The 57,671-nt window shown below is 49.6% G+C and carries 42 protein-coding genes, 3 tRNA genes and 2 pseudogenes (1 of these 47 running past the window's edge); 19 read left to right on the plus strand and 28 right to left on the minus strand.

Annotation, left to right across the window (positions count from 1 at the left end):
• Positions 1-49 precede the first annotated feature (49 nt).
• From C9J03_RS12655 to C9J03_RS12665, 3 genes are all read left to right on the plus strand, one after another.
• Positions 50-126: transfer RNA gene (locus C9J03_RS12655), tRNA-Val, on the plus strand.
• Positions 127-160: 34 nt separating this feature from the next.
• A tRNA-Val gene (locus C9J03_RS12660) sits at positions 161-237 on the plus strand.
• Positions 238-284: 47 nt separating this feature from the next.
• A tRNA-Val gene (locus C9J03_RS12665) sits at positions 285-360 on the plus strand.
• Positions 361-603: 243 nt separating this feature from the next.
• On the opposite strand, the gene C9J03_RS12670 is transcribed toward C9J03_RS12665, so the two are convergent.
• Entirely contained in the window at positions 604-1,449 is an 846-nt protein-coding gene (locus C9J03_RS12670; RefSeq protein ID WP_044623110.1) for an NmrA/HSCARG family protein, read from the minus strand.
• 431 nt (positions 1,450-1,880) lie between these two features.
• On the opposite strand from C9J03_RS12670, the gene C9J03_RS12675 reads away from it, so the two are divergent.
• Positions 1,881-2,645 carry a glutathione S-transferase N-terminal domain-containing protein gene (locus C9J03_RS12675; protein WP_044623109.1) on the plus strand — a complete coding sequence of 255 codons (765 nt, stop codon included), beginning with the start codon at positions 1,881-1,883 and terminating at the stop codon, positions 2,643-2,645.
• A gap of 116 nt (positions 2,646-2,761) precedes the next feature.
• Here C9J03_RS12675 and C9J03_RS12680 read toward each other — a convergent pair whose 3' ends face one another.
• Both C9J03_RS12680 and C9J03_RS12685 read right to left on the minus strand, forming a co-directional pair.
• Positions 2,762-3,118: a bactofilin family protein gene (locus C9J03_RS12680; protein ID WP_044623108.1), complete on the minus strand. Its 357-nt coding sequence runs from the start codon at positions 3,116-3,118 to the stop codon at positions 2,762-2,764.
• An 8-nt stretch (positions 3,119-3,126) separates the two neighbouring features.
• On the minus strand, positions 3,127-4,080 hold the full coding sequence (locus tag C9J03_RS12685) for a M23 family metallopeptidase (RefSeq protein ID WP_044623107.1): 954 nt from the start codon (positions 4,078-4,080) through the stop codon (positions 3,127-3,129).
• A gap of 197 nt (positions 4,081-4,277) precedes the next feature.
• Between C9J03_RS12685 and C9J03_RS12690 the strand changes: the two genes are divergently transcribed.
• Positions 4,278-5,396: an efflux RND transporter periplasmic adaptor subunit gene (locus C9J03_RS12690; RefSeq protein ID WP_044623106.1), complete on the plus strand. Its 1,119-nt coding sequence runs from the start codon at positions 4,278-4,280 to the stop codon at positions 5,394-5,396.
• Positions 5,396-8,473 (plus strand): annotated as a pseudogene (locus C9J03_RS12695) (efflux RND transporter permease subunit); the annotation flags it as partial. The gene C9J03_RS12690 and the pseudogene C9J03_RS12695, both read left to right, overlap by 1 nt.
• 340 nt (positions 8,474-8,813) lie before the next feature.
• Here C9J03_RS12695 and cydB read toward each other — a convergent pair.
• On the minus strand, positions 8,814-9,812 hold the full coding sequence (gene cydB / locus C9J03_RS12700) for a cytochrome d ubiquinol oxidase subunit II (RefSeq protein ID WP_044623105.1): 999 nt from the start codon (positions 9,810-9,812) through the stop codon (positions 8,814-8,816).
• A gap of 10 nt (positions 9,813-9,822) precedes the next feature.
• On the minus strand, positions 9,823-11,226 hold the full coding sequence (locus C9J03_RS12705) for a cytochrome ubiquinol oxidase subunit I (RefSeq protein WP_044623104.1): 1,404 nt from the start codon (positions 11,224-11,226) through the stop codon (positions 9,823-9,825).
• A 307-nt stretch (positions 11,227-11,533) separates the two neighbouring features.
• On the opposite strand from C9J03_RS12705, the gene C9J03_RS12710 reads away from it, so the two are divergent.
• Positions 11,534-12,781, plus strand: a complete 1,248-nt coding sequence (locus C9J03_RS12710; protein ID WP_044624443.1) for an NADH:ubiquinone reductase (Na(+)-transporting) subunit B — start codon at positions 11,534-11,536, stop codon at positions 12,779-12,781.
• Positions 12,782-12,821: 40 nt separating this feature from the next.
• On the opposite strand, the gene C9J03_RS12715 is transcribed toward C9J03_RS12710, so the two are convergent.
• The 3 genes from C9J03_RS12715 to C9J03_RS12725 all read right to left on the minus strand — a co-directional run bounded on the left by C9J03_RS12715 (position 12,822) and on the right by C9J03_RS12725 (position 18,355).
• Entirely contained in the window at positions 12,822-13,496 is a 675-nt protein-coding gene (locus C9J03_RS12715; protein WP_044623103.1) for a GNAT family N-acetyltransferase, read from the minus strand.
• Between the two features lie 154 nt (positions 13,497-13,650).
• On the minus strand, positions 13,651-16,404 hold the full coding sequence (locus tag C9J03_RS12720; protein WP_044623102.1) for an EAL domain-containing protein: 2,754 nt from the start codon (positions 16,402-16,404) through the stop codon (positions 13,651-13,653).
• Between the two features lie 124 nt (positions 16,405-16,528).
• Positions 16,529-18,355, minus strand: coding sequence for a GGDEF domain-containing protein (locus C9J03_RS12725; RefSeq protein WP_162845563.1), 1,827 nt, complete (start codon positions 18,353-18,355; stop codon positions 16,529-16,531).
• 646 nt (positions 18,356-19,001) lie between these two features.
• Here C9J03_RS12725 and arcC point away from each other — a divergent pair.
• The gene (gene arcC, locus C9J03_RS12730; protein ID WP_044623101.1) at positions 19,002-19,931 is read left to right on the plus strand and encodes a carbamate kinase; all 930 of its coding nucleotides are present in this window, start codon (positions 19,002-19,004) and stop codon (positions 19,929-19,931) included.
• Positions 19,932-19,996: 65 nt separating this feature from the next.
• Here arcC and C9J03_RS12735 read toward each other — a convergent pair whose 3' ends face one another.
• Positions 19,997-22,366: an ATP-dependent helicase gene (locus tag C9J03_RS12735; RefSeq protein ID WP_044624441.1), complete on the minus strand. Its 2,370-nt coding sequence runs from the start codon at positions 22,364-22,366 to the stop codon at positions 19,997-19,999.
• Between the two features lie 270 nt (positions 22,367-22,636).
• Here C9J03_RS12735 and C9J03_RS12740 point away from each other — a divergent pair, with 270 nt between their 5' ends.
• Positions 22,637-23,740 carry a phosphoribosylaminoimidazolesuccinocarboxamide synthase gene (locus C9J03_RS12740; protein WP_044623100.1) on the plus strand — a complete coding sequence of 368 codons (1,104 nt, stop codon included), beginning with the start codon at positions 22,637-22,639 and terminating at the stop codon, positions 23,738-23,740.
• Positions 23,741-23,999: 259 nt separating this feature from the next.
• Positions 24,000-25,868 (plus strand): methyl-accepting chemotaxis protein, encoded by a 1,869-nt coding sequence (locus C9J03_RS12750; protein ID WP_044623098.1) that lies wholly within the window; start codon positions 24,000-24,002, stop codon positions 25,866-25,868.
• A gap of 310 nt (positions 25,869-26,178) precedes the next feature.
• Here the strand turns inward: C9J03_RS12750 and C9J03_RS12755 are convergent, their stop codons facing one another.
• Positions 26,179-26,685, minus strand: a complete 507-nt coding sequence (locus C9J03_RS12755; protein ID WP_044623097.1) for a hypothetical protein — start codon at positions 26,683-26,685, stop codon at positions 26,179-26,181.
• A gap of 333 nt (positions 26,686-27,018) precedes the next feature.
• Positions 27,019-27,780 (minus strand): hypothetical protein, encoded by a 762-nt coding sequence (locus tag C9J03_RS12760; protein ID WP_044623096.1) that lies wholly within the window; start codon positions 27,778-27,780, stop codon positions 27,019-27,021.
• 232 nt (positions 27,781-28,012) lie between these two features.
• On the opposite strand from C9J03_RS12760, the pseudogene C9J03_RS27295 reads away from it, so the two are divergent.
• Positions 28,013-28,087, plus strand: a pseudogene (locus C9J03_RS27295) (GlyGly-CTERM sorting domain-containing protein); the annotation flags it as partial.
• Positions 28,088-28,316: 229 nt separating this feature from the next.
• On the opposite strand, the gene C9J03_RS12770 reads toward C9J03_RS27295, so the two are convergent.
• The 10 genes from C9J03_RS12770 to C9J03_RS12815 form a co-directional block, all read right to left on the minus strand.
• A complete protein-coding gene (locus C9J03_RS12770) occupies positions 28,317-29,033 on the minus strand; it encodes a methyltransferase family protein (protein ID WP_044623095.1) in 717 nt (238 codons plus the stop codon).
• A 120-nt stretch (positions 29,034-29,153) separates the two neighbouring features.
• Complete coding sequence (locus tag C9J03_RS12775; RefSeq protein WP_044623094.1) at positions 29,154-29,621, minus strand: 2TM domain-containing protein; 468 nt, start codon at positions 29,619-29,621, stop codon at positions 29,154-29,156.
• Positions 29,622-29,947: 326 nt separating this feature from the next.
• Positions 29,948-31,489, minus strand: coding sequence for an alanine/glycine:cation symporter family protein (locus C9J03_RS12780; protein WP_044623093.1), 1,542 nt, complete (start codon positions 31,487-31,489; stop codon positions 29,948-29,950).
• 366 nt (positions 31,490-31,855) lie between these two features.
• Positions 31,856-33,304, minus strand: coding sequence for a decarboxylating NADP(+)-dependent phosphogluconate dehydrogenase (gene gnd, locus C9J03_RS12785; protein WP_044623092.1), 1,449 nt, complete (start codon positions 33,302-33,304; stop codon positions 31,856-31,858).
• Positions 33,305-33,316: 12 nt separating this feature from the next.
• Positions 33,317-34,039: a 6-phosphogluconolactonase gene (pgl, locus tag C9J03_RS12790; protein WP_044623091.1), complete on the minus strand. Its 723-nt coding sequence runs from the start codon at positions 34,037-34,039 to the stop codon at positions 33,317-33,319.
• On the minus strand, positions 34,036-35,535 hold the full coding sequence (zwf, locus tag C9J03_RS12795; RefSeq protein WP_039462448.1) for a glucose-6-phosphate dehydrogenase: 1,500 nt from the start codon (positions 35,533-35,535) through the stop codon (positions 34,036-34,038). The genes pgl and zwf overlap by 4 nt, the downstream gene beginning before the upstream one ends.
• Before the next feature lie 304 nt (positions 35,536-35,839).
• A complete protein-coding gene (locus C9J03_RS12800; RefSeq protein WP_044623090.1) occupies positions 35,840-37,426 on the minus strand; it encodes an ABC transporter ATP-binding protein in 1,587 nt (528 codons plus the stop codon).
• A 2-nt stretch (positions 37,427-37,428) separates the two neighbouring features.
• Positions 37,429-38,451 (minus strand): ABC transporter permease, encoded by a 1,023-nt coding sequence (locus tag C9J03_RS12805; RefSeq protein ID WP_044623089.1) that lies wholly within the window; start codon positions 38,449-38,451, stop codon positions 37,429-37,431.
• On the minus strand, positions 38,451-39,536 hold the full coding sequence (locus tag C9J03_RS12810) for a microcin C ABC transporter permease YejB (RefSeq protein ID WP_039462455.1): 1,086 nt from the start codon (positions 39,534-39,536) through the stop codon (positions 38,451-38,453). The genes C9J03_RS12805 and C9J03_RS12810 overlap by 1 nt, the downstream gene beginning before the upstream one ends.
• Positions 39,537-39,538: 2 nt before the next feature.
• Positions 39,539-41,320, minus strand: coding sequence for an extracellular solute-binding protein (locus C9J03_RS12815; protein WP_420813006.1), 1,782 nt, complete (start codon positions 41,318-41,320; stop codon positions 39,539-39,541).
• Between the two features lie 279 nt (positions 41,321-41,599).
• Between C9J03_RS12815 and C9J03_RS12820 the strand changes: the two genes are divergently transcribed.
• Complete coding sequence (locus C9J03_RS12820) at positions 41,600-41,932, plus strand: PBPRA1643 family SWIM/SEC-C metal-binding motif protein (protein ID WP_044623087.1); 333 nt, start codon at positions 41,600-41,602, stop codon at positions 41,930-41,932.
• A gap of 121 nt (positions 41,933-42,053) precedes the next feature.
• Complete coding sequence (locus tag C9J03_RS12825; protein WP_044623086.1) at positions 42,054-42,509, plus strand: RNA methyltransferase; 456 nt, start codon at positions 42,054-42,056, stop codon at positions 42,507-42,509.
• A gap of 21 nt (positions 42,510-42,530) precedes the next feature.
• Here C9J03_RS12825 and C9J03_RS12830 read toward each other — a convergent pair whose 3' ends face one another.
• Both C9J03_RS12830 and C9J03_RS12835 read right to left on the minus strand, forming a co-directional pair.
• A complete protein-coding gene (locus C9J03_RS12830; protein ID WP_231580717.1) occupies positions 42,531-44,279 on the minus strand; it encodes an ATP-binding protein in 1,749 nt (582 codons plus the stop codon).
• 2 nt (positions 44,280-44,281) lie between these two features.
• Complete coding sequence (locus C9J03_RS12835; protein ID WP_044623085.1) at positions 44,282-44,824, minus strand: heme NO-binding domain-containing protein; 543 nt, start codon at positions 44,822-44,824, stop codon at positions 44,282-44,284.
• 183 nt (positions 44,825-45,007) lie between these two features.
• Here C9J03_RS12835 and C9J03_RS12840 point away from each other — a divergent pair, with 183 nt between their 5' ends.
• Positions 45,008-45,340, plus strand: a complete 333-nt coding sequence (locus tag C9J03_RS12840; protein ID WP_044623084.1) for a c-type cytochrome — start codon at positions 45,008-45,010, stop codon at positions 45,338-45,340.
• Between the two features lie 397 nt (positions 45,341-45,737).
• Positions 45,738-47,825 (plus strand): elongation factor G, encoded by a 2,088-nt coding sequence (fusA, locus tag C9J03_RS12845; RefSeq protein WP_044623083.1) that lies wholly within the window; start codon positions 45,738-45,740, stop codon positions 47,823-47,825.
• Between the two features lie 155 nt (positions 47,826-47,980).
• Here the strand turns inward: fusA and C9J03_RS12850 are convergent, their stop codons facing one another.
• The 3 genes from C9J03_RS12850 to C9J03_RS12860 all read right to left on the minus strand — a co-directional run bounded on the left by C9J03_RS12850 (position 47,981) and on the right by C9J03_RS12860 (position 51,099).
• Positions 47,981-48,772: a DUF4922 domain-containing protein gene (locus C9J03_RS12850; RefSeq protein ID WP_044623082.1), complete on the minus strand. Its 792-nt coding sequence runs from the start codon at positions 48,770-48,772 to the stop codon at positions 47,981-47,983.
• Between the two features lie 429 nt (positions 48,773-49,201).
• Positions 49,202-50,377 carry an amino acid permease gene (locus C9J03_RS12855; protein WP_044623081.1) on the minus strand — a complete coding sequence of 392 codons (1,176 nt, stop codon included), beginning with the start codon at positions 50,375-50,377 and terminating at the stop codon, positions 49,202-49,204.
• Between the two features lie 464 nt (positions 50,378-50,841).
• Positions 50,842-51,099: a hypothetical protein gene (locus C9J03_RS12860; RefSeq protein WP_039462484.1), complete on the minus strand. Its 258-nt coding sequence runs from the start codon at positions 51,097-51,099 to the stop codon at positions 50,842-50,844.
• Between the two features lie 454 nt (positions 51,100-51,553).
• Between C9J03_RS12860 and nirB the strand changes: the two genes are divergently transcribed.
• The 4 genes from nirB (at position 51,554) to cobA (ending at position 56,319) form a co-directional block, all read left to right on the plus strand.
• Entirely contained in the window at positions 51,554-54,115 is a 2,562-nt protein-coding gene (gene nirB / locus C9J03_RS12865) for a nitrite reductase large subunit NirB (RefSeq protein ID WP_044623080.1), read from the plus strand.
• A complete protein-coding gene (gene nirD / locus C9J03_RS12870; protein WP_044623079.1) occupies positions 54,115-54,438 on the plus strand; it encodes a nitrite reductase small subunit NirD in 324 nt (107 codons plus the stop codon). Before nirB ends, nirD begins: the two co-directional genes overlap by 1 nt.
• 110 nt (positions 54,439-54,548) lie before the next feature.
• The gene (locus tag C9J03_RS12875) at positions 54,549-55,403 is read left to right on the plus strand and encodes a formate/nitrite transporter family protein (RefSeq protein WP_044623078.1); all 855 of its coding nucleotides are present in this window, start codon (positions 54,549-54,551) and stop codon (positions 55,401-55,403) included.
• 154 nt (positions 55,404-55,557) lie between these two features.
• Positions 55,558-56,319: a uroporphyrinogen-III C-methyltransferase gene (cobA, locus tag C9J03_RS12880; protein WP_044623077.1), complete on the plus strand. Its 762-nt coding sequence runs from the start codon at positions 55,558-55,560 to the stop codon at positions 56,317-56,319.
• Positions 56,320-56,339: 20 nt separating this feature from the next.
• On the opposite strand, the gene C9J03_RS12885 is transcribed toward cobA, so the two are convergent.
• Positions 56,340-57,434: an efflux RND transporter periplasmic adaptor subunit gene (locus tag C9J03_RS12885; RefSeq protein WP_044623076.1), complete on the minus strand. Its 1,095-nt coding sequence runs from the start codon at positions 57,432-57,434 to the stop codon at positions 56,340-56,342.
• Positions 57,431-57,671: the final stretch of an efflux RND transporter permease subunit gene (locus tag C9J03_RS12890; RefSeq protein ID WP_044623075.1), read on the minus strand. Its footprint extends 3,194 nt past the window's final position; the window shows 241 of its 3,435 coding nt (coding positions 3,195-3,435); the start codon falls outside the window, past its right edge — the gene reads right to left on this strand; it ends in the stop codon at positions 57,431-57,433. The genes C9J03_RS12885 and C9J03_RS12890 overlap by 4 nt, the downstream gene beginning before the upstream one ends.

The following is a 57,671-nucleotide window of genomic DNA, read 5'->3' on the forward strand; positions in this document are numbered from 1 at the left end:
GTTCGAGTCCACTCAGACGCACCATCTTCAATTTGATTGAAGATACAGTACGACCGTAGCTCAGCTGGTTAGAGCACCACCTTGACATGGTGGGGGTCGGTGGTTCGAGTCCACTCGGTCGTACCAACTTCTTACTTAACCAAATAAGAAGTACAAATTTGGGTCCGTAGCTCAGTTGGTTAGAGTACTACCTTGACATGGTAGGGGTCGGCGATTCGAGTTCGCCCGGACCCACCAAATTCCAATAAACGCACTACCTCATTGAGGCTCCCAAGCGTTTATTAGGGCGATTAGCTCAGTTGGGAGAGCACCTCCCTTACAAGGAGGGGGTCACTGGTTCGAGCCCGGTATCGCCCACCACTTTCATAAGAAGAAAAAGCCTGCTCATTGAGCAGGCTTTTTTGCGTTTGGCCATCATTAATATTCCCTTGAATATATTTCTCGGCTGGGTAATGCCCAATGAATATCAAAGTTGACGATATCGCAGCCCATGTCAGGCTTCACCCCAAATATGCAATGAGCTTGTTCAAGAACAAATCCAGGCACTTTGATAAGGCAGCAAGTGCGCAGCGGATGGGGTGGTGTCAACAAGGGGGTTATACGTTAGCGCTTATTAAACGTATCAACATCAATGGTCGATAACCAATCGTCAAAAGACAGCAACTTTGCATTGGCTGTTTTTAGGCCACCAATATCGGCCTTCCAACCGTCATCGGCATAGAAAGTAAACATCTGCTTCATGATTTTCGGAAGCAAATGTTTAGTGAACCTCGGAAATTTCATGGGTGATAGCTGGACATGGTTGAGTTGGTTAATTTTTTCAATGAGCTCAACCAACGACAGCTCGTCGCCGGCAATTTCCAGTTCAGTACCTTGGTATTTGTCAGGGTTGGAAAAAGCAATTTCAACAAACCTCCCAATGTCTTGCAGGGAGATAAGTTGAAATTTCTTATTCGCATCAAGATAAAGACTCAAAAGACCGGTCATCACTTTCGTCATTTTTGCACTGGCGAAGGTTTCCATATATCCGACAGGCCGTAATATGGTATAGGGTATATCCAGAGACTTCAGGAACCTTTCTACTCTGGTTTTATAATTGTAATGATCAACCTTGGTATACCTCTCCGCTCCCCCCACGGAAGAGTATACGATATGCTCAAGATTGGATTCTTTAGCTAGTTCAAGCAATACCTTTCCATACATCATCGACTCTTTTGAATACGGAAGGACAATAAAAAGCCCATAAGCATCGTCCAGCAATAATCGCAGTGATGTCTTATCACTTAAATCCCCTTTAAAGATTTCTACGCCCGGAGGGAATAGCGAGGCAACTTTCTCTGGATTACGAACAAGCGCCCTGATCCGGTAGCCATTATTCATCAGCGCATCTATTACTGACTGGCCTTGCTTGCCTGTCGCACCAACCACCACGATTAATTTATTTTCCACCAAGAGCTCCTTTCTAAGTGTGCTTAAACACAATCATTCAACGTCCATGTAAAATAAGACTAAATAATCAACACCGATATTAACGGCATTGATTAAACCCCTAGCCTAATTTGAGCATTAGCTAGCGAGTTGCAGTTCGTATCGCAATAAAGCACCCAGCCAGAGCTTCCAATACTAACATAGGCATCGCTGTATGATTTATAACCACATGGGGCATAAGTGAAAAACTCGAACGAGATCATATTGTGAAAGACAACCGCCGGGCTCTACCCAGTCAACATGCTCAAATGTTTGTAACATCTCAAATTGACACGTACTTTCTCCAGCTAACGCATGTAATACCACTTGGATCACTTAATCAGCTGCAAAACTGGGAATAAAATGGTCTATGGTTAGTAATTGATAGCCACTACAAGGAATGTAGCCTCATCATGAATCACACACTGAATATCGCCACCTCTCTCTTTGCGTCTAGCTGTCGCTGCTGGCAAGGTACAGTGGCAGATAAAACAACCGAGCAGCCAACGCAGACGCTCATGTTGTTCGACCAAGAGAATGATGCCGAATGCCGACAGGTTCGCGAAGCGCTGACCAAGCTGAATTTAGATATTCTGATTGTGCCCTGCCCCAAAGGCGGCAAGAATATCGGGGCACTGAAAACCCAATCGGGTAAAGGTGGTGCTATCCGGCCACCGGTTTTTGTCGATAATAACCAATCCAAAGCCATGTATGGTGCAAAGTCTATTCTTAAACACCTTAACCAACATTATGGTTCGGTAAGTACATCGACTTCCCTACTTGGCAGAGTCACTAACCAAGTCAGCTCAACGCTGGTTTCAAGTGTTCGGTTTAATACGGGAACGCATGCCCAGCCGTCGCATCAACCCCAGCTGCCGTTGGTATTGTACAGCTTCGAATCCAGCCCGTACGCCAGGTTGGTGCGTGAAAAACTGTGTGAATTAGAGTTGACCTATATTCTGGTTAACCTTGGCAAACAACAAATTGCGGATATGGGGCCGGCAGCCATGCGGTGGAGCCTCAAACCCTATCAGCCTCTGCCAAATACCAAGCGGGAAGCTTTCTTCAAACAATACGGTAATGTGCAAGTTCCTTTCCTGATGGACCCCAACACCGGGATAGCCATGTTCGAATCGAAAGATATTGTGGCGTATCTCAAGCAGACTTACGAACAGTAAAAAAGAAGCCGTGTTGATATCCAACACGGCTTCTGAACGGTTTGCATTGAGGAGAGATTTCCTTGCCCATAATGATGATCATTGCAGATCAAAACGATCAGCGCTATCGGTGGCCTTTATTGCGCCTTTTTCAACTTTTGTTCCACTGGCTTTTTCTCACTCGCCGGCTGCTCTGCTTTTTTCATGTCAGTCTTGCCTTTTGGCGTAAACTCAACAACATGCTGGGTTTCGGCCGGGTGCGTAGTACCGAAGAACTTGCCGCCGCGATCAATGCTCAGGTTATCGCAGTAAATGCTGCCCGATACGACCCCTTTATCCAGGATCTCGATGGCATTGGCGCGGCAGACCCCTTCGATCTGACCGTTGACGATGATCTTGTCAGCCCAGATTTCCCCTTTAATAGAGCCACTGCGGCTGACAATCAAGCCTTTTTCCAGCTTCAATGTCCCCTCAATGATCCCATCGACCTGCATATCGCAACTTAGCTTGAATTCTCCTTGGATGTCACATCCCGCTGCGATGACAGTTGTAGTTGTTTGCTGACTTGCTGCTCCACTTTGTTTATCAAAGATGCCCATTGAATATTTCTCTCTTTTTCAAAAATATGTTCAAAATTATCCAAGCTCCAATCAACGAATGGCCGTGGATTCAACGCCCGCCCTACAAACCGCACCTCATAATGCAGGTGTGGCCCGGATGACAAACCAGAATTGCCGGAGTACGCAATGAGATCGCCCTTATTGACGAAATCACCGGATTTCACGGCAAATTTGTGTAAATGGGAATAAGATGACGAAAAGCCAAAGGTGTGCTGTAGGCGAAGAAAGTTACCCGAGCCCTCCTTACTTGGCCGTACCGTTTCTACCACGCCATCTGCAGGTGCATATACCGGCGTGCCGGTGTTCACGGCAAAGTCCAGCCCGCGGTGCAACCGACGCTTGCCCGTTACTGGATGAACACGATAGCCAAACTGGGACGACTGGCGCGCATTCCCCACCGGCGACCCATTAGGTAGGCTTTCCAATATAGCGGTACGCACCGCAGAGTTGATCGCGGCAACATCCAAGCGCTGCTCTATGGCATCAACTTCCCCGGTAACATCGACGCCAAGTAAAGCTTCGAGTTCATGTAACCTATCCGATACCCCACTCAAACGATTTTCACGGGCATCCAAGTCCGCCTCTAAATCGAATTTCAACGATTTCAGTTGATCTAGCTCTTCAGTCAATGATGATGACTGGGCTTCCAATTCCATCTGTTTGTATTTCGCGTCATCGGCTTCTGACTTCAAATACACCATCCAACCGGCCGCCGTCACAGTGACCACCACAGCAGAGATAGCCAGCCAGCGCAAATTACGCTGCGCTTTGACACTCAGCTGAAAGTGCCTTGAACCATGTATCGATGAAACCGATATCGTGATTTGTTCCTTCATAGTAGTACTGCTATTTATAAATCACTTATACATCAAGCGACCGAGATTCCGTTGTTATTAAGCGAGTCAGGTCAAATTCTTCAAATTAACATTCAGCAAGTTTGCTGTTAGTATGCAATCAACTGTAGTTAAAGCATTTTTTACAACCTCCCTTTAACAATACATGTTGATATTTTGCTTACTAAGGACAGTAACAGATGATTTCTCTCAAGGAACTTTTAAGACGTAAACCTTGGATACTCTCCACATTTATTTTGCTCGGGATTGCCATTTGGCTGTTTAGTGGCCATCAATCAGCCCCTTCAGATAGCTCGGAGCCACAAGGACAACAAACCAAAGCCTCCAGTCCCCCTCCACTGGCCAAGGTTGTGATTGAGCAATTTACTGTCCAGCCCGTTACCCGCACCCTCTCCCTCTATGGCCGAACCGCCCCCAACCGTAAAGCAACTCTCGGCGCAGAAGTCTCAGGTAAAGTCGAAAGCCTGCTAGTACGCAAGGGCCAGCACGTAAAAGCCGGCCAAGGCCTTGTCCAGCTAGACAAAGCGGATCGCGAACTGCAACTCGCCCGCACCAAGGCATTGCTCAAAGTCAGGACCCAAGAGTTTAATGCTGCCAAGTCATTAAAAAGTAGGGGGTTGCAGGGAGAGGTGGCATTTAGCCAGGCAGAAGCCAACCTCATTGAGGCCAAGGCACAGGTCAAAAGTCTTGAGCTAACCCTCGCCAATACCGAAATCTATGCCCCTTTCGACGGAATTATCGAACTCCTCTATATTGAAAAAGGTGATTTCCTAGGCGTTGGCGATCCGATCATTTCCATTGTTGATCTTGATCCGCTGGTGATCAGTGCCGATGTCAGCGAGCGCCATATCGATAAAATTTACAAAGAGCAGCAAGCAGAAGTCAGCCTGGTAACCGGATTTGCTACCACCGGGACACTGAGCTTTAGGGGGGCGGTCGCCAACGAAGCCACCAACACGTATCCGATTGAAGTTGAGATCAGTAACCCAGACATGACCCTGACGGCCGGCACCAGCGCCAATCTCGAACTGCTGTTAGCAACCGAGCCGGCAATTAAGATCACCCCCTCAATGCTGGCGCTGGATGAAGCGGGTAACCTAGGGGTCAAGACCTTGACATCAGAGGATAAAGTGCATTTCGTCCCTATCTCAATTGTCAAAGTCGAGCCTGACGGCGTATGGCTGAGCGGTACCGAGCCCACCGTTGAGATCATCACCACAGGTCAAGGTTTCGTCAGAGATGGTGATACGGTGATCCCGGTTCGCCGCAATTCAGTTGACCTCGATGGGAGTGAGTAATGTTTGCCATCATCGATGCAGCGATAAACCGCTCGCGCACCATGCTCACCTTGCTCGTACTCATCTTACTGGCAGGTGTCATCACCTATCGCGTTATACCGAAAGAATCCAGCCCGGATATCACCATACCGGTCATTTACGTCTCCGTCGGCCACCAGGGGATCAGCCCTATCGATGCCGAGCGCTTATTGGTTAGGCCGTTAGAAAAAGAGCTGCGCTCCATTGAGGGCGTCAAAGAGATGACCGCAGCGGCGTCGGAAGGCTATGCTTCTGTCACCCTAGAATTCATCGCAGGATCGGACATCAACGTTGCCCTCACCGATGTCCGCGAGGCCGTCGATATGGCCAAGACCAAACTCCCCGAAGATGCCGACGAGCCAACGGTGAATGAAGTGACCTTGGCCAGCTATGAGCCAGTGCTGTCGTTGGTTCTCTACGGTACCGTGCCGGAACGGACCACGATTCAGATAGCACGTGAACTTCAGGATAAGCTAGAGAGCTTCAAACAAGTGCTTGAGGTCGATATTGCCGGTGACCGGGAAGATGTCGTTGAAGTACTGGTCGAGCCGCTCTTGATGGAGAGCTACGGCCTTGACCAGCAAGATGTCTTCAACCTGGTAGCCCGCAATAACCGCGTCGTAGCTGCGGGATTTGTCGATACCGGCTATGGCCGTTTTTCGGTCAAGGTCCCCTCGGTCTTTGACTCGCTGAAGGATATCCTCGAGCTGCCCATCAAAGTCGATGGCAACAAAGTGGTCACGTTCAGCGATGTCGCCACCATACGCCGCGCTTACCGCGATCCCGATAGCTTTGCTCGCCTCAACGGTGACACTGCCGTCGTACTGGATGTAAAAAAACGGGCGGGCGAAAACATCATTGAAACGGTCAATATCGTCAAAGCCGTTGTCGAGGAAGCCCAGAAACTTGACGAATGGCCCGACAACCTCTTGGTCGAATACACCCTCGACCAGTCGGAAGATGTTGAGACCATGCTCAGCGATCTGCAAAACAACATTTTGTCAGCCATTATCTTGGTGGTCATTGTCATACTGGCTATTCTCGGGACCCGCACGGCATTTTTGGTAGGGGTCTCGATCCCCGGCGCGTTCCTAACCGGTCTGCTGATGCTTGCGGTGAGCGGGATCACGGTTAACATGATTGTGCTTTTCGCCCTGATTATGGCCGTCGGTATGTTGGTTGATGGAGCCATTGTGGTTACCGAATATGCCGACCGCAAAATGCAAGAAGGGGTTGGCCGCAAACAAGCATACCGAGAAGCGGCAAAGCGCATGGCATGGCCAATCACCGCCTCAACCGCTACAACCCTCGCCGCTTTTGCGCCATTGCTATTTTGGCCAGATACCACCGGCGAATTCATGCGTTATCTGCCACTCACCTTGATAGCGACACTGTCAGCATCACTGATCATGGCACTGCTCTTCGTGCCAGTGCTAGGCAGCGTCGTCGGTAAGCCGCAATACACCACCCAGCAAGACAGAGAACGCAAAATTGCCCTGGAAAAAGGCGACTTCTCCCAGGCACACGGTTTGACCAAGCTCTATCTGGCCACCCTTGCTATCGCGATTAAGCACCCGATTAAAATCCTGCTCTCTGCCTGCCTGTTCGCCGTTGCCGTCGGGGTGGCCTACAGCAAGGCAGGGCTCGGGGTCGTCTTCTTCCCTGACGTCGACCCGCCTCACTTTACCATTAAAGCCCGCTCCCATGGTGACTTGTCTATCTACGAAAAGGATACTCTGATGAGCCAGATAGAGCAGCGCATCATGGGCACCGAAGGTATCAAGAGCGTTTACACCCGGACCGGGGGCAATAATGAAATTGGCCAAATCCAGCTCAATCCGCTCGACTGGCAATACCGCCCGCCAATCAAGGACATCATTGCCGAGATGCGGGAAAAAACCGCTGACATTGCTGGCGTCGAGTTGGAATTCAAGTTTCCCCAGGCTGGCCCGCCCAGCGAGCATGACGTGGTTATCGAGGTTTCCGGCAACAACACCGCCGAAATGAACGATGCAGTCCGCCAGGTCCGTTATTGGCTCGAATCACAGCCGGCTTTCACCAATATCTCCGATTCGGCAGACAAGGAAGGGATTGATTGGGAAATCAATATCAGCCGCGATGATGCTGCTCGCTTTGGCAGCGATGCTACCTTGGTCGGCAATACCGTTCAGTTTGTGACAAACGGCCTTAAGATTGGAGACTTCCTCCCCGATGATACCGACGAGGAAGTCGATATCCTGGTTCGCTATCCCGAGGACAAACGGGATATCGGGCGGTTTGATGAGCTGAGGGTAAAAACGGTGTACGGCATGGTACCAATCACCAACTTTGCCAGCATTACGCCCTCGCCGAAACAAGGCACCATCAACCGCATTGATGGCAAACGGGTCATCGAGGTCATGGCGGATATGGCCACTGGCTACAACCTGAGCTTACAGCTTCCAGTGATCAATGCGGCGATTGCGGAAATGCCGCTCGCCAAGGGAACCCAAGTGGTTGTCAGGGGGCAGAATGAAGATCAGGAGAAATCATCCGCCTTTTTGCAAAATGCCTTCCTGGTCGCCCTCGCTGTGATGGGGCTGATTTTGATCACCCAGTTCAATAGTTTCTACCAGGCGCTACTGATACTGAGTGCCGTCCTGTTCTCCACTGTCGGTGTCTTCTTGGGACTACTGATTTTCCAGCGCCCCTTTGGCATCATCATGTCCGGTATCGGGGTGATCTCGCTGGCGGGTATTGTGGTGAACAACAATATCGTTCTGATCGACACGTATAACCAGCTTCGCCACGGCGGAATGGATAAGGTCACTGCCATCATGCACACTGGCGCGCAGCGTTTGCGCCCGGTATTGCTCACAACGATCACAACTGTCCTAGGCCTGCTGCCGATGGTGCTTGAGATGAATATTGACCTGCTAAACCGCGTGGTCGAATTCGGCGCACCCAGTACCCAGTGGTGGTCACAGTTAGCCACTGCGGTGGCCGGGGGGCTTACCTTTGCCACGGTGCTGACCTTGATCCTCACGCCCTGCCTGCTCATGCTGGGACGGGATCATAGACAACGTGCAGAAAAGCGCGCTTCGGCACCGCAAACACAAAACGGCCACACGCCGATGGGGGATCCAGAAGCGATTGTCAAACAACAGCTGGGCAAGATGTTATCTTCCCCGCCAGTACCGAGCAAAACGGTAACCGCGCAGGGAACCACCGAAAGACTGAAGTAACAACGTACATCATAGAGAGCCGTCAACGTGAGAGTGTCACGTTGGCGGCCGCTCGCTAACGATAGGTGCTAGCCCAACACCCACTTGATCACCGCAGCCAACAAACCAACGGCGAAGATCCCGCCTAGATAGAGCACCACAAACCACATCCATCTTTTGAAACAGGCATTGATCATCAATGGTACCCCTCATCCTCTTTCAATTTACCCCTGAACACCCAGTGAGAGTATGCGGTGTATGCAATAATCAACGGCAGGAGGAAAACAGCACCACTGAGCAAGAACTTCAGGCTAGTATCTGGCGCTGCCGCCTCGGCATAGGTAATCGCATGCGGGACTATGTACGGATAAGTACTCACGCCAAAACCGAGGAAGGCCAAGAAAAACAGGCCGAGCACCACCAAGTACGCCTGCACCGGTTTGTGTTCCATCAAATCTTTGAACAATAGGTATACCAAATAGGCAGAGCAGCCTGGTATTAATAAAAACAACAGTGCCTGTGGGAAGGTAAACCAGCGTTCGGCGATCGTTTCATTGCCAAGTGGTAGCCATAGGCTAAGTATGATGACCATTGCCACCATTATCAGCGCACACCGCTTGGCAATAATATAAAACCGCTGGTGTATTCCTTCGGGCATTTTGATCAGCAGCCAACATGCCCCAAGCAGCGTATAGGCTGCCACAGTGACAAAACCACAATACACGCTAAACGGAGTGAACCAATCAAACCAGCCACCGCTGTATGCACGATCGGTGACGGAGACCCCCTGAAGCAGGGTTCCGAGGATCATTCCCTGGGTAAAGGTGGCAGTCAGAGAGCCGAGAAAAAATGAACTGTCCCACAGAAATTGGCCCCGTTTGGTCCTAAAACGATACTCAAATGCCACCCCCCGGAAAATCAAGCCAAGCAGCATCATGATAATTAATGCGTACAAGGCTGGCATCGCCACCGCATAGGCCAGAGGAAATACCGCAAACAGTCCCCCTCCACCGAGTACCAGCCAAGTTTCGTTACCATCCCAAACCGGCGCGATACTGTTCATCATCAAGTCCCGCTCTTTGGTGGTCTCGGCAGAAATAAACAGGATACCGATACCCAAATCAAACCCATCGAGGATGACATAGGCAAATACCGCAACTGCTATCAAGATGTACCAAATCAATGCGTAATCCATAACCGGTTCCTCACATTGTCAATTTGTTCGACGCTGCCAGTGATTGCTTGTCTTTACTCTCATCGCCGACGTCCGGAACGCTGGCGGTTGGTGGTAGGACATATTTGGTTGGAGGCTTGCGCATCAGGCGAAGCAAGTAGAAAAAGCCAGCACCGAATACCGAGAAATACACAATCACGAAAGCCGCAACGGACACACTGACGGCCGCGGCATTAACCGGGGATATCGAGTCAGCCGTTCTGAGCAAACCGTAGACGGTGAAAGGCTGTCGCCCGACTTCGGTGGTGATCCAACCGCACAGGATGGCAATAAAACCGGTTGGTGCCATTGCCACACAACAGCGGTGGAACAGAGTATGGTAGTAAAGCTCTCCCTTCTTGCGCAGCCACAAACTGTAAAGCCCAATGGCTAACATCAGAAAACCAATCCCGACCATGATCCGGAAGCTCCAGAACACGATAGGCACCGGCGGGTGTTCATCTTCTGGGAAAGCATCCAGCCCTGTAACCTCACCGTTCCACTCATGGGTCAAAATCAAACTGCCTAAATGTGGAATGGCAATTTTATAATCCACTTCTTTGGTTTCTTCATTGGGCAAACCAAACAATATCAATGGCGCACCTTGCTGGGTTTCATAATGCCCTTCCATCGCAGCCACTTTAGCTGGCTGGTGCTCGAAAGTATTAAGGCCATGCATATCCCCAACCACAATCTGGATCGGTGTAACAATCGCCGCCATCCACAGCGCCATGGAAAACATGGTTCGGGCTAAATGATTATTTTGCGATTTGAGCAAGTGATACGCTCCCACCCCGCCAACCACAAAAGCGGTGGTCAAGAAGGCAGCCAAAACCATATGCACCAAACGATACGGGAAGGAAGGATTGAAAACGACGGCCCACCAATCCTCAGGAATGAACTGCCCGAGCTCATTTATGGAGTATCCTGCGGGGGTCTGCATCCAACTATTCACCGAGAGGATCCAGAAGGCTGACATCAATGTCCCGATAGCCACGATGACCGTTGACATAAAATGCAGCTTTTTCCCCACCCGGTTCATGCCGAACAACATGACGCCCAAAAAGCCTGCTTCAAGAAAAAATGCCGTGAAGACCTCATAGCCCATCAACGGCCCAAGTACTGGGCCGGTTTTGTCCGAGAAAACACTCCAATTGGTGCCAAACTGGTAGCTCATCACGATACCGCTGACGACCCCCATCCCGAAACTGATAGCGAAAATTTTTATCCAGTACTGGTAGAGCTCAATGTATTTGTGCTTGCCGGTTTTCAGGTACAAGCCTTCCAGCACCGCCAAGTAACTGGCAAGGCCAATCGTGAAAGCCGGAAAAATGATATGGAACGAGACTGTGAATGCAAACTGGAATCTAGCAAGATCGACCGCGAGTTCATTCATGGTTTCTCCTTACTACCTAATCTAAAGAGGTTTTTCTTGAATAGGTAAACCTGCGGAAATAATGAAGCTGCAACCCTTTCTATACGCATCGCTTAACAGTATGGTTCATCTTGCTAAAAGTTGGCGAAGCGACAAGAAACTCGCATTTTCGGCGGCCTTAACCACTATATCCCTTCATTTGCCGCTTGCTGGGCAAGCATGATGAGTTATAGTTACATTATTGCTAATCGAAATTCCCACTCAGCCCGTAGCAGTAGCAATGGTTTTGCTGGCAGTCCTCCTGCCAGTTACTCGTGAGGGCTATACAATGAGTCTAAAGTCAACATTAGAGAAGTTCGAACACGCCTTTGAGCCAGGAGGCAAGTACCAAAAGTGGTTTCCACTCTACGAAGCATTTGCCACTTTGTTGTACACCCCCGGACAGGTCACCAATCGCCTTACCCATGTCAGGGACAGTATCGACCTCAAGCGGATTATGATCATGGTGTGGCTGGCCGTCTTTCCAGCCATGTTCTGGGGGTTGTACAATGTCGGGCACCAAACGGTCATTGCCCTCAACAGCCTGTATTCCCCCGAGGAGATCCAGCAACTGGTCAGTGACAACTGGCAGTATTCAGCCACACTCGCCCTGGGCGGCAGTTTGGCCGAGTCCTCAGGCTGGGCCAGCAAAATGCTGCTAGGTGCCTGCTATTTTCTGCCTTTGTACATCACGGTGTTCATTGTCGGTGGATTCTGGGAAGTGCTCTTTGCCATCATCCGCAAGCATGAAATCAATGAAGGCTTTTTTGTCTCCTCCATTCTGTTTGCGTTGATACTGCCGCCCACCCTTCCGTTATGGCAGGCAGCCCTGGGGGTCACCTTCGGGATCGTGGTCGCTAAAGAAGTGTTTGGCGGTACCGGGCGCAACTTCCTCAATCCCGCCCTCGCTGGCCGGGCTTTTTTATATTTTGCCTATCCAGCAGAGATCTCCGGCGGTATGGTCTGGACAGCCGCCGATGGCTATACCGGTGCGACGGCACTGAGCCAGTGGGCTGAAAACGGCTCAACCGCTATGGTGCATAATGCCACCGGCGAAGCCATTACCTGGATGGATGCCTTCATCGGTAATATCCCCGGATCCATTGGTGAAGTCTCGACATTATTCCTGTTGCTCGGCGGTTTGATGATTATGCTAATGGGCATCGCATCTTGGCGGATTGTCACCGGGGTTATGGTGGGGATGATTGTCACCTCGACGCTGCTCAATCTCATCGGTTCAGACACCAACCCAATGTTTGCAATGACATTTTGGTGGCACCTGGTACTTGGTGGCTTCGCCTTCGGGATGCTGTTTATGGCAACCGATCCGGTTTCTGCCGCGTTCACGGACAAAGGGAAATGGGCGTACGGGATCCTCATCGGAGTTATGACGGTGTTTATTCGGGTCGTCAACCCAGCCTACCCCGAGGGGATCATGTTGGCTATCTTGTTCGCCAACCTGTTTGCTCCCCTATTTGACAACCTGGTTTCACACTCAAACATCAAACGCCGGCTCAACCGCCACACCAGTAGTTGATACTCCCCCACGTCCGCACGACGTGGGGCGTCCCGCAATACTAGGCCAGGCAGTCAACGAAGATCATAGGCTCTTGATAGCGAACAGGCACCCCTTGTTCTATCAACTCATCAATCACATCATCAGCCATTTCAACAAAGGCTTCACTGAGCAAATCGCAAATCGCTTCGCCACCTTGGGTAATTGCCAGTGCAGAAAACCACAGTTTCAGCTGAATGGAGTGCTGAGCCAACTTGCGAAACAGGCTATCGCAATCCGTTCGGGCAATATTGATGATTAACTCGCACAGGCATGAAGCTAGTCCTTGCCTTCTATACGCTTCTTTGACATACATCGTATGCAAGGTCACTTCGTAGAACAGCTCTGTCGGCTTACGGCGATTACGGTGATCTTCCAGATAACGGCCAAACGTCGCCACCGCGGCTATCTCACCGTCGGCATAAACTTCCACAGCGATATCGCCTGCCTCATCCGATTGGCGCTTATGCGGCGATGCCTCCTGGCTGCCATCAATAACCGCCTGCACTTGGTGATAGTCATCATCGAGATACTGCACCTCATGGGTCAGCTCAGACAACGGCTTAATAACCAGTTGCCAGTCTGCTTTTGGCAATGGCGGCGTTATACCCAGCATAGCCAAATCGGCAATGGGTAATAGTGCTAAGTTCAAGGAGTCGGAATGGATTGATAAAGATGGGTTGCGCGAAAATTCCATGTTCACTCCCTTACATTTCACAAAATCGGAGTGTAGCAAAACCGCCTTAAATCCAGGCGTTCTAATTAAGCTTCTGTGAGCGCGGCTTCACTCTGTAGGCGTAGAGCGGCAATATTTTCAACAGCATGGTGAAACATGAGAGACAGAATGAGGCTTAGTAAGCCTCCTCGACGCAAACTTGCAACGCGACCTCCATCGCCGCCTGTGCTGACATGGGCCTGTAAAAGTAGAATCCCTGAATCGCGGCAACATCCAATGACTGCATCGTCTGTTTTTGCTCTTTCGTTTCCACTCCCTCTGCAACCATCTTTAGTTCAAGCGCCTTTGACATATTAACGATGCTGCTGATCAGGATTTCACTCTGTGTCTCCTGGCCAATACGTTGGACAAAACTGCGATCCAGCTTGACGATATCAAGCGGGAACTCGCACAGCGAGCTCAAGGCCGAATAACCGGTTCCGAAGTCGTCAAGCGCTAGCTTGATACCCAAATTCTTTATCGCCTGCATCTGCTGGATCACTCCTGGATTGGAATCGATCAGCATAGTTTCGGTGATCTCGATAATCAGATACTTGGGACTGATCTGGTAGCGCTCAAGTAATGTTCGCAATTGAGGGAGTAATTGGGGATGAGAAAAATGCGAGCCGGCCAGGTTAACATTGACCGTCAATGCACCAAGCCCCAGCTCTTTACGCCTGCTATTCACCTGCGCCAAGAACTCACACGACTTTTCCAGAATACAGCTACCCAGGGCAACAATCAGCTCTCGTGACTCGGCCAGCGGAATAAACTGCTCAGGCGAAATGCCCCCTAGCTCCGGATGGTGCCACCTTGCCAGCGCCTCGAATCCACAGACCTCTTCCGTCTTGCTGTTAACAATAGGCTGGAAGTCGGGATAAATATCACCTTGACTGATTGCGTTGGCAATATCGCGCTGAATAACGATATGACTCTTCAGCTGTTGCTCTATTTGACTGTCAAAAAACTGGATGCGTGATTTTTTGGTCCGTGCACAATAGGTCGCAAACTCCGCCGCACTTATTGCCTGTTCGGCGGACATAGTCGTTGTTGGTAGGAGAACCAATCCGACTGAAGCGGATAATCGCAGCTCGACCCCCTCCACCTGAAACGGTTTACCTAAAGAAGACAGTATTACTTTGGCAAAACGATAAGGGGCAAAGTAATTATCATCGGACAGCAAGATCGCAAACTCGCTTTCTGCAACGCGCCCCAACAGCCCTTTTCCGGACATACTCTTCAACTGCTTGGCCACGGCCGCCAACACTTCGTCTGCCATCTGATGACCAAACGCCCCCACGATATTACTGAACCTCTCGATACGAATGTATACCACCGAGCAACTGGATCGCTGACCGGATGACAGCTTATCCTCGAGCAAGGCCAGCATAGTCTGGCGGTTGAGCAGCCCTGTTACCGTGTCATACCTTTCCATCTGGTTGATCAGGCCTTCCTGCTCTTTCTGCCGGCTGACATCCTTGATTGAAAACATCAGTGCCTCGCCACACTGCTGCTTAATTGGCATCACCTCCAACTTGCACGCCACTACCCGCCCATCGGACGCCAGTAGCTCGGTGTCAAAATGCCTTTGTCCGCCATTGACTGCTTGCGTTAACGCCTCAACTTTGCAGTATTGATGCGATGATGCCGGACACAAGTTCAGTAAAGACTGTCCAATAAGCCCTTGCCCGGATGGATAAGACAAAATCTCAGCGATGGTATCATTGGCATCGACAATTTGGCCGTCGAGCACCATCAGCAAACCGAGATTACTGGTACGATATAGCGCGTCAAATTTTTGCACCACATCGTTCAATGCCGAATTGCTGTGAGTTGATTTAGTGAGAGTCTGATTAATCACTTCCTCGATGATCGAAAACTCATCACTGCCTTCAGCTTTCATCTGTGCGCTATATCGATCCCTGACCAGGGCTTCCAGCCCTTTTTCAAATGCCAAAAAACGACTGCCTACTTTTAGTCTGAACGCCAACAGCGTCAGCATCCCAATCACCACAGCCACCACAAACATGGCCATTGCCAACCAACTGATCAGCTGGCTCCCCTGCTGATAAATAGTGCGCAGGTGGCTACTATTCAACATAGCAAGCGGCATTCCATTGATATCATTAAGAATAACGCTAGCGGTTAGATACTCACCGCTGTTATCACTCTGTAAGGCAGCAGATGCCGGATACGGGGTATTTGCATCAGAGGTTATAGCAGCCAGGGAGATGCGCGTTGCCAACACATCACTGTACTGGCCAGGGAAAACCTCCGACAGGTAGCGCCCCCAAATCAGCCAGCCGGCGACCGGGCCATTGCCAAGGCTATTGCGAATAGGGGCAACAGAAACGATCATAATGTCATCCCCCCACCTGAGCAGGCCGGCATAAGCGTTCCCCGTCACCGCTTCATCTTCAATTTCGGCTGCCAGCTTCAAGCCAAGACCTTCTGGAGCCAACAGTCGCTGCCTGAACTGAGCCGGTAAAGGCACTGTCTTGTCCTGTTCTGTAGCATAAATGCTCTCGGCAACGTTCCCATCGAGATCGAGAAAAACCATCAGATCAATATCCAGGCTCTGCAGTCCATCGTAGTAGAGATTGCGCTCCCGATAGGCCGCATCGCCCTGCTTGACTAGCTGATAACTTTCGTCCCAATAAGACCAGTCAAAGGATCGTTTCAACTGCTGACGGACTGCGATATCAATCATTTTCTCTGCCTGTTCGACATGCTGAATAACATGCTGCTGCTCTATCTCATTGAGGTTCTGCAAGAAGAAATAGCGGGCACAAAGCAGACAAAGAGCAGCAATGGCAAAAAGCGCGGCACCAAACAAGATTGCCGTTCTTGTACTCAGCTTGGCAGAGACTAGATTTTTTATTTTCATCATCAGCTGGATACTTGCGGAATATTCACTACGGGAATATAAATGTAGCAATTATGCGCTTCTGCAATGTTGATATAAAACAACTCGTTGCAATCTCTCTTCAGAAATTACAGCCAATACAACAGCATCAGCTTGAGCTAAAACTAGTTGATAGCCGATTGCCATTACGCCCTGACGCCTTGACTTGATATAAGGCCCTGTCTGCTTCAATCAATAGAGACACCCAATCCTGGCTCAGTTGCTTGGCACTAGGCGTAAAAATCCCCCCCATCGAAACGGTTACCGGATAATCACCGCAGCTTAGCATGAACTCGGTCCCGGTTATTTGCTGCTGTATACGCTGAAGTAGCCGCTCACTTTCACTCTCACGGCACGCCACCACCATAATAAACTCTTCACCGCCCCAGCGGACCACCACGTCTTGGTGACGGACGACGGACTTCAACCGCTTGGCCATCTCGACCAGTACCTCATCGCCAACATTATGCCCGTAGTGGTCATTGAATTGCTTAAAATGGTCAATATCAATCACGACAACCAGCCCGCCGTGACAATAGTCGGCAACCGGCGGCTCTTTTAGCCAGTGTTCTAAAAAGCGGCGATTGTGCAGCATCGTCAGCGGATCTTTGTTTGACTGGGTAACTAATTGTGCATTGGAACGCTCTAGCACCTGCTTGTCTTTGTTAAGCATCGAATACCGACGGTATAGCCAGTAAAGCAGAATGATGATCAATGCCGTGCCCAGTTTAAGCATGTTCTCACTGGCTTTTTTTTCTGCCAATCGAGAGTTTGTCAGCGCGTTTTCAGCCTTGAGTAACTGGATCTCCTTTTCTTTGACATGCGTGTCGTAGCGCTCTTGCATGTCGAAAAGCTCTTTTCTTCGAATATCAAACAGATAGCTTTTACCAAGGTCAGAATACTTTTTGTAATAAGCTAAAGCTTGCTGGTAATCACCCACACTTTCGTAAATCTTTGCCATCAGTTCATAAAGATAAATCATCCGATGCTGGAAGTGATTGGCCTCATACACCGACAATGCCATTTTTGCGTAGTAAAGTGCCTGCTCGGTTCGCTGCGAAGAGTAAAACGCTTCCGACAGGCTTTCATGACAATTGGCGACAGTGATGCCATTCTTGCCACCAAATCGCCTTGCCATACTCAGGCAGCGTTCAGCGGCATTCATCGCGGCAGGCTCGTCCCCGCGGTCGAGGTAGTAGGCCGAAAGGTTGACCAAGGCAATGGTCTTAATTCTGATTGAGCGCGTTTTCGCCGACAGTTTTACCGCCTTGTCGACATGGAATTTCCTCTGCGCTTCATTGCCTAAAAACTTATCAATGACTCCGGCATTGATATGCAAGATGGCTGCGATATACGCGTTATTGAGTGCACTTTTCCCATAGCGTTCAAAGGCCCGCTGGCTGTATTGCGACGCGATATCCCACTGTTCCATGTTGATATAGACGGATGAGATATTGGAGAGCAGCCGCGCCAGTTGCTGGTCGTCAGAGCGGGCAGAGAATATTTCATAGGCTTGCTGGTATTTATCCAGCGCCTCATGATAGTTCGAGCGCTCAACCTCAATATTGGCCAGCCACTTGAGGCTTCTTGCCAACAGGATTTTATACCCCATTTGTTCGGCACTGAGCTTCACCGACTCAAGTTTTACCTGGGCCAGTGCGTATTCCCTTTGCTCCATCAGCGCCAGGGCATCAAGAAACATGATCTCCGCATGTATCCAGGCTTCCCCAGACCGTTTTGCGATGAGATCCAGTTGCTCGATGAAAAATGCAATATCGATCTCTGTCCGGCCTTCAGCCTGTTCAATGTTGTAACGCGCAAGCCAATAGAGAGCCTGCTCGTTATCAGACGCCCCATCATCAATCCGGCGTTGTAAATCTACCGTCTGCTCATCAGCAAGGTAAGGGTTATTGAGAGACAGACTGTAGTACTTCATAAAGGCATTATCCGCCCCGTTTACCTTGGTGGATAAATAACACTGATAGGGTGTTTTACTACCGGCTGCAAGTACCGCTGGCGAGAGAAGACCATTAGATAAAATGAAAAATAGCGCAACAATGAGCACTTTAAAAGGAGAAGGTATAGGCATAGAACTACAGGCAGAAAAAATCAACGTCTTCCATAATCATGTTCCATCGAACAGTATTTTTAACAAAAATCGAGATAGAAATACAGCAAAGTTATGCTGCCACCATAACCGAAATGTAAACCAGCCGATGCACCGGTGGCACCTATACTTTCCCCTCCCAGCATTGACAGGCATAAAAGCCATTTCTATGTGATCTCATTAACATTTTTCACTTAATTTTAGCGAAAATAACTATTCGTTTTTCCTGATAAGCTATATGCCTTTGCTTTAGTAAAAAATGCCCCGTTTCGGGCACCTACGGATATTTACGCACTATTTGAATCCCAGTTTGTATTTATGTGAAATAAACAGAAATATATTATTAGAGAATTATCACATTCAGACTCAAATAATTTTCTTAATCTACCCCTAACCAAGCACATTGCTTCGCTTGGATATAAAACAAATAAATACAAATAAATACGAAAAAATACTCTTAAATGGAGATACGATCATGCGCATAGTTTTAGCACTAGGCGGAAACGCCCTATTAGCTCGAGGCCAAGCATTAACCGCCGAGAACCAAAGAGAAAATATCCAAAAGGCAGCAGCCAGCATCGCCGCGATTGCCAACGATCATGAAGTAGTAATCGTTCACGGTAACGGTCCGCAGGTGGGTTTGCTGATGGAGCAAAACAGCGCTTACCAGGAGTATTCACCAGAAACCACACCATACCCAATGGATGTGTTGGGCTCCCAAACTTGCGGCATGGTCGGTTATATGCTGCAACAAGAGCTGCGTAACATCGATGCTAACCTATCGGTAGCGACCTTGGTTACCCAAACCGAAGTCAGCAAAGATGATCCGGCTTTTGCCAATCCAACTAAGTTTGTCGGCCCGGTTTACACCGAAGAAAGTGCTAAAGAGATCATGGCTGTCAGTGACAAGGAATTCAAAGCCGACGGGCAATACTTCCGCCGCGTGGTACCATCACCAATGCCAAAAGCGATTATCGAACAGCAGCAAATTGAAACCCTGCTGACAAGCGGTAACGTCGTTATTGCTTGCGGTGGCGGTGGTGTGCCTGTGTGTCGTGAACAAGGTCGTATGGAAGGCGTAGAGTGTGTTATCGACAAAGACTTAACCGCTGAGCTTCTGGCTGAAACCATCAATGCCGATTTGTTTGTTATCCTCACCGACGGTTCAATCTACCGTAATTACGGTAAAGAAGATCAAGCTGAAATGAAAGTGGCCACACCGGAAGGCCTGTCTCACTTCAACTTCCCAGCAGGGTCTATGGGGCCGAAAGTGGATGCCGTTTGCCAATTCGTCAACAGCGGCCGCGGTAATGCTGCAATCGGCTCTCTGTTTGACCTTGACCGAATTTTGACCAATGAAGCCGGAACCTTGGTGAAGGCTGGCGAAGGAATTGAGTACTACTAAGCCAATACCGTTTTAGCCATATAAAAACTAAGCCTCTGATGAGGCTTAGTTTTATTCTCATTAAACTAACGCCGAACCAGACTTCTGGCATTGGCCGCGACAATCAGGCGGTTGACCAGCACTTTCTTCTTGGTCTCCGACACCGACGGCAACTCCCTGATAATTCGATTTATCTCACCATCCAAGTATTTAGCATTTTTGGTTTTCACCATTGCCCGAATCACTTTCTCGGCATTGTCCGGCAGTGGCTGCTGTATGGCCCATTTGTAACTGTATTCGTTGCCGCTACTTAAGCCGGCATCCGTTTGTTTCCCGCCGCTTATTCCCACCGCTTTTGCACTCGGGAGCTTCTTGGTTTTCTTTACCTGCGGCTCGGCAACATCCTGCTCCCGCCCCATGCGGCGGCAGTATTCCTCGGCAACCGGGCTCGAGTAATAAGGCAGCGTACCTTGCTGGTAGAGCTTGGGTCCCAGATCCTGGGCCAGGTTGATTTTCCCTTCCAGCACAAACCGGCTGGCATTGGTTGCCTTCACCGACGGCTTGTCGGGCATGGTGTAATAGACAAAGGCTTTTTGTTTGGCCCGGGTCAGGGCGACATAGGCCAAGCGGCGCTCTTCCTCCAAATCGGCCCCCACGGTACCGGAAGCCCGATTCACATAGGGAAAGGCATCCTTGTCCCAAAACGGCAGATGGACATGGTGGTATTCACAGCCCTTGGCGCGGAAAATGGTTGTCAGCTGGAGGGCATTTTGCGCGTCAGGCTCTTTGGAGCCCGCATTGGTGTTGGCGCTTTTCTGGCCAGACTGTTGGGTGTAATACTCGAAATACTGCAGCGCCTTTTCACAGCTCTGATCCATCGCCTCCAGCACGGTGGCAACACTGTCCAGCCGCTCCACCGCTTCCTCGATTTCCGATGCCGTGGCTTCGGTTTTCCAGATCCAGCTATCCAAGCCACTTTCGTTGCGGTATTGCTGGTAGACTTCCGCGGCTTTGAAACTGCCTTTACGCATCAGCCGCGTAAGTAACGCCAGGCGCTCAATCAAGTTGTCGAGCTTCAGCGTGGCATTGGCCTTTTCATAGCGCCCGATAAACGTCAGCCACTGCGAAGGCTCCATGCCCGCCAGCTGCTCGCACAATGGCTTCAAGGATTTATTGGGCACATAGCAGTGAGGAAAGCACATCAAGCTAAACAGCAAACTCGCTTTCTGTGCCACGGCAAGTTCAGAAAAGCGTGGCGTCGCCAGGGTAGCCAACTCCATCAGCAATTTCACTTCCCGGCTGTGGGCCAATACCGACGGCACCGGCATCTGATAAGGCAATTGTTTGCTGAGAAAAGCCAGCTCGAACAGCAAGGTTTGCGACCAGCGGCGAACCAGGATCGCCACATCGGAAGGCTGGCCGCCCTCGGCCAGATACTGGCTGATGGCATTGGCGATTTCCCCGACCTGCCGGGATGAGCCACATTCGACGATCTGGGTATCGGAAATGCCCTCTCCCGAGACAGTCAAAAACTCACTGAAGCGCTCTTTGTTGTTGGCAATCAAATGGCTCGCGGCCAAGGCCAAGCTATGACCGAAACGGAATGTCTGCGACAGGGTGTAGGTTTTCGCGGGCGCGAAATCCTGCTCAAAGTTGAGCATGAACTGCGGCGCACTCCCCCGCCATTTATAGATACACTGGTCGACATCTCCCACCGCAAGCAACTGGGTTTGCGGCCCCAGCAGCTGCTTCAGCAAACGGTACTGGGCGGTATTGATATCCTGAAACTCATCAACCACCACCAGCTTGCAGTGCTGGTGAAAATGCGCGCGGATAGCATCATCGCTCTCGAGCAATTTGACGGTTTCCACCAGCCAGTCGTCAAAAAACAACAGGCGCTGTTTTTTTCGTAGGGTTTCAAACTGCTCGTAGGCATCAAGAATAAACAGGTAGTCCCGGTTGATTTCGGCAATTTTGAACACTTCGTGCGGCGACAGCATGTACGCCTTCACCAACCCGATAAAGCTCAGTAGCAACTCGATGGTTTTCGGATCTTTGATCATCTGCTGGCGCTGGTAAGTCTTTTCAAGACCGGACAACTCCCGCAGGATAGCCTTTACCAGAACCTTGTCACTTTCACCACTCTGATAATCGACCCTATAACCGGTATTACGGATAAACCCGGTTTGATTGAGGAACTTCAAACAGAAACTGTGGAAAGTATGCACCGGCACCGGCGCTTGGATCCCGCTATCCCGCAGCTTGGCCTGGAAATCGGTGCGAATATCCCGGTTGAACATCAGCACCAGCATTTCTTGGGCAGGGATAGTCGCTAACTTCTGCTCAATCAAGCCGACCAGGGTGGTGGTTTTCCCGGTTCCAGCCCCGGCAATACAAAGGGCATTCCCGTGCTGGTGATCAATAAATGCCGATTGTTCGCTGGTATAACGGGTCATGGTGGGCCTTGAGTAGAAAATGGGAGACCGATTTTGCCACACTTCGCCGTTGGCCCCTGAATAAAATATGACCAATTGAAATCGGTTCACATAAATTCGATATTTGGATGAAAAATAAAATTGCGCAAACGTTTGCTTTTCTAGCTGAAAGGCCATGAGAGTTCTGTTATTATCGCCCCCATTAAGGGTTTAGAGACCCAGGCATGGGCAAAACCGCTTGTCATGCCACCACGGGTTACCTTCGTTTAACTTTTGAAATAGGAATTCGCCATGAGCCTTGCTGATCAAGTTCTCGCTGTAAATGATGACCTGCCAATCCGAACCGATAAACCCGTCCATAGCGGTAAGGTTCGTTCCGTCTACTGGTTAACCGAAGAAGATAGCCGTCGCTTGATCAAAGAGAAAGGCTACAACGTTCAACCTGATGCCCCACTGGCTATCATGGTGATCAGTGATCGTATCTCTGCTTTCGACTGCATCTGGCACGCCGAAGGCGGCCTGAAAGGCGTACCGGGTAAAGGAGCGGCACTCAACGCCATTTCCAACCACTGGTTCAAGCTATTCCGTGAAAATGGCCTAGCCGACAGCCATATCCTGGATATCCCGCACCCGTTTGTCTGGATCGTACAAAAAGCCAAGCCCGTGATGGTTGAAGCGATTTGCCGCCAGTACATCACAGGTTCAATGTGGCGTGCCTACAGCCAAGGTGAACGCAACTTCTGCGGTATCGAGCTACCAGAAGGGCTGGAAAAAGATCAGAAGCTACCTGAGCTACTGATGACACCATCGACCAAGGGAATTCTTACCGGTATTCCTGGTGTGCCGGAAGTCGACGATGTCAATGTCACCCGCTCCGATCTGGAGAACAACTTTGAAGCATTCAACTTCCGCAGCGCCGATGATATCGGCCGCTACGAGCAACTGCTCGAGGAAGGCTTCGATGTGATCAGCAAAGAGCTGGCGGCGTTGGATCAGATCTTCGTCGATACCAAGTTCGAATTCGGTTACGTAACCGATGCCAAAGGCAATGAAAAGCTGATCTACATGGATGAAGTGGGCACACCGGATTCTTCCCGTATCTGGGACGGTGCGGCTTACCGCGATGGTGAAATCATCGAAAACTCCAAGGAAGGCTTCCGCCAGATGCTGCTGAACCACTTCCCGGATCCAGATATCCTGCTGAACAAAGACCGCATGGATGAGCGCTTCGCCCTGGCCCGTGACAACGAGCTGCCGGTGGATGCACTGATGAACCTGTCGAAAACCTACACCGAGATTGCCGCGAAAATCACTGGCAATAAAATCCAGCTTTCTCAAAATCCGAAAGCAGAAATCATTGCCGTCCTGCGCGATGAATATGGTTTGATCGACTAACTACCGGGTTCGTATCTCTTCAAAGAAAGGCAGGCTACCTGCCTTTCTTGTTTTCACCCTGGACTCAATGCATCCATTCTCTACCATCCGCTTGAGCACAACATCAATAATCATCAGATAGCATATAAAACTTCTTTTTAATAACAATACAGCAAAAAAATCCAACCTCAGATCACAATACTCGACAATGTCGATTAACAATTCCATTACAGCGCCGACATTATAGTTATTCTAATTTCAGTGCTTGTTGAGGGATCCAATGAAGTTCAGCCATAAAGTTGTCGCAACATCATCGGCAATATTACTAGCAGCACTCTCGCTCCTGTCTGCCAACCAATATTTCAATACCAAAAACCAAATCCAGTCTTTAGTCATGCAAAGCATGGATGAAATCATTTCCGGCATGAGCAATACGGTCAATGCCGAACTATCAAGCAAAAAGTCTCTCGCTGCCTATACCGCCAGCCTGGTATCCAGTGACATGTCACTGGACAATATCCAAACCGTCATTGAGCAACCCACTCTCAAACACGCTTTTTTGCTCACCGGGCTGGGATTTGAAAAAGACGGCAGTTTCACCAGCAATGACCCGAGCTGGGATCCTGGGGAGTCATGGGAGCCACGAGCCCGTCCTTGGTACATAGCCAGCAAGCAGAGCCGCGATATTGTTATCACTGCCCCTTACGCAGACTCTGTCAGCAATGAGATTTTGGTCTCCATCGCCAGCCCCTTGCTCTCTGACGGGCAATTCCAGGGGGCGATCTTCTTCGATATGAGCCTGTCAGGGCTGGCCGAGCTGGTGAACCAGGTCTCTTTATTCAATGCCGGTTACCTCTTCATCGTCGCGGGTGATGGCACGACCATTGCCCATCCCGACGCCAGATTTAACGGTAAGCCAATGAGCGAGTTTGTTGGCAACCACCCGATTGCAACAAATGCCGTCCACGCTGAGCTAGACGGTAAAACCGTGACCTTGTCCTTTACCCAGATCACAGGCCAAGAGTGGTATATCGGTGCGGTACTGGATGAAAACGTCGCTTTTGCCGCAGTCAACCAGCTTCGGACAGATGCGGTTATCTACTCGCTAATCGCCATGGTGGCCGGAATTATCGCCCTGCTAGTATTGATCAAGGTATTGATGCGACCGCTGACAGATCTCAACACCGCGATTCAGGATGTGGCATCAGGCCAGGGCGATCTCACCCGACGGCTGGATACCAATACCGATCAGGAGTTTGCGGGGCTGGCTAAAGGATTCAATGCCTTTACCGAGAAACTGCAAAACCTGATCCTGCAATCTAAATCACTCAGCAGTGATATTTTACTCGGCACCGAACAAACTGCCGCCGGGGCCCAACAGTCAGCTTCTGCCATGTCCAACCAGCTGAAAGAGCTGGATCAGTTGGTAACCGCCATGCACGAAATGGCGGCAACCTCGGTTGAGGTAGCCAATAATGCACAGGGGGCGGCAACGGCAGCACAACAGGCTGATGACGCGGTCAAAGACGGTGGGCGCATTGTCTCCCACACGGCCAGTGCCATCTCAGATCTTTCCGCTCAAATTGATCAGGCGGTTGAGGTGGTCAAACAACTGGAAGCGTCGACGGGCAACATTGAGTCCATTCTCAAGGTGATCAATGAAATCGCCGATCAAACCAACCTGCTGGCCCTCAATGCGGCCATTGAGGCGGCGCGTGCCGGTGAATCTGGCCGAGGCTTTGCCGTTGTGGCCGATGAGGTACGGACACTCGCCCAACGAACGCAGGAGTCCACCACCGAAATTCGCCAGATGATCGAGCAACTGCAGTCCGGGGCAAGCTCGGCGGCGAACGTGATGGGCATGAGCAAAGAGACTGCGGCCTCGACGGTGGAGAAATCTCAAGAAGCGGACGAGGCGCTGGTCAGGATCAGCGGGGCCATCCAGCAAATCAACGACATGAACCTACAAATCGCTTCTGCCGCCGAGGAGCAGAGCCTGGTGGCCGAAGAGATCAATACCAACACCCTAAACATCAAAGAGCTCAGTGTGCAGGTCTCTGATGCCGCGGCGGCCGCCGATCAGGCACTGGAAGAGCAAATCAATAAAGTCCGGGAGCAAGACGCGATCATGAACAAGTTTGTGGTGTAACACCAGCCAGTTTAACCGGGCAACCGATATGGCTGCCCGTTGGCCCAACTATGCCGGTTATTAATTTTGCTAACGATGAATGACTTCAGGTATGTCAAGACTACCGTCAATGTGGCAATCCTTTATTTGAACTTAAATTAAGGGAGTAAGCAAAAGTCCAACAAAAACCAAGCTAACTCATTAAGAGCTAACTTGGTTAACTTTGATTGAAAGCGTTTTTTGTTGCTTGATTGATTTTATGACCAATGTATTGATGGGCAGATATTTAACAGTCAAGAACTAACTTATCTCGTTTCCAACACCTAAAGCACTAACCGTGCTTAGCAGACAAACGCTTAGAGCCTTCTTGAACACACACTTTAAAGTTACCGACTTGGATTTCTTTAGCATGTAACTCGATCCCTCCAGAGTTTTTGTATGTTGTATAGTCTTTGTTTGGCATTTTCGTAGAAACATACCAATGATTACCATCAATATTTTCACTGCATGAGCCAGGATCTGTTAATGTCCAAGTTTGTCTTAGGTAACAGTTCTTTGGGGTTTGAATATAAGTATCTTCCGTCTTTACGGTATCACCTCTCGATCCCCAAATATTGACAACTGTTACCTCTGTGACAGGGCCATCAATTCCTCCTGCGTGCTTATTGATAAAAAAGTTCCAGTTACCTTTTAAGGTAGTATTTTGGCTAATAAATGTGTCACATTTTTTAATACCATAATCATGAAAGCTTTTAAGGAGTATCTGAGAGTCATTTGCCAAAGCATGACCACTAAAGATTACAGTTGAAACAAACACAACCAAAGCAGAAAAACGCATAAAAATCCCTTTTAAAACACCATCATAAAGATGATTTTAACAATATACCCCAAACATATGCAACAAGTTTGCTACAGTTTGTCATACAACCATTTTTCCCTGTCCCTGCATTAAACTTGATCGCAGATTCACACAACAACCATGCGGTGAATGTAGATGTATGAGACTGGCTAAAACAGTAAGAAAATTAATCAATAGCTAATAAACATAGCAAGAGCCTTGCTGGAGCAAGGCCTTTTTTTAGTTGACCATATATGAACTACACCAATGACTCAGTACTTACTTAAGGTAGCTAAAGCTGGCTTGTCATGGAATATCACTAAGTAACGTTTATCACATGGCGATGCCAGCAAAGCCAGAGTATCGATTTTTGAGCTGAATAACGATCCCAAGCGTGTGAACAGAGTCAACACGCATGATCGTTAACAGTCCTGTCGAGTGATCATCGGTCTCACAAGTTGATTCCTTAATCAGTACGTCATAGTGCATTTGCTCTGGATTACCAAGGCCAGAATTCAATGCTTTAGCGGTTGTTGTGCACCCTTGCTGTCCGGTGATGGTAAAGGTGTTATTTCCATTATATGTATAGAACATATCATTCGTTGGTATGGAATAAGCTTTATCAAGTAGTTCATCACCACCGGTGTGCCCTTCCGTCTTCCCGTAGATGACAAGCCCGGATTCATCGACGTTAAAATGTGGAATTTTTAGAGTATATGGTAATACATCCCCTGTAGACTGCCCTGTGCTTTCAAATTGAAGTGAAGCTTTATATCTAACCGCACCTGTATCATCACTTAGGTAAAAATCATGGTTGATTGATGAGCCTTCTGTTCCAACCAACGAAAAACCACTTAAACTAAGCCCACCATTATTATAACCAACTGATATTATTCCATTTTTGCTCAATATTACCGAGAAGGGAACCACCTCAGCTTCACTATCCAAAGCGTAAATCCCGTAATCAGAACGAGTTGAGTTGTTATCGCCATCAAGATCACGATCTTGATCATTAATCGAACCGCTGCCGCTGCCACCACCGCAGCCAAATAGCAATACACTTGAGCACAATATAACCAAAAGTTCCTTTTTCATCTTTTATCCTCAGCAATTGAACAACAAAAAGTCCACCACTATTAAAAAAGTTTTTGATGCTCGTTCAAAGGGGAAGGTCTGATATTCACAGGGTTGCATTTTAATGGTGTGATGACGAGCCCCTTTACCTTTAAAATCATGCATTTAATTACAGATAGTTGCTCTTAGCGCGGCAGTGTTGAAGCTTTAAGCAACTAGCGATTGTATTTAAGGAGATGATGCTGGCTCATCAGGTGGTGGTGCTTCGATGGGGCTATTAAGCCTGTTAGCAATGCTATTCGTTGGTTGGCGAAGACGCCAGTATTAACAAGGTTTCTATCCAACAAGAGGCAGTCATTGGACTGCCTTATTTATGTGTATTCCATTAATCACATCAATTCGAATTGTGTATTAATCAGTTATAAGTGAATATTGATAGCTAGTCTCCTGTCCAGCTAGCTCGAAGTTGGACAAAACCGAACTAGAACCGATGGTTCTAAAAAGATAGCAGCAAAACGATTGCAATGGTTCAGGCTCGCACAGGGCGTTCAGATCTTTCAGTATATTCTGGGAATCAACCTATAGCAGACGCGTGTTGCGTAGTCCCGATAGCCCGGCAGCTCTTCGTGCAAAGTCTGATCTTCAAGTACGGTTCTGATCAGCGTAATAATTGATGCCACCGCCGCAGGGATCAGTGCCCATACCGAACTCAGAGCAAAAACAAGGCCGAACAGTGCCAGGATATTTCCGGCATACCCCGGATGCCGTACAAACCGGTAAGGGCCGCTATCACATACCACATGGCCACGTTCTGTCTGAATGCGAACCACACTGGAGAAAAACCGGTTCTCCGCTAGCGCCCACACAGCCAAAGCATATCCGAGTAAAACCAATATAAAACCAGTGACAACAAGCCAAGGCGCAAAGCCGAGTGACCAACCATAGCGATGGTCCAGCCCAGCTACGATAACCATAGGAAACCCGAGGCTCACCGCCATCAGTGGTGCCAGCACTCTGTCCCAGCCTTTTGCTTTTTCTATATTTTTACTATTTTGTCTTTCCGCAGTTAATCCTGGGTGGCGTCGCTCGGCCCATATACGTCCACCTATCCCGGCCGCCAAGAACAACATCGAAAATAGCCATCCCTGCCACCACCCCACATCCCCAGCGCATCCCAATAAAACCAACGGGATTAACAGATACACCGCAACTAATCTCATCCACTGACGGGGGGATGCCGTTTGAGCAGCCTCTTCATTGGCCTTCGATGACATATGAGCCCCCATCATTAAATGAAGTTGAGTGTGTGCCTACTATCTTGCTAGAGCAATTAGCAAAGGGGCCGGTCACGACCAGCCCCTAATCCAGTTGTATCCGGTGGCCTTAAAACCACATCATAGCTTGCGGCCCAGGCGTTTCTCTATCTGGCGTTTTTCCCACTCTGCACCAAAGAAGTTAAAGACTTCAAAGGCGCTCAGGCCGTGGGACACGATCCCTATCCCCCAACCCATGGCCGGCCACCATGCCCATATATAACTCGGGTCGGTCATGTAGTTGATCACAAACAGCATGGCTATCACCAAGACATAGGTGACCAAGTGGGAATAAAAACCTTTGATCTCTCTTACCTGCTCGATGACTTTCATTTCATCGGGGGTAATTTGTGCTTTGTCGTTCATTGCTGGCTCTCCCTGAAGTTCGGTAACTGGAATGTCAAACACAGCAGCCAGTGATTTCAAGGACTCCAGTCCGGCGTTCTGGCCCCGCTCAATACGCTGGATAGTCCGGACGCTCAAACCCGATAGTTGCGAGAGATGCTCTTGCGACCAACCCCGCTGCAGCCTTAGCTTTCTGACAATCATCATAGAATCCTTTCTGCTGTTTGACTCAACTGTACTTTTGTTCTGGAAAATAGAGAACGACACGAACCTGACAAACCCATGACATCATTTGCTTTCAATAACTTAGATGGAAGCCTGTCAGGTATATGGCACTACCGACAGCTTTGCTGCCAGCCAAGTTGCACGCTTTATTATGCCACTAGTTGATTGTCTAGTGTGACAGTAAGCCCCTTTTCTCTAGGCCACTTCACAACTTGCCACCAAAACCGGCAAAATAAAAAAGGCCATTGAGTTGATATCAATGGCCTTGTTCTTCAGCTGTTAAACTGTTTGTTGTGGCTGCTCACCTAGATGGTGGTTTTCACTGGCTCGGCGTCGTCTGCAACCTGCTCAGTTTCCACTTTACCGTGGAGTTTCTTTTCCCAGTAAGTGGCATTCTTGATACCCAGCTTAACAGGGTCAAAAGTAAAGTCCTTGACACCGGCCTGCTGCTGATTCTCGTAGTCTTTCAGCGCTTTCAGTGCAGGCTTGGACAGGAAGAAGATGATCAAGATACCGACAATGTTCAGCCAAGCCATCAAGCCCACACCGACATCACCCATCGCCCAAGCAAGGTTGGCGGTTTTCACCGTACCGTAGAATACCGCGACCGTTAGGATGATTTTCAGCACAAACATCATGCCAGGTAGTTTCATCGAACGGCGGATGTAAGCAATGTTGGTTTCAGCAATGTAGTAGTAAGCGAGAATCGTGGTGAAGGCAAAGAAGAACAGTGCAAAAGCAATGAACGGCTTACCGATACCAGGCATCGCACTTTCAATCGCCATCTGGGTAAAGACAGGACCGTTAGCACCAATCTCTGCGGCTAGATTCTGTACCAGGAACACCCCTTCAGCCCCACCGTGGACATTGTATGCGCCAGTGATCAGGATCATGAAGGCTGTTGCCGAACAAACGAGCAAGGTATCAATGTAGATTGAGAAAGACTGAACCAGACCCTGCTGAGCCGGGTGCTGTACATCAGCAGCCGCTGCGGCATGAGGACCCGTACCCTGGCCGGCTTCGTTCGAGTATACACCACGCTTAACACCCCAACCGATTGCCGCACCGACACCCGCCATCGGCGTAAAGGCATCGCCCAAAATCATCATGAAGATGCTCGGAACCATGTTGATGTTCAGCAAGATGATAATGAAAGCAACAACGATATAAGCCAAGGCCATGAAAGGAACGACAACTTGGGTGAAGTTCGCGATACGCTTTACACCACCAAAGATGATGAAGGCCAGGATAATAGAAACAAAGGTACCCGTAACAATTTTCGCCAAACTGATAGTACCAATGGTTGTCTCAATCATCTGGCCCGGGCCAAAGGCTGCTTCAACCGCATTACCGATACTGTTCGACTGGACACCAGGAAGAAGCACACCACAGGCAAAGATAGTTGCAATCGCAAAGATCCAGGCATACCACTTCTGACCCATCGCCTTTTCAATGTAATACGCCGGGCCGCCACGGAATTGACCGTCTTCATCTTCTTCTTTGTAAATCTGTGCCAGTGCAGACTCACTGTATGCGGTTGCGGCACCCAAGAAGGCAACAACCCACATCCAGAAAACAGCACCTGGACCACCGAAACCGATAGCCGCAGCAACACCTGCAATGTTACCAGTACCTACGCGCCCAGAAAGTGAAACGGCTAATGCCTGAAAAGAGGAGATACCCTGAGCGGAACTTTTGCCTGATAACAGAAGACGCCACATCTCTCTGAAGTGACGCAGCTGTACGAAACGTGTGGTAATGGAGTAGAACAAACCTGCACCCAGACACAGATAAATCAGCACCGGGCTCCAAATGATTCCATTGAGAAAATCAACTAACGACTGCATTAAAAAACTCCCTGTATGATTGGTTAATGCTTCGTCAGTATAATAATCACATTGTAAGGCAAATGTTAAATATTTTATTTCGTCATGCAATTTAGCGTGATCTATGGCGCATAAAACGGAGGGTCTGCGCCCTCACAGTTTAAGCCCCCAATAAATTACGTGATTTAGGTCGAACAAACTGGATTTCTTGCTACGGGATTGTTACTTCATTGTTTAAATAACAAGCAAACAAATCCAAATATTCTTCATCGATCACAATTTTTCGCTATTGCCTTCCCCTCGCATATTTACATTGCTTTCATAACAAAAAGGCGCTGAATAATCAGCGCCTTTTCTCTCAGTTAGATCTATCCGTTAAGCAATGAATCAAACATCGTAGGTTGTTGACGAAATATCACCGCCGGTACCGGTCCAGTTGGTGTGGTAAAACTCGCCGCGTGGCTTGTCAGTGCGCTCATAAGTATGCGCACCAAAATAGTCACGCTGCGCTTGTAGCATGTTGGCTGGCAGGCGAGCCGTGGTGTAACCATTTAGGAAGGTCAGCGCCGAGGACATACAAGGCATTGGTAGGCCAGTCTCGAATGACTTAGCAACGACTTTTCGCCATGCCGGTAGGCAGCCTTCAAGGATATCCTTGAAGTAGCTATCCAGCCCTAGGAACGCAAGCTCAGGGTTGGCTTCGAAAGCATCACGGATGTTCCCCAGGAAGGCACTGCGGATGATACAACCGCCACGCCACATCAGCGCCACGTTGCCGTAGTTCAGATCCCAGTTGTTAGACTCAGACGCCTCACGGATCAGCATAAAGCCCTGAGCGTATGAGATGATCTTAGACGCCAGCAGTGCCTGACGCAGTGCATCCAGCCACTCAGACTTGTCACCTTCCACGGCAGTAATTGGATTGTTGAACAGCGACGCCGCCTCTTCGCGCTGCTCTTTCAGTGACGACAGGCAGCGAGCAAATACTGATTCGGTGATCAGCGTCAGCGGAATACCGTGGTCAAGGGCGTTAATACCTGTCCACTTACCGGTCCCTTTCTGGCCTGCTGTATCTAGGATCTTCTCGACCAGCGGCTCACCGTCTTCATCGCGGTAACCTAGGATGTCGGCTGTGATTTCGATCAGGTAGCTATCCAGCTCAGTTTTGTTCCACTCGGCAAACGTTGCCTGCATCTCATCATGAGACATACCCAGGCCTTCTTTCATGAAGTGGTACGCTTCGCTGATCAGCTGCATGTCACCGTATTCGATACCGTTGTGAACCATTTTCACAAAATGGCCAGCGCCTTCTTTACCGACCCAGTCACAGCACGCTTCGCCTTTATCGGTTTTAGCTGCAATAGCCTGGAAAATCGGCTTAACATGTGGCCATGCTTCAGGATCGCCACCTGGCATGATAGACGGCCCGAAACGTGCACCTTCTTCCCCGCCGGATACACCCGCACCGACATAGCGGATACCTTTCTCGCGTAGCGCTGCCACGCGACGGTTGGTATCCGGGTAGTTGGTGTTACCACCATCAATGATGATGTCGCCTTCGTCTAGCAGCGGTACCAGGCTGTCGATAAACTGATCAACAACGGCACCGGCGCGGACCATCAACATCACCTTGCGCGGCGATTCAAGCTTGCCAACCAGATCTTCAAGAGAAATTGCACCGACAATGTTGGTCCCTTTCGCCGGACCTTGCAAAAATTCATCCACTTTCGCCACGGTACGGTTGTAGGCAACCACTTTAAATCCGTTATCGTTCATGTTTAGGATCAGGTTCTGCCCCATCACGGCCAGACCGATAACACCAATATCAGCTTTCATTTACTTCTCTCCTTATGCCAGCTCTTTGGCTGCTTCTGAATCTAAATACCACTCGGTAGTGCCCGCTTTCGCGCTAACCTGGGCTGCTGGATACGCTTGTGCAGCCGGTGCATTGTCGGCAATCTCTTTGACCACCGACGCTTTGCCTGCACCTAGCACCAAGTAGGTAATACGTTTTGCATTTGCCAGCAGGTGCGCGGTTTTGGTCACGCGGATCTGGCGAGTCTCTGGATGCGCCGCAATCGCGGCGATTTCCGTTGTGTTGTAGTCTGTTTGCCCTGGGAACAGAGACGCCGTATGGCCATCAGTACCCATGCCGAGCAAAATCCAGTCAAACTCAGGTACCCCGTCCTTTGCCGGGATTTCTGAACTCATCTCTTGGGCAAAGCGGATCGCTTCCATTGCCGCGAAGTCTTCACCGCGGATACGGTGGATATTTTCAGCAGGGATCGCTATGTGGTCGAACAGCAAGGCTTTGGCCTGACCGTAATTGCTTTGCTCGTCATCCGGTGCGACACAGCGTTCGTCCCCCCACCAGAAATGGAGGTTTTGCCACTGGATGGACTGAGCAAACTCAGAACCGGCCAAATAGGCAAACAACTGGGATGGCGTACTGCCACCCGACAGTGAGATATGAACGGGACGCCCCTGCTCACTGTAGTCCTGTAAGCTAGTCGCCAATGCATGAACAACCTGCTCGGCATTTTCAAATACGTGGTAATTCATCTCACTCATAGCTCGCAATAGTCGGTATTGGTCAGGTTCTTACATGGGAAGCGCCACTCGCGGCCATCACGAGACAATAGCTCGTCGGCTTCTTTCGGCCCCCACGTGCCCGCCGCATAGCCATAAAGGTGCTCTGGGTTTTCTTTGTACTCCAGAATCGGCTGGACAAACTGCCAGCAGGCCTTCACCGCATCGGTACGGGCAAAGAGGGTGGCATCCCCTTTCATCGAGTCCAGCAGCAAACGCTCATAGGCAGTCAGCATGTGCGTCTCTTCCAGGCTTTCATAGTGAAAGTCCATGCTCACTTCTTTGGCTTCAAACCCGGCTCCCGGCTTCTTGAGGCCAAAGCTCATCAGGATGCCTTCATCCGGTTGGATACGAATGATCAGTTTGTTCTCCGGCGCATTGGCCCCAAAGACTGGATGGGGGGTCTTTTTGAAGTGAATAACCACTTCGGTCACACGGGTTGGCAACCGCTTACCGGTACGGACATAGAAAGGTACCCCGTTCCAGCGCCAGTTATCGATAAACATCTTCAAACCGACATAGGTCTCGGTACGTGAATCTTCCGCCACCCCCGGCTCTTCGCGGTATCCCTTAAGGTGATCGCCACGAACGTCTGATTCCGTATACTGGCCCAGTACCAGGTTATTTTGCAGATCGTTTTCAGAAAGCGGCTGGAGGCTCTTGAACACCTTCATCACTTCATCACGCATCGAGTCGGCATTGATAGCCGCCGGCGGCTCCATACCAACCATTGCCAGCACCTGTAGCAAATGGTTCTGGAACATATCACGCACAGCGCCCGCGCCGTCGTAATACCCTCCACGCTCTTCGACACCGAGGAATTCTGCCGCGGTGATCTCGACATAGTCGATAAAATTGCGGTTCCAAAGCGGTTCGAACATGCCGTTGGCAAAACGGAATACCAGCAGGTTCTGAACGGTTTCTTTACCCAGGTAGTGGTCGATACGGTAGATTTGGTGTTCTTGGAAATGGGCGTGCAAGTCATGATCAAGCTGCTCGGCCGTGGCCAAGTCATAACCAAACGGCTTTTCGACAATTAGACGTTTCCAGCCATTGTCTTCCTTGTTCAGACCGTGTGCGGCCAGACATTCTGGGATCACGCTGTACAGGCTAGGTGGTGTTGCCAGATAGAAGGTCGTGTTGCCACCGGTGCGATACTTGTGCCCAATCTCATCCAAACGGGCTTTGAGCTTGGCATAATCTTCTACGCTCTTGGTATCGATGGCCTGGTAGTGCAGGCGCTGACAGAAAGCATCCAACACTTGAGGATCAACTTTTTCGTTGGCTGTCAGTGATTCTTTCAACTTCTGCTGGAACTCAGCATCAGAGTAGTGTGTTCGGCTTACCCCCAAAATTGCGAATTCCTCAGAGAGCAATCCATTCGCGAATAGGTGGTAAAAGGCTGGGATCAACTTACGATGGGTCAGGTCACCCGACGCCCCGAAGATGACGATACAATTATTTTCAGGCTTAACCATAATGCTTTCCCACTCGCCTGAATCCATCAGGACAAGTTATTCATATTATTGTAGTGATACCAAGCTGATTAATGCTTTGAGGTTATCAGTAATTATTATCTCACTGATTCAGAGGACATTATTCAGGTTGGTATTGATGTTATCAACACGACTAAAAAGCACCAGAAGGTTTTGCCTATCACAGTAATAGGTAAAACCTTTATTTGGTCAGATTTTAGTCGATTATGACAAGCACGCCTCTTTGGCGACACATTATGTCTGAGAAGCACGTAACATCACAGCTACAAATGTCTGGTATTACCACCTAGGACAAAGCGACCAACTGCTTGGTATAGTCTTGTTTAGGCTCACTAAACAGAGTCTGGGTCTCTCCCTGTTCGACAACCTGCCCTTGGCGCAGGACCAAGGTATAGTGGCACAGCGACTTAACGACACTGAGATCATGGCTGATAAATAGATAGGTGAGGTGATATTTCTGCTGCAGCGTTTTCAATAACGTCAGCACCTGGAATTGAACGGTTCGGTCAAGCGAAGAGGTTGGCTCATCCAGCAGGATAAATGACGGCTTGAGTACCAATGCCCTTGCAATCGCAATACGCTGGCGCTGGCCGCCCGAGAATTCGTTGGGATAACGGTGGCGGGTTTCCGGATCCAGCTCCACATCGCGCATGGCATCACAAATCATTTGGTCTTCTTGCTCTGGCGTCAGGTTTTGGTGAACCTTTAATCCCTCGCCGATGATCTGTGCCACCGACATCCTCGGGTTCAACGCTGAAAATGGGTCCTGGAATACCACTTGCAACTTACTGCGCATGGGCAACATTTGCTTGCGATTGAAGGCCGAGATATCTTGACCGCGATAGACAATTTCGCCGCTACTCTCAAGCAGTTTGAGAATGGCCATACCGGTCGTCGACTTGCCCGAGCCACTCTCTCCCACCAAGCCAACACTGTGCCCCGTTCGCAACATAAAGCTCACATCAGTGACCGCCTTGATGTGATCTTTTACCCGCTTGAGCACCCCGCCTTTTATCGGGAACCACACCCGCAAATCCTTGACCTCGAACATCGGTGTCGCCGCCATATCGACAGGCACGGGCTCCCCGCTCGGATCGGAATTGATCAACTTGATGGTATAGGGATCCTGAGGTCGCTCGAACACTTCGGTCATGGTGTTGGTTTCCACCAGCCGCCCCATCTGCATAACGGCGACCCGATCGGCAATCTTGCGCACGATACTCAGATCATGGGTAATAAACAGCATGGCCATCCCCATTTCGCGCTGCAGATCTTTTAGCAGGTCGAGGATCTGGGCCTGAACCGACACATCAAGGGCCGTGGTCGGCTCATCGGCAATCAGCAGCTCCGGCTCGTTGATCAGCGCCATGGCTATCATCACCCGCTGCCGCTCGCCGCCTGATAACTCATGGGGATAGGCTTCCAGCCGTTTTTCCGGATTTCTGATCCCGACTTTTTTCAGCCACTCGAGTGCTTTCTGCTGCGCTTCACGCTGCCGGGTACCGCGGTGGATCGCCAAGGTTTCGCAAAGTTGGCGGCCAACCTTGTGCAGCGGATTGAGTGACATCATCGGCTCCTGGAAAATCATACCAATCCGATGCCCCCGCAGACCGCGCATCTCCCTTTCACTACAATTCATCATATCAATGCCATCATAGTGAATGTGACCGTTGAGGTAGCGGGTAGAAGACTTCGGCAGCAGGCGCAAAATGGCATTGGCCGTCACCGATTTGCCCGAGCCACTCTCCCCCACCAACGCCAGGGTTTCGCCGCGCCGGATATCCAGGCTGACATTGTAGGTCACCTGATTGACTGACTGTCCGGTTTGAAAGCCCACCGACAGGTTTTCAATGGTAATAATTGGTTGTGACATAGTTACCTCTGGTGGTGGGGATCAAATGCATCACGTACCGCTTCACCGACAAAAACCAGCAAGCTAAGCATGATAGACAGAACAACAAAAGCCGATAAGCCCAGCCAAGGGGCCTGAAGGTTCGTTTTGCCCTGGGCCAGCAGTTCGCCCAGTGACGGCGACCCGGCCGGCAGGCCAAAGCCAAGGAAATCCAGCGAGGTTAGCGTGGTCACCGAACCGCTGAGAATAAACGGCATCATAGTGAGCGAGGCCACCATGGCGTTGGGCAGCATATGGCGCAGCATAATGCGGCCATCACCGACCCCCATCGCCTGCGCCGCCCGGACATAATCGAGATTGCGGCAACGGAGAAACTCGGCACGCACGACACCGACCAGTCCCATCCAGCTAAAGAGCACCATAATACCCAGCAGCCACCAGAAGTTTGGCTCGACAAAACTCGACAATATGATCAGCAAGAACAAGGTCGGCATACCCGACCATACTTCGATGAAGCGCTGGCCGAACAGATCAAGCCAGCCGCCGTAATAGCCCTGACAAGCACCGACAATCACACCAATGACGGTGGATATAATGGTTAGGGCAAACCCAAACAACACCGAAATCCGAAAACCATAGATGATCCGAGCCAGGACATCCCGTCCCTTATCATCGGTGCCAAGCCAGTTGATGCTATCCGGCGGAGACGGGGCGGGCCCCGACAAGTTGTAGTTGATGGTGTCGTAACTGAAACGGATGAGCGGCCAGATCATAAAGCCGTCGGCCTCGATCAGCTCGGCGACATACGGATCGGTGTAGTCGGCCTCGGCGTCGAATTCGCCGCCGAACTCCGTCTCCGAGTATGGGGTCACAATAGGGAAATACCACTGCGACTGAAACTGGATCACCAGCGGTTTATCATTGGCAATAATTTCAGCAAACAGGCTGCTGAAAAACAGCAACGAGAAGATCCAAAGCGACCAATAGCCTCGCTTATGTGCCCGAAATCTTGCCCAGCGTTCCTTGGTTAATGGGTTCAGTTTCACTAACGTGCCTCAAAATCTATCCGTGGATCAACCAGTGTGTAGGTGATATCCGAAATAATGTTCAGCAAAAGCCCTAGTAGCGTCATGATATACAAAGAGCTAAATACCACCGGGTAATCCCGCTGTATGGTCGACTCGAACCCAAGCAGTCCTATCCCTTCCAACGAGAACATAACCTCAATCAGCATCGCGCCGGTGAAGAAAATACTGATAAACGCCGCCGGAAACCCTGCGATGATGATCAGCATGGCATTTCGGAAAACATGGCGGTAGAGGATACTGCGCTCATCCAGCCCCTTGGCGCGGGCGGTGACCACGTACTGCTTGTTGATTTCATCGAGAAAGGAGTTTTTGGTCAGCATGGTCAAGGTGGCAAACCCGCCGATCACCATGGCCAGAATCGGCAATGTCAAATGCCAAAAATAATCGATAATTTGCTGGTACCAGTTCAACTGTTCAAAGTTCGATGACACTAAGCCGCGCAGCGGGAACCAACTGAAATAGTTGCCGCTGGCAAAAAAGATAATCAGCAAAATCGCGAACAGGAACCCCGGGATCGCATACCCCACGATGACCACCGCGCTACTCCAGACATCAAACCGCGAGCCATGCTTGATGGCCTTGGCTATCCCTAACGGAATAGACACCAGGTAAATGATCAGGGTACTCCACAACCCGAGCGAAATGGATACCGGCAAGCGGTCGATAATCAAATCAATGACATTGCCGCCTTTGAACAGGCTCTCGCCGAAGTTAAAGGTCGCATAATCCTTGAGCATATCGACATACCGCTCAAGCAGCGGCTTGTCGAAACCAAACTGTTTTTTGATCGCCTCGACCACTTCGGGATCCAGACCGCGCGATCCCCGGTAACCCGAACCATTCTCGGACGGCTCCAGCGAGCCGACCTCCTGCCCTCCGCCCGTAAAGCGCTCCATGATCCCCGAGCTGTGGCCTTCAAGCTGGGCCACCGCCTGCTCCACCGGGCCGCCTGGGGCAATCTGAATGACAAAGAAGTTGATGGTGATGATGGCCCACAAGGTGGGGATCACCAACAACAAACGCCGAATAATATATGCTGACATGGTTACCGCCGCTTCTCAGGCAACTTGGCTGCCTTTTCACTGTCAATCCACCAGGTATCCTGGCCCAGGGTATATTTTGGCCGCAGCGGCGGACGGGAAAACTTGTCCCAGCTCGCTACCCGGAACATGCTGATATGCCATTGCGGGATCACATAGAAATTCCACTGCAACACCCGGTCAAGCGCCCGGCCAAGGCTGAGCAACTTGTCCGGATTTTCCTGGTTTTCGGCGATTTGCTCGGTCAGGTAATCAATGGCAGGGTCTTTTACCCCTGCCGTGTTGTAGGTGCTGTCAATAAAATTACTGTTCCAGGCAATCATCAGATTCGGACTCGGATACGGATTGGCCCCATACCCAGCAGACACCATATCAAAATCCCGGTCTCTCAGACGCTTGATGTACTGTGTGGTATCCACGGTGCGCAAGCGCATATCTATGCCGAGTAACTTGAGGTTCCTCTGCAGCGGGATCGCCAGACGCTCGGTGGTCGGGCTATACATCAGCAGTTCAAAGCTAAAGGCTTCGCCGGTCTCGACATTGGTCATGACCTTGTTCTGTACTTCCCAGCCCGCTTCTTTCATCAAGGCCAGGGCTTTGCGAAGCTGAACCCGGATCCGACCGGAACCATCAGACTTCGGAGGTTGGTACTCTTCAGTAAATACCCTAGCAGGCACCTTGTCTTTTACGGGAGCCAAAACGGCAACTTCGGCTTCCGATGGCAATCCCTTGGCCTCGTAGTCGGTGTTTTGGAAATAGCTGCGGGTCCGGGTGTACTGGTTATAGAACAGGCTTTTGTTCATCCACTCGAAGTCCATGGCGTAAGAAAGGGCTTCACGCACTTTGGCATCGCTGAAATAACTGCGCTCGGTATTGAACACAAAAGCCTGCATCGACTGCGGGATCTGATGCGGGATCTCTTCTTTTACAATGTAGCCTTTATCGAAATTCGCCCCCTGGTACATGGTGGCCCAGAACTTGGCCACGTTCTCTTCGCGAATATCGTACTCACCGGCTTTGAACGCCTCGAGGGTCACTGTTTCATCCCGGTAGTAGTCATACTTGATGGTGCCAAAATTATGCCTGCCTACATTGACCGGCAAATCTTTGGCCCAGTAATCCTTTACCAGCGAGTAGGTCACGCTTTGGCCGGGCTTATAATCCGAGATCTGATAGGCGCTACTGCCAATTGGCGGGGTATTGAGCGGCTCGCTGAGGTTCTTGTCACGCCAAAAATGTTCCGGCAACACATTCATTCCCTGTACCAAGGCCAACAACACCTCGCGGTTGGGCTTTACCATTTCTATCCGGGCGGTGTGCTCCGACTTGGCCGTCACCGACTTCACATCCTTGAAATAGACCCGGTACTGCGCCACCCCTTCTTTCATGAATTTATCAAAGGTAAAGGCAACATCAGCAGCCGTAATCGGCTGGCCATCATGGAACTTGGCGTTGGGGTTAATATCCACTTCCATCCACGCATAATCTTCCGGATAGCGAACCTTTTCAGCGATGAGCGGATAATAGCTGTCTATTTCATCTTCCGACGACACAAACAAGGTATCGTATATCGCTTCGCTGCCTGCCGCCGAGACCCCTCGGGACGCATAACGGTTAAAACTGTCAAAAGTGCCCACCTGGGCATAGGTCACCTGCCCGCCTTTCGGAGCCTCGGGATTGACATAATCAAAATGGGAAAAGTCAGCAGGATACTTGGCACTGCCAAACCCCACCAGAGAGCGGCTTTCAATCACCTCATTCGCCGATACCGAACCAGCTATAGCCATCGCAACCAACAGCGATGAGACGCATCTGTACATCTGGGCCTCCATGCAAAAACCTGTCTTCAAACAGCGCCCGCTGACGCCATCTTACTCTTTGAATTAGATAAGTTTATTTTATTGTATATGTTTACGATAGGACACTAATGAGAAATGAACAACCACTCAATAGGCAATGTGAAAAGCTGTGATCACTTGCGACAAGCTATTGAAGCCGTTAATATCGCCGGTTTTCAGGTTTACCGACCTTAATCTCATCACCATTTCGCACGTTAGGAACACCATATGTCTAAGTTCTTCTATAAAGGCCGCATTGAGAAAAAACCGAAGCACGAGAGCTACGGCTTCAATACCAAGCAGGCCAAAAAGCTGGGAACTGAAATCAACCCGCTGCAACTTGTTGTGAACAGCGATGAGAAAAAAGCCGAAGTGGAAGCCCTGCTGGAACAGCACCAAATTGTTGCCACCATTACGGTCAACAACGAGACTGAGGAAAATCTAGTCGAGCTGGAAACGCTGATCAACAAGCCGAAAACCACCGTGTTTGATAAAACACCCAACCGTAATGACCCGTGCTCATGCGGAAGCGGTAAGAAATACAAAAAATGCTGCGGCTAAGGCATACCGCCAGATAACGACAAGGTGCTCGGCGATGCAAGAATTGCTGGGTATCCCTGCCATTTTTCGCGAGATTTCGTATAATCTCGCGCTGTTGTAAATTTCCGGAAAGATACAAATTATGAGCAAAGGTTACGCCTGTGTTGGGCTATTCAACCCCAAAACCCCTGAAAACGTTGGTTCTGTCATGCGGGCCGCTGGCTGCTATGGCGTTAATAGTGTGTTCTACACAGGCACGCGTTATGACCTTGCTAAGAAATTTTGTACTGACACCAAAAATACCATTCGCGATATTCCGCTGATTGGCGTCCAGAACCTAAAAGATATCATCCCGCACGACTGCATACCGGTTGCCGTTGATTTGGTTGAGGGAGCCAAGCCGCTGCCGGAATACAAGCACCCGAAGCGGGCTTTTTATATCTTCGGCCCTGAAGATGGTACATTGAAAAAAGACATTACCAATTTCTGTCGCGAAACCATCTATGTACCAACTAATGGCTGTATGAACCTCGCGGCGGCGGTCAATGTGATCCTGTATGACCGCATGGCCAAAGGTGAAGGTTTTTCTAACCACTAACGCCAGCCTAGGCGCATAGCATTATCCCAGGGAGCCTGCTCCGGCTCCCCATTTTTCAATCATTTCCCGCAATTCCACGCTCTGATAAGGCTTGGAAAGAATATCGTCCATCCCGGCACTAAAACAATCTTCCCGCTCCGCTTTAGTTGTCCCCGCGGTCAAAGCGATGATCGGCTTGCTGTAACCTTCACTGCGTAGCCATTTTGTCGTGGCAAAACCGTCAAGAATTGGCATCCGGCAATCCATAAAAACGATATCGAAGTCTTGCGACTTCAAAATACCCAGCGCCTTTTCGCCATTGCTGACAATAACAGGGGTGATGCCAAATTTAGCCAGCATCAGCTTGATGATCATCTGATTGGTTTTCAGATCCTCCACCACCAAAATAGTCAAATCACTAATGGGAAGGGTTTTGTTTCGCAAAACGTCGTTCTTGATAACCGCTGACGGATTAACGTCCAAGGGAAGCGTGACCGTAAAAATACTCCCTTGCCCCGCTGTACTCTCTATTTCTATCCGGCCTTTCATCTGCTCAGCCAACTTGCCACAAATCGCCAAGCCCAACCCCGTCCCCTCGTGTTGACGCTTACTTGAATTATCCGCTTGTTTAAATGGCTGAAATAGGCTGGCTATTTGTTCTTTAGCAATACCGCAGCCAGAATCAGAGACTACAAACTGTAGCGCTTCGTCATGCCACCCTATGGTCACGGATACAAAGCCTTTCTCCGTAAACTTAATGGCATTACCTATAAGATTGACGAAGATTTGCTTTATCCGATCTTCATCGCCCATCAGCCATTGCGGCGAATTTGGCACGAAGTGAATCGAAAAATTTAGCTGTTTTTCCCTGGCGGGTTGGAGGAAGATGTCATTAAGCACGTTGGCCATCAACCGGCAATCGAAGGGTTTGATGGCCAACTCCATCATCCCAGCGTTGATCTTACTGTAATCGAGCAGATTATTAATGATTGCCCGCAGCAATTCCCCGGAATGATTTAAAGTCTTAAGCAAGCTATTCTGATGATTATCAAGCTCGGTATCAGATAGCAGCTCAGCCGTTCCCAACAAGCCATTGAGAGGTGTTCGTAGTTCATGGTTTATCATTGCCAGAAAATCACGAGTCAACTTCTCCGACTCCTCGGCTGATTTCCTCGCTCGAATCGCCTCCTCGAGCTTTAGCTGTCGATCAATGGACGCGCGCAGCATTTCACCTATCAAGTTCATATGCTTACGAACTGTCATATGCCACTCCCTCGTCTTACCGATGCGGGTGACAAAATACCCCTTTACTGCCGAGTTGCCGAGTGAGAGCCAATATAACTGCTGTGACTCGTCCCAGCACTCCTCTCTAGACACCAATGTATCCGGCGGGACAATCGTATTATCAATACCGGAAAAATAGGCAATATTCAGCGCCGGTGTCGAGTCGCAACTGAAATTTACTGCGCAAGCACTCACTACTCGACTGTTGATCAGCGCATCAAGCAAATCTTTTATGATCAGAGTCGATGGTGGGTATTTCAGCAGCGTGTGGCCAATACTCAGCAACAAGTTATCCATCTTATGCTGGTAGGATAAAAACTCCGACCCACTGGCAAGCTTATCCCGCACCTGCGCGAGGTTCTGCTCAATCAGCTGCTTGGCCTGATAGAGTTCAAGGCTTTTCGACTCCAACAGCATTTCAGCCATTTTCCTGGCGTCGCGCTCCCGGTCAATTTTCTTCTGCATCAGAGCAACTTGGCGTTCCAGATCCATGCGTTCAAGGCCCATTGTTACCCCGCATTTAATTTCAGCGTAAATCGTACATGGCTCTGATCTTGGTTGACAGGCTCCATACTGATTGCCATATCTTCGTTGAAATGCTTAACACAACCACGGATCAAACCCAGGCAAACATGTGACAAGCAGCGTGCCGATATGTAATCAAGGATCATCAGGGCGGAAGTTTGTGAGATAAAGTCAAACTGGGGTGGGTTCGCATTGGCGTAGAGCTTCTTCACTTCGGTATGGATATGGCGCTCAACACGCTCAATGAAGCTAAAGGTGCTGTTGGGCTTTTCGCCATTGTCCAGGGGAAAGGAGCTCAACAGGCGGGTAAACAATGCCTCACCATAGGCTTCTTGCAACACTTCCGGGGAGACACCAGTGATCTTGCTCAGGCAAACGATCATCTTTACCAAAACACGGTGATCATAACTTCCAACCGCAGTGTATGCTCCATCAACGCCGGCATCATCAAGCATCTGCTGGCAAACATCGAGACCAAAACGGCTTTCGACAATATCTAGAAACTCAGTAAAAATAATCCCTTTCATAAAGCCTTTCTCCCTTTGCCCTTGATTTGAGTATGGAAAATGAATCTCTGATGGTCAAAATTATCCCACCCATTTCATTCTCGGCTCGAACGCTAGTTTTTAGTAAGCAGGTGTAACCTGTTGATTGCTTACAAGTGCCAATAGCATTATTTTGTGGTCATACAAAACAAAAGAATACGAATTATGAAACGAACTCTCCTATTTTCCCTCCTTTATATACTGAACCCACTTACTATTTCTGCGGCATGGTCAAACACCATGCCCCAAGGTGACAGCGATGCCGGTAAGGTCAAATCGTTTACCTGCCAGTTCTGCCATGGACAAAATGGAGTTGCACAAAAAGAGGGCTACCCGCACATCAACAACCAGTCGCCCCTGTACCTGTACCGGGCGATGCAAGCCTACCAAAACGGCGAGCGCTCAGGGAGTTATGGCGACATGATGAAACAGCAACTGTCCGTTCTCAACGAGCAAGATCTCGCAGACATTGCCACCTACTTCGGCGAGCAACCATAGGCCAGTGGTTCGGTGCCCGATTCCGCGGGTATTTACCCTAGGCCACTGGTAGCTTTTAGCGATTGAGACTAGAATTAAGCGGATTTGGCGGCCTGAGCGCTGCCGTCTTGGTAGCAACAACGTTCATCACCTGTGGACAATGACTAGGTGAAAAACCATGATGACGGTCTCTTAGATCACTGTTCAAAGCGCAATTTGACAGTGTTTGTAGAAACAGATTGTGTTATAAGAGCCAACTCTTGTGGGTTTATTGAGCGTTTGCGCCAGAAATCCTGAAAAGACGGAGCAAAAACAAGCAAATGTTCATTTTATCTTAAATGAGCTATGTAATGTTTGCTGGAATCAGTGATATACTCCCCCACCGAATAGTGACACTAATTGTTTATAGAGAAAAACAATGGCAGATTTATCTAAATACAGAAACATTGGTATTTTCGCGCACGTTGATGCGGGTAAAACCACTACTACTGAGCGTATCCTTAAGCTTACTGGCCAGATCCACAAAACTGGTGAAGTACACGACGGCGAATCAACTACTGACTTCATGGAGCAGGAAGCTGAGCGTGGTATTACAATCCAGTCTGCAGCAGTTAGCTGTTTCTGGAACGACCACCGCCTAAACGTTATCGATACTCCTGGACACGTTGACTTCACAGTTGAAGTATACCGTTCTCTTAAAGTTCTTGACGGTGGTATCGGTGTATTCTGTGGTTCTGGTGGTGTTGAGCCTCAGTCAGAAACTAACTGGCGTTACGCGAACGAATCAGAAGTATCTCGTCTGATCTTCGTAAACAAACTAGACCGTATGGGTGCTGACTTCTTCAACGTTGTTGATCAGGTTAAGAACGTACTTGGCGCTACTCCGCTAGTAATGGTTCTTCCTATCGGTCGTGAAGACGACTTCGTTGGTGTTGTTGACCTACTAAGCCGTAAAGCTTACGTTTGGGACGAAACTGGCCTTCCAGAAAACTACGAAATCCAAGACGTTCCTGCTGACATGGTAGACGACGTTGAAGCTTACCGTGAAGAGCTAATCGAAACTGCTGTTGAGCAGGACGATGACCTAATGGAAGCTTACATGGAAGGTGAAGAGCCTTCTATCGAAGACATCAAGCGTTGTATCCGTAAAGGTACTCGTGACATCGCGTTCTTCCCTACTTTCTGTGGTTCTGCGTTCAAGAACAAAGGTATGCAGCTAGTACTAGACGCAGTTGTTGACTACCTACCTGCTCCAACAGAAGTAGATCCTCAGCCGCTAACAGATCCAGAAACTGGTGAGCCTACTGGCGAAGTTGCAACTGTTGATGAAAACGAACCTCTACGTGCTCTTGCGTTCAAGATCATGGACGACCGTTTCGGTGCCCTAACCTTCATCCGTATCTACTCTGGTAAGATGAAGAAAGGTGACACAATCCTTAACTCTGCAACAGGTAAAACTGAGCGTATCGGCCGTATGGTTGAGATGCAGGCAGATGAGCGTAACGAGCTTACTGAAGCACAAGCTGGTGACATCATCGCTGTTGTTGGTATGAAGAACGTTCAAACTGGTCACACTCTATGTGATGTTAAGCACGAGTGTACTCTTGAGCCAATGATCTTCCCAACTCCAGTAATCTCTATCGCAGTAACGCCTAAAGACAAAGGCGGTTCTGAGAAGATGGGTATCGCTATCGGTAAGATGGTTGCAGAAGATCCATCATTCCAGGTTGAGACTGACGAAGAAACTGGCGAAACCATCCTTAAAGGTATGGGTGAACTTCACCTAGACATCAAGGTTGACATTCTTAAGCGTACTTACGGCGTAGACCTAATCGTTGGTCAGCCACAGGTTGCTTACCGTGAAACTATCACTCAAGCAATTGAAGATAGCTACACGCACAAGAAGCAGTCTGGTGGTTCTGGTCAGTTCGGTAAGATTGACTACCGTATCAAGCCAGGTGAAGTTGGTTCTGGCTTCAAGTTCACTTCAACTGTTGTTGGCGGTAACGTTCCTAAGGAATTCTGGCCTGCAGTTGAGAAAGGCTTCGAAGGCATGATGGACAACGGTGTCCTAGCTGGCTTCCCAGTTCTTGACGTTGAAGTTGAGCTATTCGACGGTGGCTTCCACGCAGTTGACTCATCAGCAGTAGCATTCGAAATCGCAGCGAAAGGTGCATTCCGTCAGTCTATGCCTAAAGCTGGTGCTCAGCTTCTTGAGCCAATCATGCACGTTGACGTGTTCACTCCAGAAGACCACGTTGGTGACGTAATCGGTGACCTTAACCGTCGTCGCGGCATGATCAAAGATCAGCAAGCTGGTACTACTGGTGTTCGTATTAAAGCAGACGTTCCTCTATCAGAAATGTTCGGCTACATCGGTCACCTACGTACTATGACTTCTGGCCGTGGTCAGTTCTCTATGGAGTTCGCACACTACGCACCATGTCCAGCAAACGTTGCTGAGCAGGTAATCGCAGAAGTTAAAGAGCGCGAAGCTAAGAAGTAATTCTTATCTAAGTAAGCTTAATAGCTGATAAAAACCCGATAGCTTGGCTATCGGGTTTTTTTATGCCCCTATCGCTTTAGATCAGATAATCACGCTGCCTGCCGGCGCAAGCGATGCGCCACAAAAACTGGCCCCATTAATTTTATCGACTCTATCTATCGGCTACAGTCAGCAAGATAGTTCATCAAGCCATATTGCTTTAACCATTCCAGTTGGACTGCATGCTTCACCAAGAAACGTCCTGAATAGTTTATTCCGTTGGCAAAAATGCCTTCGATATTATTTTTGCTGCGGGGAAACAATAACATCCAACGTTCTGTCAGCAGCAGATTATAAGGAGAGCAGTTCCCCCCCTCCGCTTCCGCCAATAACCCCAAATTCGCCATCATTGAAAGGTAGCTATCATACAGAGCTTCAGCATCCAGAGCTTGCAATGGCGCCAACTGGTGCGCAAAAGGCAGCTCCCCAGCGGCAATCACCTGCTCCAACGGGATAGGTGAACGGACTAGCTGCATATGACGGTGGGGTTGGCTCGCCCCCGCTACAGGGCCATTATTGTAAAAACCAAACACATCGGGATGATCAAATCCTCTCAACCAGCCCTGAAAATCACTCAAACCGAGGCAGGTTTGCTGCGGAACAAACGTTTTCGAACAGATAAGTAAATGGGGAGACAGAACCGGAAACTTATTCAATAAGCAGACATGCTCTTTTCCAGCTTCACCGACATACAGAGATGGTTCATAAGGCAGGAACGGATTACCTTGCGATGAGGTAGCTCGGAACTTCTTGGTCGCATTAGCTGTGACGACATGGGCAAAATAGGCGATCCCCTCTTCCTCTAATACTTGGGCATCAGTAACTATCGGCATCAGGCTACCATCTGCCAACGCACGCTCAGAAACTCGGTTTGCCGTTTCCCAGAGCGTTTCAGCTTGACCGGACATATGTCCCCTCCTCACAATCCTTTTCTTTCATCATTGTATACCCAAGTCAGATCAAATTGCTTGTTTCAAAAAGCTTTCTTCTCCCCCACCCCTTGCCTTGGTGGCACCTAGCTCAGTGTACACAATAGTTTACAATAATGGTCTTTTTCGCCATTTACAGGATGAAGGCGAGATATAGCTGCAAACCACGAAAGTTTGTATTATCAATGCCATTGGAAAACACTGCTTTATCCTATTCCAAATAGTACTCCATAGAGCAGTTAGAAGTTTTTGTTTGGTCGCTAAAACTTCAACAGGTAGTTTTGTTTGGTCGCATCCTACCTATCCAGCCTGTTTGCCTTTTTCATCATTCAGGTAGAAACAAAAAGGGCGTTTACCCAGTAAACGCCCTTATTCCTATTGGTTTTTCACAACCGCTTTATATTGCTATCAAATCAACTCCGCAGCCAGCAAGAAGAATCCAAACAGGAAGCTCAAGCCCATCGCCAGCTGACCACCAGATGCCTGATACAACACGCCCGAAGCATCGGCCTCGAAGGCACTGTCATCCTCTTTGCGTAGCTTTATAGTCATTGCCATTGGAATGAATACCGCAAGGAACACCAAGATAATACCGGCGTAGCCTAATACCGATAGGAACTGATCCGCGGCAAACAGCGCACCGGCCAGCGGTAGGATGAAAGTCAGTACATAGGTCACAGCTCGATTTTGGCGGAATGTATCCACATTCTGGTCAAACAAAGCCATCGCAACGCCGAGGAAAGACGTTAGCAGAGCAAGACCTGTGAACACTGACAGAATCATGTTAATCATGCTGTGGCTCGACCCCAGCGCTGCAATCAACTCAGAAACATTCTTAAAATTAACCATTTGCTCAGCACTTAAGTTGCCCATTGCCGCATATAACCATAGGAGGTAGCTGAATAATGGCACAAGTGAGCCGATCACTACCATGTTACGTAGCTGCTTGTGGCTCGCTTCTTTGTTGTACGTCACCAGAGATGGGATAACCACCATGAAGCCGAAACTAGTGAACAGTACTGAGCTGGTTTTGATAAGGTCAATTTTACTGTCGCTGGTTGCGACCATAAGGTTATCGATTGAAATGGTCGGTACCAAGGAGAGTAACGTTAGCACCAACATAATCACCATCACGGCAAACAGTGCACGGTTAAGCTTATCAATCACTGCAGTACCTGCCGCCACAACCACTCCGGCGATCATCGTAAAAGCAACCTGGCTTTGCATCAGGCTCAGATCAAGGCCAATACTGGACAGCAGCTTCTGTACCAAATCCCCAGCCCCAATGATGTACGCCATCAACAAGCAAACAAGCAGCGCATACAGCAAGCTATTCGTCACCAACTGGCCGCCTTTACCTAGCGTTTTGCGGGCTATGGTATTCATACCAAGGCCGCCCCCTGCTTTGATGCTGGCTTCGAGCAATAGAAGCGCCGCATACGTTGTTCCCAGCCAGATCACCAGCATTAACAACGTCCCCCACACCAGCCCGAACTGGGCCAATACCATAGGGATAGCCAACATACCGGCACCCAATGCCGTACCCGCAATAATAAGAGAACTACCAAGCAGTTTTAGATTCACAATTTTGTCTCGTAATAATGTGTCTCCGCCTCGTAAAGGACAGAAAACAAAATGGGGAAATAATCTATTTATCAATGTGCTGCAGTTGAAAACAGCAGCAATAGAGAATTAGTGACTAAATCGGAATGCGGCAAAATAGCCGTAAAACTGGAAGTTTGCGGAAGGTTTAGCAGATTGAGAATGGCAAGCGCAAGCGTTCGCTAAAGAAGAGGCCGAGGATAGATGGATCTTCCCCATGGTTTTATTGTTCATTAATCGTACTCCAACAACGATAAATCCCTATAAGTAAGGTAACCTTCCACTGATTACCCTTGTTTTGTTTGGTCAGCTAGCAACTTATATGGACATTAAGAGCACATCAACACTTGCACGTGAAATCTTATATTGCAAAATTGACACAATGAATTTCAAGCAAAAAAAGCCCTTTGAACATAGGTTCAAAGGGCGTTAACCACACAATATCGCTATGCCGACACGGCTTCACCCGATTTCGCGGCAATGAGGGTGAGCTTGTTAAACGAGGCCGGGTAAACACTGATGGTACTGCCATCGTCGAACAATAAGCCGTCGTAAAAATCTCCACTCCACTTCACTCGGGTAAAACGGGCATAACGCGCCTTACTGTAGACTGCTTCGAGGGCATTGATGGCGCCTTGCTTACTTACCTGATCCATGATTTCCTGGCTCAGTAATTTCTCTGCCACCGATTTATCTGTTGTCATCCCTGTCTCCGGAACCTCTTCATCCTTTGTTTTTACCAAATACGAACCGAGATTCAAGTACCAACATCACAACATATCAGTGTACGCCGAGAAATTAATCAGTTTGATGTCAGTTATTCCGCGACGATAGTGCTCAGGATAAAAATCAACCACTGTCCCCTGACTATCCATAAACTGACAGTGGGTTGTTGCAGCTTCATCGACAAAATGTTCCCGCTCTGTGCTTCACAATCAGTAAGAAAGCATCACACCCAATGCCACTCCATTCATATTTATTGTTTTAATTCTTCATATTTATTCTTGTCGTACAATAGCATTTAATATAAGTTATTGATTTTATAAGATATACCACTTTAGGGTTATTCAAAACTGTAATTGACTTACGTCATATTTATTCACACCTTGTCTCATTAAGATCCCGTTCAGAATTTATGACTTTGTAGTAGAGGATCTTATGAGCAAAGTGAGACTGGCCATCATCGGCAACGGAATGGTGGGCCATCGCTTTATCGAGGAGTTGGTCGATAAAGCCAATATGGACAATTACGAGGTAACCGTCTTCTGTGAAGAACCTCGGGTCGCCTATGATAGGGTTCACCTATCGTCATACTTCTCCCACCATACCGCCGAAGAACTTTCGCTCGTCAAAGAAGGCTTCTACCAAAAACACGCCATCAATCTCCTCCTCGGCGAACGTGCCATTAACGTCAATCGCGAAAACCGTATCATCTACTCCAGCACTGGGCGTGAAATTCAATACGACAAACTGATCCTCGCTACTGGCTCTTTCCCGTTTGTACCACCTATCAAGGGTAACGAAAGCAAAGATTGCTTTGTCTACCGAACAATCGAAGATCTAAAGGCTATCGAAGCATGTGCCAAGAAAAGCAAAGTCGGCGTTGTGATCGGTGGCGGCCTGCTTGGCCTTGAAGCCGCTGGTGCCCTGAAAGCGCTCGGCGTTGAAACTCATGTTGTCGAATTTGCTCCGAAGCTGATGGCCGAGCAGTTGGATATGGCTGGCGGTAACCAGCTGCGCCAGAAAATCGAGCGTATGGGTGTCAATGTCCACACCAGTAAAAATACGCTGGAAATTGCCCCAGAAGGTACAGATTCCCGCAATGTCATGCGCTTCGCCGACGGCACCGAGCTAGAGACGGACTTTATTGTTTTCTCTGCCGGTATCCGTCCACAGGACAACCTGGCACGCCAAATGGATCTCGATCTGGCACAACGTGGCGGGGTGGCAATCAACAATCACTGCCAAACATCAGATGCCAATATCTACGCCATTGGTGAATGTGCCTCCTGGAATGACATGTTCTACGGCTTGGTTGCCCCAGGCTACAAGATGGCACAGGTTGCCGTTTCTCACCTCATTGGCGAGGCCAATCAGTTCGAAGGAGCCGATATGAGCGCCAAGCTGAAATTGCTGGGTGTAAAAGTCGGCTCAATCGGCGATGCCAATGGCCGTACCCCGGGTTGCAAGAGCTTCATCTACCAAAACGAGGAGCAGGAAGTCTACAAGCGTATTATCGTTTCTGAAGACAACAAGAAGCTACTGGGCGCCGTGCTGGTTGGCGACACCACCGACTACGGTGATCTGCTGCAGCTGATGCTCAATGAAATGGAGCTGCCGGAGCACCCTGACACCTTGATCCTACCGGCCCATGCTGGTGCAGAAAAACCATCCCTGGGCGCGGATGCCCTGCCAGATAGTGCAGTGATCTGTTCATGCTTCGACGTAACCAAAGCAAAAATCGCCCAGGCGGTTTCGGATGGCAACCATACTTTGGCTGACATCAAAGCCGTAACCGGCGCGGGGACTGGCTGTGGTGGCTGTATCCCGCTGGTCACCTCGGTGCTTAACGCCGAACTGGCGAAGTCCGGCATCGAAGTGAAGAACGATGTCTGTGAACACTTCGCTTACTCACGCCAGGAACTGTTCCACCTGATCCGCATCGAAGAAATCAAAACCTTCGATGAGCTGTTGGATAAATACGGCAAAGGCTACGGCTGTGAAGTGTGTAAACCGCTGGTAGGCTCGATCCTGGCCTCTTGCTGGGGCGAGCACATCCTCAAACCGCAGCTGGTCAAGCTGCACGACACCAACGATAACTTTCTGGGCAACATCCAAAAAGACGGGACTTACTCGGTGATCCCGCGTATGGCCGGTGGTGAGGTAACGCCTCAAGCGCTGGCCGCGCTGGCCGCCGTGGCTGAAGAATACAAGTTGTATACCAAGGTAACCGGTGCGCAGCGTATCGGCCTGTTCGGCGCCCAGAAAGACGACCTGCCGCAGATCTGGCGCAAGCTGATCAGTGCTGGCTTCGAGACCGGACAGGCCTATGCCAAAGCACTGCGTATGGCAAAAACTTGTGTGGGTTCGACCTGGTGCCGCTACGGTGTCCAAGACTCTGTCGGCCTGGGTTCATTTATCGAGAACCGCTACAAGGGGATCCGTACCCCGCACAAGATGAAGTTCGGTGTGTCCGGCTGTACCCGTGAGTGCGCCGAAGCACAAGGCAAAGACCTTGGTATTATCGCCATCGATGCCGGCTGGAACATGTATGTCTGTGGTAACGGTGGTATGAAGCCTCGTCACGCCGACCTGCTGGCCAGCGACCTGGATCAGGAAACCCTGATCAAGTACATCGACCGCTTCATGATGTTCTATATCCGTACCGCAGCGCCGCTGCAACGTACCTCGGTATGGATGGAAAACATGGAAGGTGGTGTGGACTACTTACGCCAAGTGATTGTCGAAGACAAACTCGGTATCAACACGCAACTAGAAGCTGACGTGGCCAAGTTGGTCAATGAGTACGAGTGTGAATGGGCCGCGACCCTCAACGACGAGTCGCAGCTGACGCGCTTTGCCCACTTCATCAACTCGGACTTGCGTGATGACAACGTGGTCTTCGTTACTGAACGTGATCAGCACCGTCCGGCAACATTCATCGAAAAACACCCTGGTGCGGTTGGCGATATCCTGCACGTTGAATTGGAGAACTCATAATGGCTTTTGAACAAATTTGCGATATCCAAGATATCACCCCAGGTACTGGCGTCTGTGCGTTGTTCAACGGCCAGCAAGTTGCCATCTTTCGTCCAGGCGAGGCTGAAGAGATCTTCGCTATCAGCAACATGGATCCATTTGCCCGCTCCAATGTGCTATCACGCGGCTTGATTTGCCAACACCTGGACGAACTTTGGGTGGCGAGCCCACTGAAAAAACAACGCTTCAACTTGTCGACTGGAGCATGCATGGAAGATGAGCGCTTTAGCATCAAAGCCTTCACTGCCCGAGTGACCAACGGCAAAGTCGAAATCGCGGCTTAAGCCTAACCGATTAAACGCCAAAGATTTAATAGCGAAAAGGCTCTTCGCCCACTTTGAAAGTAAGAGCCTTTGACTATTCAATTTTTATTTTAACTTTTTGGAGTGACATGATGTCCTATTCAAAACCGATGGAATTCGTTCAGACAATGATTGATACGGGCGAGGCAAAAATCCGCACATCGACACGTGATCTGTTTTTGCGTGGCACGATGGCCGGGATTATTCTCTCGCTGGCAGTCGTTGTGGCGATCACCACCATTACACAGACAGGTATTGGCATTGTTGGGGCCCTCGTCTTCCCTGTCGGTTTCTGTATCTTGAGCCTGATGGGGTATGATTTGGTAACCGGCGTATTTGGCCTTGCACCACTGGCAAAATTTGAAAACCGTCCGGGGATTACCTGGGGCAGTGTTTTACGCTGCTGGGGTCTGGTGGGCCTGGGCAACCTGATCGGCTCGCTGATCGTTGCTTTCCTGATCGCCCTCTCCTTCACCATGAACTTCAGTGTTGAGCCGGGCGCTGTCGGTCAAACCTTTATCAAAGCAGCCACAGCACGTACTGTTGGCTTCGAAGAACTCGGTGCCAATGGTTGGATCACCTGTTTTGTCCGCGGTATCCTGTGCAACCTGATGGTTTGCCTCGGCGTGATCGGCAACATGACCGCACGTAGCGTTGCCGGTAAAATCGCGGCGATGTGGCTGCCAATCTTTATCTTTTTTGCGCTTGTATTCGAACACGCGGTCGTGAATATGTTCCTGTTCCCGTTGGGCATGATGCTGGGGGCAGATTTTGGCATCTCGACCTGGCTGAGTTTCAACCTAGTACCAACCATTCTTGGTAACCTAGTGGGTGGTTTGCTGTTTACCTGTGTGCCGCTATACCTGACTCACGCTAAAACAGCTCCTGCACACAATGTAGAGAATGATTCAGTTATAGATGCAGCACCTGCATTCGCTACTAAATAATCATTACTCTTTGGTCCCGGGTAAAGACTCGGGGCCAACACTTACCAATAAGGCTATTGTATTGTTTTGGCTATAAAAAGTAATAACTCCTTAGGATAAGAATCACCGCAACGAGTGTTACTTTTTATATCCAAGTTTCTTGAAGGGAATCGCCATGACCACCAGTAACACACTATCAAACAGCGGCTTTGTATCCCTAGTCGGTGCAGGCCCGGGGGATCCGGACTTACTGACCGTCAAAGGCCTCAAAGTTATCCAGGCGGCAGACGTTGTGGTGTACGACCGTTTGGTTTCAAACGATATCTTGGCACTGGCGGATCGTTCAGCCGAGATGATTTACGTTGGCAAGAAGCTCGACTTCCACTGTGTTCCGCAAGAGCAAATCAACCAGATACTGGTACAAAAGGCACAGGAAGGTAAGCGGGTTGTCCGCTTGAAAGGCGGTGATTCATTCATCTTCGGCCGTGGCGGTGAAGAGCTCGAGGAGCTGGCCAAGTTCGGCATTAAGTACGAAGTGGTGCCGGGCATTACTGCGGCGGCTGGCGCAACGGCCTATGCGGGAATCCCCCTCACCCACCGTGACCATGCCCAAAGTGTCCAGTTCATCACGGGCCATGTGCAAAAAGACGGCCGTGAAATCGAGTGGCAATCCCTCGCCCACTCTAACAATACCCTGGTCTTCTATATGGGCCTCAAACAAAGTGGCCATATTTGCGACAAACTCATCACCCATGGCCTTGCCGCTTCGACGCCTTGCGCCATTATCGAAAACGGCACCCGGTATGATCAACGGGTACTGACAGGGACGCTGGCACAATTGCCAGCACTGGCCAGCGGTGCTAAAAGCCCGGCATTGATTGTCATTGGCAGTGTCACCTCGCTGAATGAAAAATTACAATGGTTTGAACAGGGGTAGTGCCTGCCTCTGTGTTAGGCCTATCCGCCATTGTGCGCAGGATCCGGCTGCGCGACAATATCCGTCATCTCAGTAACCCCTTTCCTGATAATGAGCTTGTCATCGAGATAGGGGCGGGTTTGGATCAAGCGCGGCACTACCCGGTCGCCATCAACGATTTTTATATATTCCAGCTGGCCGATACGGTACGTGCTCGTCGATGGCACCATCAGTACCTGCTCCTCGCCAGTCACAATACCGACCCGGGCAAACATGCCTGGATACAGCGGTTTGGAACCGGATTGAGCCAGTGGCTCAGGTGCAAAAGCCAGCTTAACAACCACACTGCGCGAACCGGCATCTGAAGCAGGGGTGATTTCTTTGATTGTCCCTTCCAGCTCCCATCCTTGCTCAGGCAGAATCACCGGCCAGCGCTGGCCCAGCTCCAACAAATAACGCTGGCTAGCCGCAATATAACTTTCCATCATCAGTGTCGCCGGGTTGTACAGACTGAGCATAGGGATCCCGGGGGATGCTATATCCCCCCTATGCACCAGCTTCTGAGTGATCACCCCATCAAAAGGAGCGGCAATAATGCTATAGCCATAGGTCGTTTGCGCTTCTTCTACCGAGGCTTGGGACTGCTTAAATCTAGCTTCGGCTGTCTGCCGGTTACTCAGGGCTTCGTCCAGCTGGGACTGTGCGACCAGTTTACGCTTGAACAGCGACAGGGTTCGCTCATAGTCCTTGCGGGCAATATTCAGTTGCGCTTGGGCACTTGCCAGCGCCTGTTCCGATTGCCGTACTCTGGCATCCAAGTCGAGGTTATCAAGGCGGATCAAAATATCCCCGGCCCTGACGTTGTCGCCGACATCCACCAGTACATCGGCAACCTGTGCCGTCAAGCGGGCAGACAACGTCGCCTGCTGATCAGCCACAATACTGCCGGTATACTGTTGCCAAACCGGCAAGGTTTCGGCTTGCACCCGGACAACAGCCTGCCCGGCCAGCGCCTCGCCGGGTGGCGCCAGATTTTCGGTATCCAGCTTCGCGACAAATCCGCCAGAAATGGTAAAGAAGAGGATACCAAGGCCTGCAAACGCGGCAATTGTTACGGCTATTCTTTTCATACTCATGACTGCGACTTCCTGTGGTTGACTGAAGCGGCTGATGACTGGGACGGACAACCAGTCGACGGCTCCGAGGATGTGTCTGAGGGCATACTGCCTGGCTCAGCAGGCAGGCCATATCCGGGTTTGTTGGCATAAGCCAGATGGTAAACCACCGGGATCACCAGCAGCGTAAAGAGTGTCGAAGCCGTGATGCCGAATATAATAGCCCAGGCAAGGCCATTGAAGATGGGATCTAGGGTG

This window comes from Photobacterium gaetbulicola (assembly GCF_003025515.1).
GTDB classification, from domain to species: domain Bacteria; phylum Pseudomonadota; class Gammaproteobacteria; order Enterobacterales; family Vibrionaceae; genus Photobacterium; species Photobacterium gaetbulicola.

Coding starts and splice junctions, on each gene's coding strand:
- C9J03_RS12675 (WP_044623109.1), top strand. CDS start 1,881: ATGAATCACACACTGAATATCGCCACCTCTCTCTTTGCGTCTAGCTGT.
- C9J03_RS12680 (WP_044623108.1), bottom strand. CDS start 3,118: ATGCAGGTCGATGGGATCATTGAGGGGACATTGAAGCTGGAAAAAGGC.
- C9J03_RS12685 (WP_044623107.1), bottom strand. CDS start 4,080: ATGAAGGAACAAATCACGATATCGGTTTCATCGATACATGGTTCAAGG.
- C9J03_RS12690 (WP_044623106.1), top strand. CDS start 4,278: ATGATTTCTCTCAAGGAACTTTTAAGACGTAAACCTTGGATACTCTCC.
- cydB (WP_044623105.1), bottom strand. CDS start 9,812: ATGGATTACGCATTGATTTGGTACATCTTGATAGCAGTTGCGGTATTT.
- C9J03_RS12705 (WP_044623104.1), bottom strand. CDS start 11,226: ATGAATGAACTCGCGGTCGATCTTGCTAGATTCCAGTTTGCATTCACA.
- C9J03_RS12710 (WP_044624443.1), top strand. CDS start 11,534: ATGAGTCTAAAGTCAACATTAGAGAAGTTCGAACACGCCTTTGAGCCA.
- C9J03_RS12715 (WP_044623103.1), bottom strand. CDS start 13,496: ATGGAATTTTCGCGCAACCCATCTTTATCAATCCATTCCGACTCCTTG.
- C9J03_RS12720 (WP_044623102.1), bottom strand. CDS start 16,404: ATGATGAAAATAAAAAATCTAGTCTCTGCCAAGCTGAGTACAAGAACG.
- C9J03_RS12725 (WP_162845563.1), bottom strand. CDS start 18,355: ATGAAGTACTACAGTCTGTCTCTCAATAACCCTTACCTTGCTGATGAG.
- arcC (WP_044623101.1), top strand. CDS start 19,002: ATGCGCATAGTTTTAGCACTAGGCGGAAACGCCCTATTAGCTCGAGGC.
- C9J03_RS12735 (WP_044624441.1), bottom strand. CDS start 22,366: ATGACCCGTTATACCAGCGAACAATCGGCATTTATTGATCACCAGCAC.
- C9J03_RS12740 (WP_044623100.1), top strand. CDS start 22,637: ATGAGCCTTGCTGATCAAGTTCTCGCTGTAAATGATGACCTGCCAATC.
- C9J03_RS12750 (WP_044623098.1), top strand. CDS start 24,000: ATGAAGTTCAGCCATAAAGTTGTCGCAACATCATCGGCAATATTACTA.
- C9J03_RS12755 (WP_044623097.1), bottom strand. CDS start 26,685: ATGCGTTTTTCTGCTTTGGTTGTGTTTGTTTCAACTGTAATCTTTAGT.
- C9J03_RS12760 (WP_044623096.1), bottom strand. CDS start 27,780: ATGAAAAAGGAACTTTTGGTTATATTGTGCTCAAGTGTATTGCTATTT.
- C9J03_RS12770 (WP_044623095.1), bottom strand. CDS start 29,033: ATGTCATCGAAGGCCAATGAAGAGGCTGCTCAAACGGCATCCCCCCGT.
- C9J03_RS12775 (WP_044623094.1), bottom strand. CDS start 29,621: ATGATTGTCAGAAAGCTAAGGCTGCAGCGGGGTTGGTCGCAAGAGCAT.
- C9J03_RS12780 (WP_044623093.1), bottom strand. CDS start 31,489: ATGCAGTCGTTAGTTGATTTTCTCAATGGAATCATTTGGAGCCCGGTG.
- gnd (WP_044623092.1), bottom strand. CDS start 33,304: ATGAAAGCTGATATTGGTGTTATCGGTCTGGCCGTGATGGGGCAGAAC.
- pgl (WP_044623091.1), bottom strand. CDS start 34,039: ATGAGTGAGATGAATTACCACGTATTTGAAAATGCCGAGCAGGTTGTT.
- zwf (WP_039462448.1), bottom strand. CDS start 35,535: ATGGTTAAGCCTGAAAATAATTGTATCGTCATCTTCGGGGCGTCGGGT.
- C9J03_RS12800 (WP_044623090.1), bottom strand. CDS start 37,426: ATGTCACAACCAATTATTACCATTGAAAACCTGTCGGTGGGCTTTCAA.
- C9J03_RS12810 (WP_039462455.1), bottom strand. CDS start 39,536: ATGTCAGCATATATTATTCGGCGTTTGTTGTTGGTGATCCCCACCTTG.
- C9J03_RS12815 (WP_420813006.1), bottom strand. CDS start 41,320: ATGGCTATAGCTGGTTCGGTATCGGCGAATGAGGTGATTGAAAGCCGC.
- C9J03_RS12820 (WP_044623087.1), top strand. CDS start 41,600: ATGTCTAAGTTCTTCTATAAAGGCCGCATTGAGAAAAAACCGAAGCAC.
- C9J03_RS12825 (WP_044623086.1), top strand. CDS start 42,054: ATGAGCAAAGGTTACGCCTGTGTTGGGCTATTCAACCCCAAAACCCCT.
- C9J03_RS12830 (WP_231580717.1), bottom strand. CDS start 44,279: ATGGGCCTTGAACGCATGGATCTGGAACGCCAAGTTGCTCTGATGCAG.
- C9J03_RS12835 (WP_044623085.1), bottom strand. CDS start 44,824: ATGAAAGGGATTATTTTTACTGAGTTTCTAGATATTGTCGAAAGCCGT.
- C9J03_RS12840 (WP_044623084.1), top strand. CDS start 45,008: ATGAAACGAACTCTCCTATTTTCCCTCCTTTATATACTGAACCCACTT.
- fusA (WP_044623083.1), top strand. CDS start 45,738: ATGGCAGATTTATCTAAATACAGAAACATTGGTATTTTCGCGCACGTT.
- C9J03_RS12850 (WP_044623082.1), bottom strand. CDS start 48,772: ATGTCCGGTCAAGCTGAAACGCTCTGGGAAACGGCAAACCGAGTTTCT.
- C9J03_RS12860 (WP_039462484.1), bottom strand. CDS start 51,099: ATGACAACAGATAAATCGGTGGCAGAGAAATTACTGAGCCAGGAAATC.
- nirB (WP_044623080.1), top strand. CDS start 51,554: ATGAGCAAAGTGAGACTGGCCATCATCGGCAACGGAATGGTGGGCCAT.
- nirD (WP_044623079.1), top strand. CDS start 54,115: ATGGCTTTTGAACAAATTTGCGATATCCAAGATATCACCCCAGGTACT.
- C9J03_RS12875 (WP_044623078.1), top strand. CDS start 54,549: ATGTCCTATTCAAAACCGATGGAATTCGTTCAGACAATGATTGATACG.
- cobA (WP_044623077.1), top strand. CDS start 55,558: ATGACCACCAGTAACACACTATCAAACAGCGGCTTTGTATCCCTAGTC.
- C9J03_RS12885 (WP_044623076.1), bottom strand. CDS start 57,434: ATGAGTATGAAAAGAATAGCCGTAACAATTGCCGCGTTTGCAGGCCTT.